This window comes from Stutzerimonas stutzeri, assembly GCF_024448935.1.
GTDB lineage: Bacteria > Pseudomonadota > Gammaproteobacteria > Pseudomonadales > Pseudomonadaceae > Stutzerimonas > Stutzerimonas stutzeri_AO.
In genome coordinates this window covers 56,831-105,232 of record NZ_JAMOIE010000005.1, presented here as the reverse complement: position 1 = coordinate 105,232, position 48,402 = coordinate 56,831, and the positions used below count along the sequence as shown (strand labels likewise).

Here is a 48,402-nt window from a genome sequence, read left to right as displayed (position 1 = left end):
GTAGGAAATCGCAGTGTTCGATCATCAAGGCTGTGCTGCTGCTGTCTGGCGCAACCTTCATGGCGGTCATGGTCATGTACAACGTCGGCTTCGATTTCAGTCGTCTGTTCTCCGAGGCGGTGGCGCTGCATCCGAGCCATCAGGCGATCATGAGCCCGGGCGGCCTGGTTTCCGACCCGATTTCGGCGATCTCGCTGGGCCTGGCATTGATGTTCGGCACGGCTGGCCTGCCGCACATCCTGATGCGCTTCTTCACCGTTGCCGACGCCAAAGAAGCGCGCAAGAGCGTGTTTTATGCGACCGGCTTCATCGGCTACTTCTATATCCTGACGTTCATTATCGGTTTCGGCGCGATCCTGCTGGTCAGCACCAACCCGAGCTTCAAGGACGCCGCGGGCACCATCGTCGGCGGCACCAACATGGTCGCCATCCATCTGGCTTCGGCAGTCGGCGGCAATCTGTTCCTGGGCTTCATCGCCGCGGTGGCCTTTGCCACCATCCTCGCGGTGGTTTCAGGCCTGGCGCTGGCGGGTGCTTCCGCTGTCGCCCATGACCTCTATGCCTGCGTGATCATGAAGGGCAAGGCCAAGGAAGAGGACGAGATGAAGGTGACCAGGCGCACCACGCTGGCCCTGGGCGTGCTGGCCATCCTGCTTGGTGTGGCCTTCGAGAACCAGGATAGTGCGTTCATGGTGGGGCTGGCGTTCTCGGTTGCCGCGAGCTGCAACTTCCCGATTCTGTTTCTTTCGATGTCTGGAAAAACCTGACCACCCGCGGTGCGCTGATCGGTGGCGCGATGGGCCTGGGCACGGCGTTGCTGCTGACCATTCTCAGTCCGACGGTATGGGTCGATGTGCTGCACTTCGAGAAGGCCATCTTCCCGTACAAGTACCCGGCACTGTTCGCCATGATCGCGTCGTTCGCCGGTCTATGGTTCTTCTCGGTTACCGACAAGTCGAAAGCGGCTGCCGAAGAGCGCGCACGTTTCTTCCCGCAATTCATCCGTTCGCAGACCGGTCTGGGCTCGAGTGGTGCGGTCGCACACTGACCTTACAGCTCACCCGAAAAAAGCAGCCTTCGAAGGCTGCTTTTTTATGCACCATCGCCCGTTTATGGGTGGCTCAGAGGCCGGTCAATCGGGTGCGAGGCATGCCAGTCATTCAGCATTTCGATAGAGGCCGGAGCCGGCAGCGGCTTTCGCTAGACTCGTGGCAACTCCACGAACAAAAGGTTACAAACAATGCAAACTCGGATGATGGTCACGGGGGCCGGTTCCGGCCTGGGTCGCGAAATTGCGTTGCGCTGGGCGCACGAGGGGTGGCAGCTGGCATTGTCGGATGTCAACGAGGCCGGCCTGGCTGAAACCCTGAAGAGGGTCCGTGATGCGGGCGGCGAGGGTTTCACTCAACGCTGTGATGTGCGCGACTACAGTCAGCTGACGGCGCTGGCACAGGCTTGCGAGAGCAATTTTGGCGGCATCGATCTAGTGGTCAATAATGCTGGCGTCGCTTCGGGTGGCTTTTTCGAAGAACTGTCACTGGAAGACTGGGACTGGCAGATCGCGATCAACCTGATGGGCGTGGTCAAGGGCTGCAAGGCGTTCCTGCCATTGCTGCAGAAGAGCCAGGGCAAGATCATCAACATCGCATCCATGGCGGCTCTGATGCAAGCGCCGGGAATGAGCAACTACAACGTGGCCAAGGCCGGCGTAGTGGCGTTGTCCGAAAGCCTGCTGGTGGAGCTGAAGCAGCAGAAAGTCGGGGTTCATGTGGTCTGTCCGTCGTTCTTCCAGACCAATCTGATGGATTCCTTTCGTGGGCCGAGGCCCAACATGAAAGCGCAGATCAGCAAGCTGCTCGAAGCGTCGCCTATTTCCGCTGCCGACATTGCCGATTACATCTACCGTCAGGTCGCCGAAGGGGTGTTTATGATCCTGCCGCATGACGAAGGCCGGGCAGCTTGGAAAATCAAGCAGCAGAACCCCCAGGCGATCTATGACGAGATGGCGCTGCTGGCAGTGAAACAACGTAGCAAGAGCAAAACCTGACCAGTCGGTCCGTTTTCTGGCCCTGATCCAGGGGGCGGGAGTAGGGCTGTTCTTCCGCATCCGGGTGCTGGCCTATAACCTTTTTATCCGCTTCAAGCGCAGCGCGCTTTCTCCCGAGTGGCACCGGTACCAGGTCCAGACCCTGCGGTGGCGGCTCTATCAGGTGGCGGGACGGATTGTACGCCATGCCGGCCAACGGATTCTGAAGAGCAGCGAGCCGATGCGGGCCTTGTACCAGGCGGTGCGGGAACGCAGTTGGGAAACGGCCAGGAGCGGCACACCTTGGACGCCGCCGGAAGGAACACAGTCGGAGTCCAGTCCAGGCGGTCGCGGCAGGGTCGTCTGCCTGACGATTGGCGTTTTGCGCCCGTAGAGGACAACCGTTCGTCGAAGCAGGGAAAGGGCTCGGCCTCGGCGCAAACCCAGCCTTGCCCTGACCGCTTGCGGGCCTCTCAGGCCCGGTTTGGCCCCTGCGCCAATGGCGACCGCGGATTTTGGGGCATGTCTGCCTGCTCGCGGGAGCGGTGTGATTAGATTTATACTGCTGCGCTTTGATGGGCAGCCACCCGCATACGAATATAAGGAGAGGCCTGCGATGCGATTGATCAGCAAGGATTGGGTAGAGAGCTTCACTGTTGCCTTCGTCGTCGTGCTGGGGATATTCGGCGCTTCATCGGTGCAGGCAGCCGAGGAGGATCCTTGGGAAGGTGTCAACCGGGCGATCTTTACCTTCAATGACAAGGTCGATATCTATACGCTCAAGCCGCTTGCGCAGGGCTATCAGAAGATCACGCCAAACGTCCTCGAGGATGGCATTGGCAACATATTCAGCAATCTGGGCGACGTCGTGGTGCTGACCAATGACCTGCTGCAGGGCAAGGTCCGTGACGCAGGGATCGATACCAGCCGCATCCTGTTCAACAGCACCTTCGGCGTACTGGGTTTCTTCGACGTCGCGACCCGTATGGGCTTGCAGAAGAATGATGAGGACTTCGGACAGACGCTGGGCGCCTGGGGGCTGGGCAGTGGGCCGTATGTGGTGTTGCCACTGCTGGGGCCGAGCAGTGTGCGCGATGCGGCAGGGCGCGTGCCAGATTCGTTACTGCAGCCATATCCGTACATGGACCATGTACCGACCCGCAATGTGACGCGAGCGGTGAACGTTGTTGACCTGCGTGCCGGCCTGCTTTCGGCAGAAAAAATGATCACTGGCGACAGGTATATCTTCGTGCGCAACGCGTACCTGCAGAATCGCGAATTCCGCACGCAGGATGGTCAGGTCGAAGACGACTTCTAACCGTCGCCCGGACCGCATTGGCTCGGCCAGTGCGGTCTGTCCGCCCTCGTCACGCCACGGTCATGCCAAGGCGTTCGCGTCAAACAATACTCAGCTCATCGAAAGGATGGCCAGGCCTAGAGTTTGCCGTCCATCCCCCTGCATGCCGACCCGCACCACTTCTGTTTCAGCCTCCAGGCCCTTCAGTTCGCTGTGCTCCGAAGGGATGTGCACATGAACTCTGTCACCCAGCTGCAAGTGGGTCGCTGCGACCACCTGCATCCCCGTGCTGGAAAGGTCCAGGCAGGTTGCCTGGTAGTGCTGGTCACCCTGCGTCAGGGTGATTGCGGTCTCGATATTCATGCGGATGAAGTCGCGTTTTTCACTGTAGTCTCGATCTCGCTGGGTCATTGTTTCGTCCTCTGAGTTCTTGTCTCGTCGGTTCTTATAACGCCCGTCAATTCTGCCTGTAAAGGACAGGCGGAGGCACCGCGCCTGGCTTGAAACACGGATCGTATGGGAGTACCGTCTGCGCCTTGAAAAGATCCCATGCCCGGCGCGTGCGCAGGGCCGATGCTTTCGCCAATCATCCTGGCGATACCGCCTGGAAGGAACATGCACAACCCAAGCGCGACGCTGCTGATCATAGATGACGACGATGTGGTACGGGCCAGCCTGGCTGCCTATCTGGACGACAGCGGTTTCAAGGTCTTGCAGGCACCTAACGGACCGCGCGGAGTGGAACTGTTCGACGCGGAACACCCTGACCTGGTGATTTGCGATCTGCGCATGCCGCAGATGGATGGTCTTGAGCTGATCCGGCTGATCAGTGAGCGCCAGGCTGACCTTCCGGTCATCGTGGTCTCAGGTGCAGGTGTGATGAGCGATGCCGTCGAGGCCCTGCGATTGGGCGCAGCTGATTATTTGATCAAGCCCCTCGAAGATCTGGCGATGCTCGAACACTCGGTCCGTAGAGCGCTCGATCGTTCGCGCTTGCGTCTGGAGAACAGGCGCTATCGCGAGCAGCTGGAAGCGGCTAACCGGGACCTGCAGGCGAGCTTGCATCTGTTGCAGGAAGATCAAGATGCCGGCCGCCAGGTGCAGATGAACATGCTGCCGGTCACGCCCTGCAACCTCGACGAATTTCAGTTCGCCCATCAGATCATCCCCTCGCTCTACCTTTCAGGTGATTTCGTCGATTATTTTCGCGTCGATGAGCACCGTATCGGCTTCTATCTGGCGGATGTGTCTGGCCATGGCGCCTCCTCTGCATTCGTCACGGTCCTGTTGAAATTCATGACCACGCGCCTGCTCTACGAATCCCGACGGGGCAGAGCGCTGCGCGCGTTCAAGCCGTCCGCGGTGCTTGACCACATCAATCAGGGGCTGATCAATTGCAAGCTCGGCAAGCACGTCACGATGCTGGGCGGCGTGATCGATCAGGAACGCAACCTGCTGCATTACAGTATCGGCGGCCACCTTCCGATGCCGGTGATATACGCCGACGGCGCCGCCAGGTATCTCCAAGGGAAAGGTCTACCGGTCGGTTTGTTCGTCGAAGCGACCTACGATAATTACGAGATAGAGTTGCCTGAATCTTTCAGCCTGACGCTGCTTTCCGATGGCATTTTGGACCTTTTGCCGGGCGATACCCTCAAAGACAAGGAGGCTGGGCTACCCGGGTTGATATGCGAAGCAGGCGGCACGCTGGGCGGGCTACAGCGAGTGCTGGGCCTAGCCGCTCTGGAGGATATGCCCGATGACATCGCGTTGTTGGTACTGAGCAGGAACCTTGCATGAGCACTGGGAAAATCCAGTTTGCTGAGCAGAACGGTACATTCGTTCTTAAGTTCGTCGGTGAGATCCGCCTGACGCTTTGCTCGGCGCTGGACGCAACGATCGAGAAGATCTTTTCGTCACGCAATTTCTCATCGATCATTATCGATCTCACCGAAAGCCGTAGCATCGACAGCACGACGCTGGGCCTGCTGGCCAAACTTTCGATACTTTCGCGGCAGAAGATCGGCATGCTGCCGACACTGGTCACCACCCACGCGGACATTACGCGTATTCTGCAATCGATGGGCTTCGATCAGGTCTTCAACATTGTCGACCAACCGCTGCCGTCGTCTGAACAACTGGCCGACCTGCCAAGCCAGGATCAGTCTGAGGAAGTCGTAAAAGACAAGGTACTTGAGGCGCACCGGATACTGATGAGCCTCAACGAATCCAACCGCGAGGCTTTTCGCGACCTCGTGACGGCGTTGGAGCGGTCCTGAACTACAGCTTCGTTGGAAGGAGCGCTTCGAGCTTTTCCTGATCCCTCGCGAACTGCCGAATTCCCTCGGCCAGCTTCTCGGTCGCCATTGGGTCCTCGTTCAATCCCCAGCGGAAGCTGCGTTCATCCAGCGTAATGCGTGGCTCGGAGCTGCGGCCTGGTGACAGCTTGCGCTCCAGAATGCCTTGCTCCTGCGCCAACTGGCTCAACAGCTCGGGGCTGATGGTCAGCCGATCACAGCCGGCAAGGGCTTCGATCTGCCCCGCGTTGCGAAAGCTGGCGCCCATCACGACGGTCTCATAACTATGTGCCTTGTAGTAGTCGTAAATCCGGCTGACCGACTGTACGCCTGGATCTTCGTCCCCGACGTAGTCACGACCTTCGGACTTTTTGTACCAGTCATAGATGCGACCGACGAAAGGCGAGATCAGAAACACGCCGGCCTCGGCACAGGCGACTGCCTGGGTGAAGGAGAACAACAGCGTCAGGTTGGTCTGGATCCCTGACTTTTCCAGCTGCTCAGCGGCACGAATGCCCTCCCAGGTCGAGGCCAGTTTGATCAATACGCGGTCGCGGGATACACCGGCCTGCTCGTACAGGCCGATCAGGCGTTCGCCGCGCTGAACCATGGCCTGTAAATCGAAGGAAAGCCTCGCGTCGACTTCCGTGGAGATCCGACCGGGGATCAACTTGAGCACTTCTTGACCCACCGCGACGGCGAACAGATCGCAGCCCAGGCCGATGTCGCCCTTGCAGTTGGACATGGCCGCTCGCAGGTGATTGGCGTAGCGGGGCAGGGCGGCGGCTTTGAGCAGAAGCGATGGGTTGGTGGTCGCATCAACCGGTTGGAGGCGGGCGATGGCGTCGAGGTCGCCGGTGTCGGCAACCACGGTGGTGAATTGCTTGAGTTGTTCCAGCTTGGACGGCATATGGGCGCTCTATCCTTTGGTTGACGTAACTTGAATCCGTGGCCATCGCGCCATTTGGATCGGATGGTCCGGGTGGGGCAGCTGTTGGATCAAAAATGCGGTCGTGTGTTCCCGGCGACTGAATCAGTGTCCTTCGAGCAGTGCGGTCGCTTGATCGAGCAGCGCCAGTGGTTGCCTGGTTTTGTGGATGTCGACCGATAGCAACTGGCGATAACGTCTAGCTCCTGGAAAACCCTGGCCCAGGCCTAGAACATGACGGGTAACGTGATGCATCGAGCCGCCGCTATCAAGATGATTCTGAATGTAAGGGCGCATCCGGCGCAGTGCATCGGCGCGGGTGATAATCGGCTCTTTGCAGGCAAACAGCCTGGCATCAACCTGCGCTAGCAGGTAAGGATTGTGATAAGCCTCGCGTCCGAGCATCACGCCATCGAACTGCTCAAGGTGGGCTGCACATTGGTCCAGCGTCTTGATGCCGCCGTTGAGGATGATTTCCAGGTCCGGAAAGTCGCGCTTCAATTGCTGTGCAACGTCATAGCGAAGGGGCGGAACCTCCCGATTCTCCTTCGGTGAGAGTCCTTCCAGAATCGCAATACGGGCATGGACGGTAAAACTGCGGCAGCCTGCCTCTCGGACCTGTCCAACGAAATCACAAAGTTCGGTATAGCTGTCGCGTCCGTTGATACCGATGCGATGCTTGACTGTTACGTCGATATCCACCGCATCTCGCATCGCTTTCACGCAATCGGCGACCAGTGCCGGGTAGCCCATCAGGCACGCGCCGATCAGGTTGTTCTGCACGCGGTCGCTGGGGCATCCGACGTTGAGATTCACCTCGTCATAACCAGCCGCTTCGGCCATCTTTGCGCAAATGGCGAGATCACCGGGCACGCTGCCGCCAAGCTGTAGCGCCAACGGATGCTCCGCTTCATCATGACGGAGGAAGCGATCGGCATCGCCATTGATCAGTGCGCCGGTGGTGACCATCTCGGTATAAAGCAGGGCGTGCCTGGAAAGCTGGCGCAGAAAATACCGACAGTGCCTGTCAGTCCAATCCATCATTGGCGCAACGGAGAATCGGCGCGAGTTGACGGGCGTGTAGCGAGGGTTCATGTGGCTTTCCGGCTGAGTGTTTCGGACGCGCTCGAGCTGCTTCAACAGGTTCATGCCGGTTGGCTGTGGCGAAATAGCGGCTAGCAGAGCGCGTTGCATGCCGACCGGAGTGGTTGCTCGACCAGTCGGCTCGAAAAAAAGGCTGACAAGTTTATCAGGAGCGCGAGCGCTTAGCAGGCCGTTGAAAGAACTCAGAGCCCGCGTGGCTCTGGCAAAATGGCGGCCATCCTCTGCTACCGAACCAGCCCAAGCCTATGCGTGGATCGCACCTCAAACAAAACGAGCTGTTCAGTCATACGACACTGGAGCAGCGCATCCCGAACGAGCACCCGCTGCGTCCCCTGTGCGAGCTGGTCGATGCTGTCCTGGCGTTGCGTCACCATGTGCAGGCCCCTGTGTCGTCCAATCACAGAAATCATCTCCGCAAGGCGCAGCGCAAGAGAAGAGCGTCGGGGAGTTACCGCTTATCATCGAGCAAATCTGCAAAAAAAAGCGTCCTCGATCAAAGGGGGCTTTTTTATGCCTGACGGTGCTACATGCGAGCCTGATCAGTTGCTGCGCTGCGCCAGACCTTGAGAAAGTTGCACAGTAACCGGCGGCGACTGGCGGATACGCACTATCCGCGCTTCTATGGCTCGAAACTCTAGGTCACTGGCGGCCTGTAGCGAGGTGCATCATGCAAGATGGAATGTTGTTGGATAGGCAGATCAATTATGGCCGGCTGTTAGCCGCAAATGATCCGAGCAGCGACGAGCCCCTTCCGGGTGATCCAGACGGTGCCAGCATCAACGATGCACCGATGTCCGATCCTGATGAAGCGCAGATCAGCGATGACGACATTGATATGTTCGAAGATGATCCTACGATTCCAACCGAGTAATGAGCTGCGATTGGACCTGTGTTGACGGTCCGAACCATAAAACACCGCAGTCGCTCTGTGGCTGACTGCGGTTTTGATCAGGCCGATCCCGACCCGAGGATCATTGCTGTTACCGGTTGAATGCAGCACCGGTACCAACGACGGTTGCTGACGGCAACAACTGGCTGATGAAGCGGTTCCAGCGCGTGATGCCAGCCGGTCCAACGAACACGATGTCCTGCGGTTGCAGTGGGAAGTGTTGAGCCAGCGCGAAAGCCGCAGGGGATTTGGCATTCAGCTGGAACACTGTAGCTTTTTCAGTGGCGATATTCTCTGCGCCACGAATAACGTAAACCGCTTCGCCATCGGCGGTTTCCTGACGGATGCCGCCCGCGGTGCCGATAGCATCCATCAAGTTGAGACTGGTTGCCTTGAATATCATGGCTTGCGGATTCACCACCTCGCCCAGAACGTAGACCTTCTTCTGATCGTTGTACGGCAGGTGGAGCTGGTCGCCGTCTTTCAGATACACCTGGTGCAGCCAGGAGTCCGGACGGTTCAGATCGTCGAGGTCGAGCATGTACTCACGGCCGTCACGCTTGAGCAACAGGCCGGACAGATCCGCCGTATCGGTATCGACTCCGGCCTGACCAATAGCCTGCATGATGGTCATCGGAGCGGTAGTCACTTCGACCGCGCCAGCCGTATTGAATGCGCCGGAGAGCACGACGCGCTGGCTACCGAAACGCAGCAGGCTGACGTCGACTTGAGGGCTGTCGATGTAATTGGCCAGCCTTTTGGAAATGTCGGAGCGAAGTTGCTCGATCGTCTTGCCTGCTGCTTGAATGTTCCCGATGTAGGGGTAGAACAGAGTGCCATCGGGACGAACCAGGCGCCCGTTGGCATCGAGCTGTTGTTGCGGGCCTGAAGGAGCAGTCAGTTCAGGATGGTCCCAGACGGTGATGTAAAGAAGGTCGTTGGCGCCGATGCGGTAAGCCTCGGGCTTGAAGCTCAGTAGCTCTTGCTTGCTGGAGGTGCCTTGGTCGGAGGACACTTCGCCCTTGAGCATTTCAGGAGTAATGCGCATCAGCTGGACAGTGTCGTCTTCCGTTTCTGCGCCGTCCTTGAACTGATCGGGGTCCAGGTACTGACCAGGAGAGTAGACGCATCCCTGCAACACCAGCACGGAAGAGAAAGCGAGAGCAAATAGTGGTTTCATGGTTTCTTCATCCTTGACGGAATAGTTGTTTTTACGAAGTGAAACAGCGCAATTCACCTTTGGCTGAAGGAGCGAGCGGACACGGACTCGTTTATCGACAATCGCCGAAGCGCTTTCGGCGGTGCAGCAAACGCGTCCAATCTCTGCTGTTCCTGATGTCGCTACTGCAAGCTCTGAGAGGTATACCTTCAGATTCGGTGTGAGATCGGTGCTGGACGAGCCGCTCAATAGGTTCCGCTCAACCTTGGGGTAGCGTCTTCCTCGAATAGGAACCAGACGTTGCGTTGCTCACAGTAGCCATAGACCGTTACGTTTCTCTGCGGTTCACGACGGATGCGCATAAATGAGGCGGGGCTGCAACGCTGCCATCTCCCGGCAAAACAGAATCAAAAACAAGCGAGTCATGGTTTTGGACAGGTTGTCGACCGGCCAGATACGGTTACTTGGGTCCGCTAAGCACAGCAGGCGGCCGAGCGCGGCACTTTCAACTCACTGTTTAGTGCAATTAGCGGCGCGTGCCGCCATAAACCGAGATCCGCCACCTCGGTGCCGGTAAACCTGATTAGGTCACGCTCTCCGCGGCGGGGTGCTCGATCATCCAGCGCAGCGTCTCCTTCAATTCGATTCGGGCCATGTCGCCAATCAACGAGTCCAGTTTGGCTCGGCTGCCGAACAGATTCTTCACATCCGCGCTGCGCACGAACGCTGGATTGACGCGGACCTCCATGCGGTGACCGGAGATGGCCGCTGCCTGCTCGAGTACATACTTGAGCGTATAGGCTGATCCAGAACAGATATTGACCGTTTGGCCAATCGCAGCCGGTGTTTCGAGCAAGCGCCGATAGGCTTGGGCAACCTGACGCACATCGCAGAAATCGCGGGCGATATCCAGATTGCCGAGCTCGATGACCGCGGCCCGACGGCGCGTGTGCGTGACGATCTTCGGAATGAGAAATTGCTCTGCCTGTCCAACGCCCGTGTAGTTGAACGGGCGGCTGACGATCAGCGGTAAACGATCCTGGTACAGCCTCGCGAGGAATTCCATGGCAGCTTTGCTCACAGCGTAATCATTGGCCGGAGCAAAGGGTGACGACTCATCCAGGGCACCTTCGGTAGCGTTTCCATAGACGTTTGCACTGCTGGCTAGCAGCACGCCTTCGAGCTCGGTGGCAGTGGTGCTACGTAACGCTTCCAGCAGATGGCGAGTGCCGAGCAGGTTGGCTGTGTAGATTGCATCTGCATCGCTGTGTGCGACGAACGAGACCGCTGCCAAGTGCACGACATAGGTTGGGCGTATTTCCGTCAGCAAGGTTCGTAGCCGCTCTGCATTGTTCAGTGCACAGCAATGAACGGCTGAAATAGCCGCAGGCAGTTCGCCGACGGGTTGGCGATAGCTGAGGCCATGAACCTCGTAGCCGCAGGCTGCGAGTTCTTCTGCCATGTAGCGGCCGGTAAAACCGGTGGCTCCGGTAATCAGCACTTTACGCATGATCTTCCCGATAGGATGAAATTCCAGTTTCTACGGCGATGCAAAGCCTTGGTACAGGCGTGGCATGTAGCGTTACGGTTAGCGTCAACGGCTCCATTGGGACGATCGGTGCCATAACGTCAACGCTGGCTCGGGGTGTGCCAGCAGAGCCGGCCCCAACCGCAGGGACCACCAGCAGGCCGCTCCGGATCAAGGTATCGGCTGGCTATCCTGCCTGGTTACACAGCTGGGTAACCAGCTCTCAGTCGGATGCCGGATGCCTGATCAGGAGCGAGGAGCGCCGGTCGAAGGCCCTAGAACGAAAAGCCCTGCTGGTTGCGGCGCATATCGGCGTCAATCATCATGCGGCAGAGTTGCTCGAGTGTCGTTTTAGGCTCCCAGCCCAGCACGTCCTTGGCCTTTTTCGGATCGCCGATCAGAAGGTCGACTTCTGCCGGGCGATAAAACTTCGGATTGACCTGTACAACGACCTTGCCGGTTGCCGCGTCGGTGGCTCGCTCCTGTTCGCCGGAGCCTTCCCAATGGAGCTCGACATCAACCGCCTTGAATGCCAGTGTCACGAAATCACGCACGGTTTCGGTACGGTTGGTTGCAAGCACGAAAACATCGGGCTCGTCCGCCTGCAGCATGCGCCACATGCCTTCGACATATTCCTTGGCGAAGCCCCAATCACGCTTCGCATCGATGTTGCCGAGCTCCAGCACGTCGAGTTGGCCCAGTTTGATCTTGGCCACCGAATCGGTAATTTTCCGAGTCACGAACTCGCGTCCGCGCAGGGGGGATTCATGATTGAACAGGATGCCGCTGCAGCCGAATATCCCGTATGACTCGCGGTAGTTGATCGTCATCCAGTGCGCATAGAGCTTGGCAACGCCATAAGGGCTGCGGGGATAGAACGGTGTGGTTTCGGCTTGCGGGATGGCCTGCACCTTGCCGAACATTTCCGAGGTCGAGGCTTGGTAGAAGCGGATCTTAGGATTGACGATCCTGATGGCTTCCAGCAGGTTCACGGCGCCCGCACCGGTGATGTCCAGAGTGGTCAACGGCTGCTCGAAGGAAACCCCTACGAAGCTCTGGGCGGCGAGGTTGTAGACCTCGGTTGCGCCGGTGTTCTCAAGCAACCGTATGCTGGAAGACAAGTCGGTCAGGTCATACTCAACAAGATGCAGGTTGGGGTGCTTGTCGATGCCCAACTCTTCGATACGCCAGAAATTGACTGAACTGGTGCGACGAAACGTGCCGTAGACGGTATAGCCTTTTTCCAGCAGAAGTTCTGCCAGGTAGGCGCCGTCTTGTCCTGTGATACCCGTGATGATTGCTTTCATTTTCTTCCCTGTTCGAAGATAGGTTTTCTGAGGTGCTCTTGCTTCGCTCCTGCCTGGCACGTGGCGCTGAACGGCAGCGAAGTTTTCAATACGCTTCAAGAACTACCGACCACTGCATTCAGTGACCGGGGTGTCCGGAAGATGGCTTGCAAATATTCGGTCAAGATTCCTGTTTTGCTGGGCTGCCTTTGTGCCTGGAACTTTTTTCCCGCAAAAAGGCTGGCACGATATACAGCGCATCCGCCCAATAGCGTTTGGCGAGCCTGCGCGGTTCCATGCACATGCGATGCAGCCATTCGAGTTTGTATTCGCGCATCCACTTCGGGGCCCGCTTGATGGTGCCCGTCGCAAAAGAGATGGAGGCGCCGATACTGAAGCCCATGCCCGTGCGCTCATAGGGCTGAGTGGCTGCGGCCAAGACTTCTCCGCGCGGCGTACCCACGGCATAGAGAACCAGCTCCGATGGATTTTCACGGATGAACTGCAGGCAACGCTGCACTTCTTCCGGCTTCTTTATAAAGCCCATCGGTGGGTTGTAGTGATAAAGGGAAATGCCGGGATAGAGGGCTCTGAGTTTGTCGGCTTCGGATGCCGCCGAACCGATCAGGACAATTCGCAGCCGATCCCGGTCCGCCCATTTGAGCAGATCGAGCGTCAGATCACTGCCCGGAATAGCTTCATCCAGATGCACGCCCAGGCGGCTCAACAGTGACAGTAGAATGCGGCTGTCGCAGACTCTCCAGCGCGCTTTGAAATAAGCATCACGCAGCTGTTCGTCATGTTCCAGTTGAACGAGGTGGTCAACGTTCGGCGTCACCACAAACGAATAGGGTTGCTTGACTCCCTCGCGTATGCAGGTCAATAAAGTCTTCTTATTGCCGGAATAGAAATCTATCCCGAACGCATTAGTATCACTCGACACTCATTGCTACTCCCTTGAAGGCGCCCTTGATACCTGACCAGGCGAGGGTGGGATTTTTGTATTCCTTGACGGTTGTAACGGCCGAAAGCAGAAACGCGGAGACGAGTGCGAATGCCGGGCCGTAGAAACGCTTATTGAAACGGGTGGCTGCTCGGTTACGGTAGTAGTGATAAAACGCGGAGCGGTTGCCCAGACTGAGCGAGCCGTAGTGATACAGGCGGCTCTCAGGGATCACTCTGGTCGAAACACCAAAGCGTTTCGCACGGTATTGCCAATCCACTTCTTCGAAATACATGAAGTAATCTTCATCCATCAAACCGATTTCTTCAGTCAACGCGGCCGAAAAGGCCAGGCTGCAGCCCATGATGTAATCAGGAACGTGCTGAGGATTCTGTTGCTGAGACGCTTCGATGCTTTGGTCTTTGCCGAGTAAACGAGCCTTGCCGAGAATCGGATAGAGCTTTCCGCCTCCGTAGCACTCCAGCCGGCCTGTGTCGGCGCTCAGTACGAGCGAGCCGACAAACTGGCGATCATTGCGCTGCAATGCTTCCAGTAGCGGTGAAAAGGCATCACTGTCTACGTAGGTATCGTTATTGATAACCCAGAAATAATCGGGCTGCAGGTGCTCCATTGCCCAGCGCAACCCGAAATTGTTGCCGCCCGCATAACCGCTGTTGTCCGGATTACAAAGCAACGTCACATTTGAATAAGCTTTTTCGTCCAGCCAGTTTTGAAGGGCGATGGCGGAACCGTCCTGCGAATTGTTGTCGATGATGACGATATGGCCAATCGTCGTACAATGCTCGAGCAGGCTTTCAGCGCAGCTGATCGTCTCAGTAGCAGCTTTGTAGTTGAGAATAAGTGCGACGTTCATGTACTCGTTCCTTGCTGCGAAGATGGCGTGCCCTTAGAGCATGTAATACGAAAAGCATACAAATGACTGGTTGGGTATATTCGAATAAACCGTTAAGTGGCCAGATCACGAAGAAGGCGAGCATTACTGCGTAGGTGAACTCCATGTCGGTCTCGATACTGCGGGCAATCCAGCGGTAGACAAACAATGTCAGGGGAACCAGCAGAAAAGTGAGAAAACCGAACCGAAACAGCGTGCCAATGATACCAATGTCGGACAGGAAGAAGTGCTCACCGAAATAGGGGATGAAGCCGTCCTGCCACATCAGCGATAACGATCCGCTGGGTAGCCAGTTAACCAGGCTCAAATGACTGAAGACGGAGGCGATCGTATGGGGGCGCACGCCATCCTCCACGTCGCCGTCCAGGCTGCTCTCGTAGAACTCGACATTCAGGCCGAGGACTTCAAGGAGCTCTGGATAAAAAAACAGCGGCGACAGCAGCACGCAAAGCGAGGCAGCCCAGATAATTGCCTTGGCCCTTAATGAGAACAAGGTGAATGCCAGGCATAGCACAATCAATTGGCGGGTTTGGGTGGCGAAGACCAGGGTCAGCAACAGCACGGCGGCAACCAGGATGTACAGTTTTCGCTGTCGTGGTTCGCCATTGATAGGCGACTTGCCTTTTGCCCATACCTGAATGCAGTAGAAATAGACGAAACAGATCAGAAACGGCCCGATGGATGAGCGGTCCGGGCGGTCCCAGGACGTTTGCTCCTCGCGCAGATCCGGGACCAGCCCGAACTTGAAGCACCACGACAGGATCACGGCAATCAGTGCCGCGTAGATTAACCCATGCTCGAACTGGCGGGTGCTGATGTGCTTGGCAAGCAACAGCAGCGGTACGAAGCCAAATGTAAAGAGAATCCGGCGTTCTTCGATCAGGCCGTAGGTGATTGGCTGGCCAAAGGTATAGAACGAAAAGATCGCAGGTAGCACGGTGAACACGAAAACGCTGTAAAAAGCGTAATACATCAGGATGCGGAATTCTCTGGAAGCCTCCTCGGTACTGGCGAGAATCAACAGGAGCGAAAGACCTAGGCAAACAGCCAGATAGGCTTCGTTGAGGAACTTGAAGCCGATCGGGTTATGCGTGCTGTCACCAAACACCGAAAAGTGCAGGATGATCGCCAGCACGGTCAACGGCAAGAAGAAAAATTTCGAGCTGATGTTTGTCATCACCTGGGTCCTTAGGTGCATGTCCATTCCAGATAACTACGCCGCAACAAACTCAAGCTTAGGATTGCACATCAATGGCTTCGGTGCGCCGCCACTTTATGTATCGCTATGTATCGCTGAGCGGGGTTGTAGGTCCATCGACTCCAGCAATGGTTCAGTACCCAGGCTGGTTGGATTGCCGCTGGGTCACTTGAGTTCCGCCCGCATTAAGCCGCTCGATGTGAGGTGGAATTTGGACAAGCGAGGCACGGCAGGGTTGCGTGTAATTCTCAGGTTTCGCTGAAAACTTTCTGAACGGCTTCACACCAATACCATTCACCGCGAACCATGCCACCAGCCGCTGACGGCATGGCCGGTGACCCTGTCAAGGCTGCCGGGTAGGGCCATACTCCTTGCAGCTATTGGGAATGTGCTTTTGCAGGACATCCATCTGAGGCCTGTCCTTGCCGTTGAGCGGTTCAATAGCCAAAACATATTTGCCCCAGCCTGGGCCGCCCGCCCAGTAGGCGCTGGGCATGCAATTTTCGTTGAGGTAGCCGAGCAGATTGTCCATGGCGACCAGCATCGAATCGGAATGGCCAGGTACACCGTACTCGCCGAGAAAACCCTTCAGGTTGTTTTCCTTCAGCCACTCGACGAACGGCCGAACGCGCTCCACCCCTAACATTGGATCGACCACCTCGTCCTTCGTATAGCGCCCGGAAAAATCCTTGTCGAGGTACATGTGTCCCTCGTAAATGATCTTGTCTGCCGGATCTTCGATCAGAAAATCCTCATTGACGTAGCGCCAGTGAAAGGTGCTCGCCCAGCGGTCACCTTCGACGAATATCAAGCTGTCCATGTCCACCTTGCGGATGGCATCGACCGCTGCCTGGGCCGCTCCGGGCCACAACCCATCGGTGGAGTGGGGCTCGTTCATGATGTCGTAGCCCAACAATGCAGGGTGGTCCTTGAATGCTTCGGCAAGCTTGCGCCAAACAGTTGCGTAAGCTTCGTAGGGTACTTGTGGCGAACCGATCAGCTTGCCCTTGTACCGCCCATAGTTGTGCATATCCAGAATGACCTTCTGGTTATGTTGGGCGGCGAAGTCGAGCGTTCGTTTGAGCAGCCGCATCTGATCGAAATTCACGCCTTTGTACAGATCATGTTGCAGGCGCTCCCAGATGAAGGGGAACCGAATCAAGCGAATGTTCTTGTCCGCGTAGTATTGGAAGTATTTCTCTTCAGGATAAAAATAATTGGTGTCCACTTTTCCAGGCGTGATATGCGGAGCGAAGTTTGCACCAGACATATTGATGCCGATCAGGTCGATGCCTTTATCTTCGCTGGGCTGCGCTTGCACGAACGACACGCATCCGGCAACCGTCAGGCCGGCTATCAACCTTGCGCTGCGAACCAATAGAGAAAGGGGGCGACGTTCCATGATGACCTTTATCCTCAGAGGGCCACTGTCAACTCGACGGCCCTGTTGATGTTCAGCTCCTGCAACCGCTCAGGATGCGGACCGTTCTCCTTGATAATCAGGAGAGCGGTTCGGTTAGTCTCAATCGGGTAATGTGCCCGTGACTTATTTATATTCAGAGAAGCGTTACTTGCTCTGGTACTCGTACTGGTAATAACCGTACTCGCTATAAGTCGACGCCTTGCGCACCACGGCATTGAAGATGACGCCTTTGACCAGAAGTCCGTTCTGCTCAAGGCGGCGCTTGGCGAACTCGATTTCCTTCACGCCGTTCAGCCCGTAACGCGTCACCATCAGGGTGGTGCCGGCCTGGCTGCCGACCAGTGCGGCGTCGGTCACGGCCAGGATCGGCGGAGTATCGAAGATCACCAGATCGTACATGCTGCTGATCTCTTTGACGAAGCGCGAAAAGTTCTCGTGCATCAGCAGTTCCGATGGGTTAGGCGGTAGCTGGCCGTGGGTGATCACGTGCAGGTTGTTCAGCTGGGTTTTCTGGATTGCATCGAACAGCGTGATACGGCCAGACAGGATGTCGGAAAGGCCTTTTTCACCCTGGCAGCGCATGACCTTGTGCAGATACCCCTTGCGCATGTCGGCGTCGATCAGCAGCACTTTCTTGCCGGACTGCGCGATAACTGCGGCGAGGTTGCTGGTCACGAACGACTTGCCCACCGCCGGGCTCGGGCCGGTGATCATCAGAATGTTGTTCTTCGCCTCGATCATCGCGAAGTGCAAGCTGGTGCGCAGACTGCGCATCGCTTCGGTCGCCAGATCGGCGGGGTCGTTGATCGAGAGCAGATACGAAGCGCTGCTCTTGTCGCGCTTGATATTGGCCAAGCGCTTTTCCAGCAGGCCCTGCTTCTCGCTGAACGGAATCGCCGCGTACACCGGAATGCCAGCGCGCTCGATGTCTTCCGGATTTTCCACGCCACGCTTGAGTGCTTCACGGACATACACGAAGGCGACGGCAAGAATCCCGCCAAGCAGCGTGGCGACGATGACAATCAACGGCTTGTTCGGCTTGATCGGCTCGTCGATGTCTGCCGCAGCGTGGTCAACGATGCGCACGTTGCCCACGGTCCCGGCACGAATGATGTCCAGCTCCTGGGTCTTGTTCAGCAGCATCGAATAGGTTTCAGAAGAAACCTCGACATCGCGGTTGAGGCGCAGCAGCTCCTGCTGAGTAGACGGCAGGGTGCCGATCTGCTTTTCCAGTTCAGTCTTTTGCGCTTGCAGCTGATTGATCTGGTTCATCAGCGCCTGGAAATTGGGATGCTGACGGGTGAAGCGGCTTTCCATCTCGGTGCGTTTGAGGTTCTGCTCGGAGATCTGGCTCTCCAGGTCAACGATGCGGTCGAGCACCGACTGGGTTTCCGCCGTAATATCTACCGAACGATTGCCGGTTTGGAACGCGTTCAGGGCTGTCTGTGCAGCGTCGAGCTTCTTGCGAACTTCCGGCACCTGCTCACTCAAAAATTCCAGGCTCTGAGTCGCTTCCGCTGCGTTGCGTGCGATGTTCTGGTCGACGTAGCGTTGCGCTACTGCCTCAAGCACCCTGACAGCTTTTTCTGGATCGGTGCCCTCCAGCGTCGCGTTGAGGATGCCCGACTGCTTGCCGCGCTCACCGACATTCAGGCGATTCTGATAGTCCTCGGTGGTGGCGTAGGTGCGGTTCTTGATTACGGTAAAGGTGGTGCCCGGCCGTGCGTTCAGCTCCGCCACGGTGATGCCGTAATCCGGGGTCTCGATGGGCTCGCCGACGACCCCCTGCACGACGATCTCGCCGTCGGGGTCGCGCAGAATGAATCCGTTGCTTTCGGCAGCTTCCAGCGTCAGCTCTTCGCCATGCATTTTGTCTGGCACGATCAGCTGCGTGACGCGCAGCGACTCGCCACCCCAGGCGTAGGATTCGAAGCCTTCGGGATACCAGCCCAGCTCACCTTCCTCGGTGGGCTCGAACCGACGGAAGATATAACCGCCGACCACCGGGAAGTGGTGAGGCTCGATGATGATGTCGAGGTTCAGATCCTCAACCGCTCCGCCAACCACCGAGCGCGACTTGAGCAGTGCGATTTCGGTCTGCGCCGGCGAAACGGCAGGGGCGGTGCCAACCACATCGGTAAGGCTTGGCAAGCCACCTTTCGCCTGGATCTGAATCATCGCGCTGGCCAGATATACCGGCGTTGCGAGCAGGGCATAGGCAACGCCCAGCGCGGCGAAGAACCCCGTAATGGTGAGTATCAGTGCTCGGTTATTTAGAAACGTATCAAAGAGGTGGGCCAGGTCAATGTCCTTGTCCTCTTTTGTTTCATAGATGGGTCGGGGCATGGTGGTCATTGAAGTTCCTTCTTCTTATCGCAGGTAAGGAAGCCAGCTTTCAACGGACTGAGTCAGAAGGCTGTGAACATGTTCGAATGCGGGCTTGGACTGGCGGTAGGGATCAGGGATTTCCGTATCATCCAGCCATTTACCCAGCAGGAAGGTTTTGCCATGTACTTCGGGGGCGATCTGACGAATGCGCTGGATGTGGCTTTGTTCCATCACAAGGATCAGGTCTGCGCGATGCAGCATTTTGCTATCGACCTGACGGGCACGGTGGGATGTGTGTTCCACTCCGTGGTCGCTAAGCACCTCATGTGCAGTCTTGTCCATAGGGTTGCCTACTAGTGCACCTATGCCTGCCGAGCTTATCGTCAGGCCTTTGCCTTCAAGTTTGTGGGCTAGCAACGCTTCGGCTGCGGGGCTTCTGCAGATGTTGCCCACACAGACAATCAATATATTCTGGAACATTTCGCTCAGCCTCGTAGCCCAGGTGTCGTGGGCATACAGGTCTGCCTGTTGTAGAACGCCAATCTGATAGTGGGTCGCTTCATTAGTTCAATCTTCCTGCTGCGCTCGCGCATGAATGTGGCTTGTTGCCAGGATGGAGCGGGTCAACGCGTGTGACAGTCAGTAAACATCCTTGTTGAACAGCAGGGCGGGGATGGTGCGGACAAGGATGTAGACGTCGAACCAGACCGACCAACGCTCGATGTAGTCGAGGTCGTACTCGACGCGCTTCTCGATCTTCTCCAGGGTATCGGTCTCGCCGCGGTAGCCATTGATTTGCGCCCAGCCGGTGATGCCGGGCTTGACGCGGTGCCGTGCGGAATATTCCGATACGGCGTCTTCGAACAGCACGCCTGCGGCCTTGGTCGCGGTTGCATGGGGGCGCGGACCGACCATGGACATGCTGCCGAGGAATACGTTGAGCAGCTGTGGCAGCTCGTCGAGGCTGGTCTTGCGGATGAAGCGACCCACTCGGGTGATGCGGTCATCGTTGCGCGTCGTTTGCCGTTCGGCATTGGCATCCGACTTGGCATCGTACATCGAGCGGAACTTGAACACTTCGATCAGTCGGTTGTTATAGCCGTAGCGCTTCTGCTTGAACAACACCGGGCCAGGCGAATCGAGCTTGATTGCCACTGCGAGGAGGAGCATGACCGGGGCAGCCGCCAGCAGGGCGAGGCTGGAGAGCGCGATGTCTTCGATGCGCTTGAACATTGGCGACCAGCCACGCAGCGGCAGATCGGAGGCAATCAGCGTAGGCAGTCCACCGACCTCGGTGATGCGCTTGTTGGCATGGCGGAAAGCGACCATGTCCGGTACCAGCAGAACGTTGACGGGGAGTCTGCGCAGCTCGTTGATCAGCTGACCGATGCGGTTGTCGGCGAACCAGGGCAGCGCGACCAGTACCTGGGTGACCTTTTCCTCACGGATCATCTGTTCCAGGTCGCGGGTGTTGCCCAGCAGCGGCAGATCGGCCAACGTCTTCGGCAGGCGCTCGAGGCGGTCGTCGATGAAGCCGAGCACACCGGTGCGGATATCGCGGTGATGCGCCAGATACTCGGCAACGCGCACGCCGTTGTCGGTGCCACCAAGGATTACGGCATTCTGCAGGTACACCCCTTTGGCCATCAGGCGACGGAACAGCGCGAGCATCATCAGTCGCTCGGCGCCGAACAGGATGCCGCTGGTGACGAACCAGAAGGTCAGGTGTTTGGCTTCGAGGTAGCCGAACATGCCGAGGCCCTGGTGCATGAAAATCATCAAGCTGAAAGCCGCGGCCCAGGCGACGATCATGGTGCGGAAGCGCAGCAGCGTACTGAATACTTCCTCACTGTAGATGCCTACCGACTGGAAGATGACGACACTGATCACGCCGAAAAACATCAGGAATGTACCGAACGTGCCTCCGCCTGCGGGCAGGTCGAGGGGCAGGAACAGCAACAACAGAGCGCCCGGCAGCACGGAGGTCAGCCCGTGAATCAGGCGAATGCTGGCAAGAAAGTAATCAACGAAACTGGGGTGGGCGTACTCTAGGGTTCCAACGGACTGTAAGCGCATACAAGGCTCCTTCCTATGGCTATTGCTAGCTCGATACTCGTTTTGATCGCCGCGATCCGCGGTTCTGATGGCAGGCCGCTATTGCAACCCTCACCTGGACAAGTGCTCCGACCGCCCTTCAAGAAATGAGTTCACCGGAATCGTGGAAAGAGCCAATCGCCCCCAAAGAATTAAATGCACTATGCAACTGATTGATATCTAGGTCATAAAGCGGCCCAAAACGGTCGGCTTGCGGGTTTTTTTTTGCTGCTTTGCTGACCGATGGTCAGTGTTTTTCGTGGTCGGCTTAAGCTTGTAGACAGAGGCCTTTTCACAACTTTATGCGCCTGGAACGGGTCTACCTGCGCATACTGAAACGGATGACTGGAACGACTCGAATGAATGAACCCAAGGCATTGCTCGTCCTTCATGGGAAGCAAGCGCTCAACGAAGAACTTAGAGCGGCCGTAACCGAATGGCGTCAGCTGGGTAACGAGCTCGCCGTCCGGGTGACGTGGGAGCCGGGGGACACCGCGCGCCTGGTCAAGGAAGCGCTGGCGGCGGGTTATCGGACCCTGGTGTCGGGCGGCGGTGACGGGACCTTGCGGGAGATGGTGCAGGCTCTGATCGGCAGCGGCGCTGACGCGAGTTTGGCGGTGTTGCCGCTGGGCACCGCCAATGACTTCGCCCATGCGGCAGAAATACCGCTGGAACCCTTTGATGCGCTCACCTTGCTCAATCGCGAACCTGTTTGGGTCGACGTCGGTGAAATGAACGGCGAGCTCTTCATGAACATGGCGACAGGTGGTTTCGGCTCCAAAGTGACCGCCACTACGCCGTCAGAACTGAAACGGGTTCTGGGCGGGAGTGCCTATCTGTTGGCGGGCTTGTCGCGCTTCAGCGAGTTGCGGGCGACCTGGGGGCGCTTCGTGGCGCCCGATTTTACCTGGGAGGGGGAATTTCTCGCGCTGGGCATAGGCAACGGCCGCCAGTCGGGTGGTGGCCAGCAGCTTTGCCCTCAGGCCTCGATCGACGACGGCTTGCTCGATATCTGTATCGTCCCTGCACCGGCCGACGCGGTGGGGACGCTCGGTACCTTGCTGAGTGGCGGACTGCTGGGCATCGATACGGTCTCGATCAAGGCCCGTGCGCCATGGTTCGAGGTAGAGGCGCCCGAAGAAATCAGTATTAATCTTGACGGCGAACCGGTCGTCGCGAAGCAGATGCGTTTCTCCGTGAAACGCCGAGCGCTGCGGTTGCATCTGCCAGCGGACAGCCCGCTGCTGCGTGACGAGCCATTGATCAAGCACGATGATCCATCCGCCTGACCCGTTGCGGTTGAAATACGTGCGCAACGAGCGGGAAGGACTGACAAAATCTGTAGCCAGCGGATAAAGCATGGGCACTTGCGGCCGATAGCTCCTGAGTCCCTTATTCGCCAAAGGAGCCCGCAATGGCCGGCATTCTGGAGTCAGTCGATCAACGCACCCGTTTGGTGGGGCAGAATCGCCTGGAAATTCTCATGTTCCGTCTGTCCGGACGGCAGCAGTTCGCGATCAACGTGTTCAAGGTGCAGGAGGTCGTGCAGCTGCCGAAGATGACGCTGATGCCGCACCGGCACGGCTCCGTATGCGGGGTGGTCAACCTGCGCGGGCAGACGCTGCCGGTCATCGACCTGTCGCGTGCCATTGGCTTGCGACCTTTGGTTCCGGATGAGCGCAGCACCATCATCGTGACTGAATACAATCGTTCGATCCAGGCGTTTCTGGTCGGCGGCGTGGACCGCATCCTCAACTTGAACTGGGAGGAAGTATTGCCGCCGCCGACCACCGCGGGACGGCAGCACTACCTCACCGCCATCACCAAGGTCGAGGACAGGCTGGTCGAGGTCATTGACGTGGAAAAGGTCTTGGCTGAGATCGTGCCCTACAACACGAGCATCGCGCCGGAGCGCTTGACCGATCCGGTGCTCGAGCGCGCCAGGGGGCGTGAAGTGCTATGCGTCGACGACTCGACCGTCGCCCTGGCGCAGCTGCGAGAAACCTTGAGCCAGCTGGGCATCACCGTGCACGCCGCCAGCGATGGCATGAAGGGCTTGAACAAGCTGAAGGCCTGGGCAGATAGTGGGGAGGTGCTCACCGATCGTCTGCTCATGGTGTTCACCGATGCCGAAATGCCGGAAATGGACGGCTACCGGCTCACGACGGAGATCCGCAACGATCCGCGCCTGCGTGATCTCTACGTGGTGTTGCATACCTCTCTCTCTGGAAGCTTCAACCTGGCGATGGTGCAGAAAGTCGGCTGTGACAACTTCCTTTCCAAGTTTCAGCCGGAGAAACTGGTGGACGTCGTCCGCGAACGTTTGTTGCTGGACGAAACACGCTGACCTGACCAATCGCTCGAGGGCCCCGCATGCACCTTTTCTCGTTGTACCGTTTTCCACTCAAATCCGGTTCGGCTGAGTTACTGGAACAGGAGCGATGCGACGAGCTGGGTGTGTATGGTGACCGGCGCTGGATGGTGGTCGACGCCGCAAGCGGAAAATTCCTGACCCAGCGAATGCTGCCGGGCATGGCCTTGCTGAACGCTCGCTGGCAAGGCGACGCCGAGCTACTGTTGACGGCGCCGGGGATGGATGCGTTGGTTGTTGCGGTCCCGGAGGAGGGTGGCGTTGAGCGTGGCGTGCAGATCTGGCGCGAAAGCCTACAGGTGCCCGATGCTGGCGACGCTGCGGCTGAGTGGCTGACACGCCTGCTTGATCGTCCGTGTCGGCTCGTGCATCTGCCCACATCGCGTGGCATCCAGGTCGATCAGGACTATGCCCGGCCAGACGAGCGCACGGCATTCAGCGATGGATTTCCGTTTCTGTTGATCGGCCAGCGATCACTCGATGATCTTTCGGCGCGGGTCGGGCACATACTCGATGCGCGCCGGTTTCGGCCCAATCTGGTGATCGCCGGGGCGGCGCCCTACGCCGAGGATGGCTGGCGGCGCATTCGCATCGGTGAGCTGGCGTTCCGCGTGGTCAAGCCCTGCTCACGTTGCATCATCCCGACCATCGATCCGCTGAACGGTGAGCGGAGCGCCGTCCATGAACCACTGGCTACCCTGATGAGCTACCGGAAGGGCGATGGCGGCGTATTCTTCGGTCAGAACCTCATTGCCGAAGGCACAGGCCTCTTGCAGATTGGCATGCCCGTGGAAGTGCTCGAGTAGCGTCGGCTCGGGCAAGCCACCGCACCCTGCTGCGGCGCCATACGCCGCAACTCATCCAATCGGTGCGCCTTATCGCTGATTATCGAAGTAGCGCTCGTGCCACTCCACCAGTGGCTGCGGCGAGTTGAGCTTTTGCCCATAGATGACCGAATAGGTCAGTACGTTCTGCACGTACTGGCGGGTTTCATCGAACGGGATATTCTCGACCCACACGTCAAACGGAAGGTGATCTGCATTCTTCAGCCATTGGCGAACCCGCCCGGGTCCGGCGTTGTAAGCGGCCGAGGCGAGCACCCGGTTACCGTTGAACTGACCGTAGATCTGGCTGAGATAGGCAGCGCCCAGCTGGATGTTGACGTTGGGGTTGAGCACTTGCTGGGGCGACGACAACGGAATGCCAAAGCGCCTGGCGGTTTCTTTCGCCGTAGCCGGCATCAACTGCATCAGGCCTGTGGCGCCCACGTGGGAGCGAGCGTCGGCCATGAAGGCGCTTTCCTGGCGAGTGATTGCAAACACCCAGCTCGGGTGGATTTCACGCGCTTTCGCGGCGTTCACCAGGCTGCTGCGATGGGCCATGGGAAAGCGGATGTCCAGGTCGTCCCAATACTTCGCCTGGCTAATGGTGCGAATAGCAGGGAAGTACCATTCCATTTCATAGGCCAGTCGCGCCTGGGCAACCAGCTCGTCGCGGCTGAACAACCTGCTGGCGTGATACCACTCGCGGCGCCCATCTACGATTTGCCCGCGAGCATGGAATTCCATGGCGCGGCGAATCCCAGCGGTATCGCGGACCTTCTGGACCAGCTTGGGGTCAAGCGCGAGGGGCTGATGGTTGAGCTTGTAGGGCGCCTGGATGCGGTCAGCCGAAAGGAAACCGTAAAAGTCGCGCTCGCCAGCGACCGGTTGATAGAGCTGGACGGCTCGCTCATCTTTGGGTTTGGCCAGTTCCAGGCTGCGCGCTTTCCAGTACCGCCAGCGATTGCTGTTGGCGAGCTCTTCGGGGAATCGCTGAGTCAGTGCATAGACGTCATCCCAGCGGCCCAGGCGGAGCAACAGGCGAGCCCGCCATTCGCTGACCGTGTCATCACGTAGCTCTGGGTCGTATTCAGCCATGACTTTGAGTGCGCGGGGGTCGAAACGCTTGGCCAGGGTGAGGCCGATCTGACGTGCGATGGAAACCTTTTCTTGCGCTGAAAAGGACATCCGGCTGGCGTAGCTGTCGAGCAGTCCAAGGGCTTGCTCCGGGTTTGCACGGGCCAACCGGCGCAAGCCGATCGAGACGATATCACCCATGGTCTCGGTGGCTGGCGAGAAGCGTTCAGGCTGGCTGAGCAGCTGTGGCTTCTGGGCGACATCGAGCAGAAGCTCGCCCTGTGCTTTCAGCGTCGGCAGACTTTTGACCAGGAACTTGGCCAGGCCATGATTGCCGGTCTCGACTGCCAGTTTGGCCCGTTCCCAGCGCAGCGCCTCGGTAAGCTGCCCTGCGTCTTCCCAGCGCTCGAACAGGGCATCGCAAGCCTTATGCTGGGACTTGCCCACCAGCCAGAGCTTTTCGGCGGTGGCATAGCCCTGTTCCTTCTGCCCGCTGATGAGCTGGTATTGACCATACAGGCAGTCAAGTTCGGTGAAGTTCATCTTTGGGTCGTAGTGAGCGACGAAGGGGCTCCAGTCGCCGCGTGCCGCCAGCAACCGCAGCCAGCGCAACTTCATCCAGCTCGCCTGTGGCAAATCCCCATGCGCGGCGAGAAATTTCTCCACTTCGTCATTGCTGGCCGTTTTCAACCGTGCGGTCAGATCGTCGTATGCCAGATAGGGCTCGAGCGGATAGTCACGTAGTGCGCTGGCATGGCGCCGGTATGGCCCGCTATCGCCCTTGGCCAAAGCCCGCTTGGCTTCGTCGTACAACTGACGCTGCTGCAAACTCGCAGCTTGGGTGGTTTCAAGGGTGATGGCGGAGAGAAACAGACACAAACAGATACTGGAGAGTCGACCGCGCATGAGACTTCCGAAAACGGGGGGTACGGGGAATTTCTGCGGCTAGCTTAGCTTGGCCGGTCAAGCAGTTAAACGAGGATTAAGCGCTTGAAAGGCTCAAAGCGAAACTTCCGACGAGCGTCATGTCCGTGCCGGGTCCGGGCTGTCCTGGTCCGCTCAGGCAGAAGCTGACGAGCCGGCGGAAATTCATTGTCAAACAGGCCGCCAGGTGTCCGCTGCAGTCCGACGGGGCGATGCCTTCTGTTAGAATGCGCGCCCTGTTTTCCGGAGATAGTCATGACCCTGCTCAAGTTGACCGATGTGTCCCTCGCCTATGGCAACAATCCATTGCTCGATGGAGTGTCCTGGCAGATTGCGCGGGGTGAGCGGGTTTGTATTATCGGGCGCAACGGTACCGGCAAATCCAGCATGCTCAGCCTGGTCAAGGGCAGCCAGCTACCAGATGACGGCGAAATCTGGCGAGCGCCAGGGTTGAAGATTGGCGAGTTGCCGCAGGAACTGCCGATTGCCGATGAGCGTACCGTCTTCGATGTGGTCGCCGAGGGGCTGGCCGGGGTGGGGCAGTTGCTTGCCGAATACCATCATCTGAGCCAGAACATCCAGAACGAAGCCGATCTCGACAAGCTCATGCATGTCCAGCAGGCGCTCGAAGCCAAGGATGGATGGCGCCTGCAGCAGCTGGTGGACAGCACCTTGAGCCGCTTGCAGTTGCCGGCCGACAAAATCCTCGCCGAGTTGTCCGGAGGTTGGCGACGACGCGTGCTGCTGGCCCAGGCGCTGGTGTCAGAGCCCGATCTGCTGTTGCTCGACGAGCCCACCAACCACCTGGATATCGGCGCTATCGCCTGGCTGGAAGAAGCGCTCACCGGATTCAACGGTGCGGTGCTGTTCATCACCCACGACCGCGCGTTCCTGCAGAACTTGGCGACCCGCATTCTTGAGCTCGATCGCGGCCATATGATCGACTGGAACGGCGACTACGCGAGCTTCCTGGTGCACAAGGAGCAGCAGCTGGCAGCCGAAGAGACGGCCAATGCGCTGTTCGACAAGAAGCTGGCTCAGGAAGAAGTGTGGATTCGCCAGGGCATCAAGGCGCGGCGTACCCGCAATGAAGGGCGCGTGCGAGCGCTGAAAGCCCTGCGTGCTGAACGTAGCGAACGACGCGAGCACCAGGGTAAGGCCAACATTCAGATCGATGCGGCTGAGAAGTCTGGCAAGCAGGTCATCGTCGTCGAACATGCGAGCTTCGGACATCCGGGGGGCGAGTTGTTGATTCGCGACTTCTCGACGGTGTTGCAGCGTGGCGACCGTATCGGCTTGCTCGGCGCCAACGGTACCGGCAAGACCACGTTGCTCAAGCTTCTACTTGGCGATTTGCAACCAACCAGTGGCACGGTCGAAGCCGGCACCAAGCTGGAAGTGGCATATTTCGACCAACTGCGTCACCAGCTGGAACTGGAAAAGACCGTCGTTGACAACGTTGCCGAGGGACGCGATTTCATCACCATCGACGGCCAGAACCGACATGTCCTGAGCTACCTCGGAGATTTCCTGTTCAGTCCCCAGCGTGCCCGTACGCCGGTTAAAGCGCTCTCCGGCGGAGAGCGGGCACGGCTCTTGCTGGCCAAGCTGTTCAGCAAACCCGCCAACCTGCTGGTCCTCGATGAGCCCACCAACGATCTCGATGTGGAAACCCTCGAGCTGTTGGAGGAAGTCCTGCTGAGTTTCCAGGGTACGGTTCTGATGGTGAGCCACGACCGGGCATTTCTCGATAACGTAGTGACCAGCACGCTGGTATTCGAGGGCAATGGCGTGGTTCGTGAATACGTCGGTGGCTATCAGGATTGGCTGCGTCAAGGCGGCTCGGTAAAGTTGCTCGGCGTCGGTGAAGGCAAGGAGAGCAAAGAGGCGAAGGCCGAGGCGGCTCAGGCCAAGCCGGCTGCACAGCAAGCGCCCGCTGAGCCGGCCCCTGCGCAAAAAAAGCTCAGTTACAAGGTTCAGCGCGAGCTGGAAGCACTGCCGGGCAAGATTGACGCAGTGGAAAAGGGCATCGCTGCGCTACAAGAGGAGATGGCACAGCCGGCGTTCTATCAACAGGCTGCTGAGCGGACCGGCGAAACCCTCGCCAAGCTCGAAGCGATGCAGCTGGAGCTCGATGCGCTGCTCGAGCGCTGGGCCGAGTTGGAGGGCTGAGCCGTCCGCAACGACGTGACCCCGGCCTCGATAATGAGCATGAGGTCGGCTACCGGATCGAGCCGGCCCGTGTCTTTGATCACGAGACTGCGAAGCTGGCACCGAGATGGACGCGCCTGAATCATCAGCAGTGCAAACCATTGATCCGGCCACTTGTGATGAGCGCGGGGGAGGGGGGTGTCGAAACGGCCTGAGCCAGCTGACTCTGGCCGGGCGACGGTTCACTCGGGTTTTTTCAGGCGCACGGCGAGCACATCGCAGGGCGCACCGTGCAGGATGTCATTGGACGTGGAACCGAGCAGCAAAGCGAGGCCGTGACGGCCATGGCTGCCCACCACGACCAGGTCACAGCCTTGCTCTTTGGCCAGCCGGTGAATTTCCTGACGAGGCTGGCCGTAGGCCAGGTGGCGTTGTTCCGCGGTTAGCCCCGGATAACGATCGGCGAACCCGGCCAAGCGCTCACGGGCCTGGTCGAACTGCTGTTGTTGCAGCATCGAAAGATCCATTGGTACGTCCCCACCGAAGGCCATCGCCATGGGTTCGATGACATGGACCAGCGCCAGTTTCGCACCGCTGACGGTCGCCAGCGCCTGAGCGCGCGCGACCATTGGATGGCAATCGTCGTTCAGGTCAGTGGCGACCAGAATATGCTGGTAGATCATGGTGAATCTCCTGAAATGTCGGTTGCTACAAGTATGGCTTCTAGGCACGCGATATGGACCACAACGCATTTTTTCAGGACTTATACGGCGTTGGATGCGCAATGGCCAGCTGCATTGCATCAGTTGGCTAGCCGTGCCGCCGCTCACGACTGTTATCATGCCCGGCGTTAATGCCGGGGCTTCCTCCGGCCTGTACAGAGATCGCCATGTTCCTACCCGCCAATGAATATTTGCTTGCCTGGTCTGCCTACGGTATCGCCGCGCTGGGCTGCTTGCTGGTCTGGTTGCGCATCACCCGTCCCCTGTGGCGCTGGCTGCGCGAGCCGTTGCGACTGATCATGGCCGTGTTGCTGCTGACGCCGACGATTGTCGATCCCGCCAAGGACCTGTTCGCCCCGGCGGTCGCCATCACAGCCCTGGATCTGCTGTTCAAGGTCGGCAGTAATGCCTGGCGTGCCGTGGCTGACCTCGCGCTCTACGGCTTGATTGCATTCGCGATTTATGTAGTTTTTGTGCTTATACGTTGGCTGATCGAGCGGCGGGCGAAACAGCACCCGAGCGAATCGCGCCATGAGGATCCTCGTACCCTGCGCGAACGACTCGAGGATGACGACGAAGAGGACTACCGTCCGACGAACCGCTACGGGGCGCGGACCGAACCCAGACTCTGACACTGAACCTTTCTCGCCCAAGGCGCAGCAGAACCTATCGGGAGATAGCGCATGTGTGAACTGCTCGGCATGAGCGCCAATGTACCCACCGACATCCATTTCAGCTTCACCGGGCTGATGCAACGCGGCGGCCGCACTGGACCACACAAGGACGGCTGGGGTATTGCGTTCTACGAAGGTCGCGGTCTGCGACTGTTCCAAGATCCGGTGGCCAGCTGCGAGTCGGAAGTGGCGAAGATGGTTCAGCATTACCTGATCAAAAGTCATGTGGTGATCGGCCATATCCGTCACGCCAACGTCGGCAAGGTCGCGTTGGTCAATACGCATCCTTTCGTCCGGGAGCTGTGGGGGCAGCATTGGTGTTTTGCCCACAATGGCCAACTGGCGGATTTCAGCCCGGCGCGCGGCTTCTATCAGCCGGTAGGGGATACGGACAGCGAAGCGGCATTCTGCGATCTGCTCAATCTGATACGCGGCGATTTTCCGGAGCGGGTCGCCGCGGAGGATCTGGTTGCGCATCTGCTCGGTGCCTGTGCCAGTTACCGTGCCAAAGGCGTATTCAACTGCTTGCTCAGTAATGGTGAATGGCTGTTCAGTTTCTGCTCAACCAAGCTGGCGCAGATCACCCGCCGCGCGCCCTTCGGCCCGGCGCAACTGAAAGATGCCGAACTGACGGTGGACTTCAACGCGGAGACGACGCCAAACGACGTCGTGACAGTGCTGGCAACCGAGCCATTAACCGACAACGAGCGGTGGGATATTCATCAATCCGGCGAATGGACGCTGTGGCGATTGGGCGAGTGCGTTGCGCGCGGGCAGGTGCAGTGATGTTGAGAAGCTATCTGCGGCTGACCTTGTTTGCCCTTGGGTTGCTCATCGGTATTCAGGTGCCGGGCTTCATCGATGCTTACAGTGATCACGTCGAGGCGCGTCGGCTAGAGGCCCGGCTGGGTCTGGCCGGGTTCCAGGAAACAGCCGGGCGATTTTTCAAAGGTGATCTGAACGCCCTGGTCGAGCATTACCGAGCCAGCGAAGATGCGGTGTTTCAGAGCGATGCGCGCAGCGTTTCGGCATTGGTCGAGCGCGCGCGTTTGCTCGATCGTGAATGGCGGATCATGGAAGGGCCTTGGTACGCACAGGCCTGGCACGTGTTGGTCGGGGCAAACAATGAGATCAGACGCCAGGTCTGGAATAGCTACCGCTTTCAGGTACTGCTGGCACCCGAGGCCATCGCCTGGGGCCTAAGCTGCGCGCTGTTGCTTGCATGGATCATTGAAAGCCTCTTCGTATGGCTTCGCCAGGCTCTGCTCCCGCAGCGTTATCGACGCCGCCGTCGTACGGCTAGCCGGCTTCCGTCGCAGCGATAGTCCGGACACCTTGGGGATGTGTTACTCGCGCGGTGACGCGGTCAGCCCATTCCCTCAAACCTGACTGAAGGATAGGCAAGTAGAAGGTCGACGGGATCAGCCATCTGAGCGAAGAGGCACCAATGATCAATAAGGCAGCTTGAATAGGCTGTCCATCGGGTAAACCTGACACCTGTTGAAGAATGCCCAAGACAACCGTCCAGATCACCAGCATCTGGACCAGTAACCAACTACCGAATGCAGCATTTGCCAGCCTCAACGCGGGTCGGTGAGTCGGCTTGGCCGTTGCGGTTAGCCACCAAATTAGCCACCAAATCAGTAGCAGAGCCGAAGCGGCTAGATTCACGATGATGATGGCCTGCTGATAGCCCCAACGCATAGTGGACTATCGCTGGCGCATGGGCACCGATGCGGTGTATGGCACGCTCACCTGAGAAGCCAAAGGCTGCCTGTAGCGCACCGGCCATGGTGATGGCCGTCACGGCTGTGACGGGCCAGAGAGGGCCCATCGTGTTTTCATCGGTGCGTCCCTGCGGCTGAAGGTATATAGCGACCTATTTCGACAAAAACTTCATGCCTTCTTCCAGTCCGCTCAAGGTTAGTGGATACATGCGGTCCTCCAGCAGGTCGCGGATGATGCCGGTGGAGGAGCTGTAGCCCCAGGTGTCCTTCGGGTAAGGGTTGATCCAGATGAGCTTCTTGTATTTTTCCATGAAGCGCTGCATCCAGACGTAGCCGGCTTCCTCGTTCCAGTGCTCGACGCTGCCGCCAGGCTGGGTGACTTCATAAGGCGCCATGGCCGCGTCGCCAACGAAGACCACCTTGTAGTCGGCACCGTACTTGTGCAGCAGGTCCAGGGTCGAGGTGCGTTCGGAAGTGCGGCGGAAATTGTTTTTCCACACCGACTCATAGATGAAGTTGTGAAAGTAGAAGTACTCGAGGTGCTTGAACTCCGTCTTGCAGGCGGAGAACAATTCTTCGCAGACCTTGACGTGCGCATCCATCGAACCGCCAATGTCGAACAGGATCAGCAGCTTCACCGCATTGCGACGCTCGGGGCGCATCTGGATGTTCAGCAGGCCGCCGTCTTTGGCGGTGTGGTCGATGGTGCCGTCCAGGTCCAGTTCGTCTTGCGCGCCCTGGCGAGCGAACTTGCGCAAGCGGCGCAACGCGACCTTGATGTTGCGCGTCCCCAGCTCGACCTGATCGTCGAGGTTCTTGTATTCGCGCTGATCCCATACCTTCACCGCCTTGCCTTGACGCTTGCCTGCGTCACCGATGCGGATGCCCTCGGGGTTGTAGCCGCCGGAGCCAAAAGGACTGGTACCGCCCGTGCCGATCCACTTGTTGCCGCCGGCGTGTTTGCCTTTCTGCTCCTCGAGACGTTTCTTGAATTCCTCGATCAGCTTGTCCAGGCCGCCTAGCGACTCGATCTTGGCGCGCTCTTCATCGCTCAAGGACCGCTCGAACTCCTTGCGCAGCCACTCCTCCGGGATCAAGGCCTCGATATGCTGATCCAGATTTTCCAAGCCTTTGAAATAGGCGCCGAAAGCGCGATCGAATTTGTCGAAGTGCCGCTCGTCCTTCACCAGAATCGCGCGCGACAGATAATAGAACTCATCCATATCGGCGAACACGACGTTGTGTTTCAACGCATTGATCAGATCGAGCAGTTCGCGCAGCGACACCGGAACCTTGGCGGCGCGCATCTCATTGAACAGGCCAAGCAACATGGCAGAACCTCAGGCGTGCCGTCATCGCGGCACCTTGTGTTAATGGTCAGCGGTCTTCGTCGTGCGCCGGGAGTCCGTCGCGGATCTCGTACCAGTCCGCCTTCGAGCCCACAAAAATGTGCGCCTGAGGCGGGGCGGGCAACGGCGAGTCGAGCGTGCCGGCAGCAACGCCGAGCTCATGCTCGCGGTTGTCGACGAATTGCAGGTTGGAGCCGCAGCGAATGCAGAACGTCCGGGTCACATGGTCGGACGAGTGATAGACACCCAACTGATCCTTGCCGGAGAGAAAGTGAAACGCATCCAGGGGCACGCCCGCATAAGTGGCAAACGCCGCGCCGTGGGCTTTGCGACACATCTTGCAGTGACAATGGGTCAGCTCGTTGATCGGCGCGTCGATGCGATAACGAACGACGCCACAGAGGCAACTACCGGTATGCGTTTGCATGGATCTTCCTCCAGTAAGTGAGGCGTCCGGCTCCTGTGAACCGCCGCCGGTCAGCGACTGGCGCGACGACTCATGAACGCCAGCCGTTCAAGCAATTGCACGTCTTGCTCGTTTTTCACCAGGGCGCCGGCCAGCGGCGGGATCGCCTTGGTCGGATCGCGCTCGCGCAGGACGGCTTCACCGATGTTGTCGGCCATCAACAGTTTCAGCCAGTCGACCAGCTCGCTGGTGGACGGTTTCTTCTTCAGGCCTGGCACCTTGCGTACATCAAAGAACACATCGAGCGCTTCGGCCACCAGATCCTTCTTGATAGTGGGGTAGTGCACGTCGACGATCCGCTGCAGCGTGTCGCGATCGGGGAAGGCGATGTAGTGGAAGAAACAGCGGCGCAGGAAGGCGTCGGGCAGTTCCTTCTCGTTGTTCGAGGTAATGATGATGATCGGCCGCTGCTTGGCCTTGATGGTTTCGTTGGTCTCGTAAATGTAGAACTCCATCTTGTCGAGTTCTTGCAGCAGATCGTTGGGGAACTCGATATCGGCCTTGTCGATCTCGTCGATCAGCAGGATGACGCGCTGCTCGGACTCGAACGCCTCCCACAGCTTGCCCTTCTTGATGTAGTTGCGTACGTCGTGGACACGGTCGGAGTCCAGCTGCGAGTCACGCAGTCGGCTGACGGCATCGTACTCGTAAAGCCCCTGATGGGCTTTGGTGGTGGATTTGATATGCCAGGTGATCAGCTGCGCGCCAAATGATTCAGCCAGTTGCTCGGCCAGCATGGTTTTACCGGTGCCCGGCTCGCCTTTCACCAGAAGCGGACGCTCCAGGGTGATGGCCGCATTAACGGCAAGTTTGAGGTCGTCTGTGGCGACGTAGGACTGGGTGCCTTCGAACTTCATCGGAGTTTCCTTGGATCGGGCCTGGCACGCAGGCACTGCATGTTGATTTAGACGACCGACTATAAGTGATGGGCGCCCGAGTGTGAACGTGAGCGGATCATTCAGTCACTGAATGGGCGCTGCATTTCGGATGGTCCTCATTCGTTGTCTTCGCTCAGTGAGCGTTCGAAACGGGCAGAAAAGGCTTCGACGAAGGCGTTGCGCAGGATCGAGATGAAGGCCTGAAAAGGGCTGACGTCGGTATTCTTGGTACTGCCCGACAGTTCTACCCGTGTCGCGAACTGTTCCTTGCTCTGGTTCTGCAGGACTTCTTCGGTGCCACCGACCACGGCTTCCCAAATGCCGCGAAAGAACCCCTTGTCCTGGTGCTCGATATCCTGCTCGAAGTTGAACACCTCGACGTTGCGTAGCAGGGGCTTTATGTAGCCGTCCAACTGACTGTCATTCGCCTCGACTTCCACCACCACGTCGCCGGTTCCGCCAGCGAAATCGAAGTTGCCGTAAGCATTGGCAAAGTCGTTCAGCTTGGTCAGTTCGACGTTGGTCAGGCGCAGGTTCACATCGAAATCTTCCCAGTCGGTATAGGGATCGAAGTTAGCAGTGGCTTCCATGGGGGCGTGATCGAGAAACTGTGCCGTACCTTCGAACGTCGCGACGCGGCCTTGCGCGTCGGCCGTGTTGGTCAGGTTATAGAGGCTCGCATTGATCGCGCTGGCATAGATATGTACCGGCGGATCGGACTCGAAGTTGCGAAACGAGAGTTGGCCGTCAATGACACGCAGCTCGTTCAGGGTAAACGGCACCAGTTGGTTCAGTTGCCCACGCCAATCGACCCCTTCGCCGGTCTGTGAGTCGTCTGCCGCTTCGCCATCGACGAAATTGAGCTTCGGCTGCTCCAGCGTGACCTCGCCAACCAGAGCTTGGTCCTGCAGGAGTGCTCGCCAGCTCAAGCCGATATCGATCGTGGATGCGGTGAACAGCGGTGCCTGGACCTTCTCGTTCTTCTTTTCGATAAGCACGCCGTCGATTCGATAAGCACCACGCCACCAGGCCAGGTCTACGTCATCGACCTGGCCTCGGTACTCGCCCATGTCCGCCAGCTTTTGGTTCAGGTAATTGAGTACCAGGTGGGGCAGGGCAAGGTGAACGATCAGCAGTAACAGGGCGACTGACAGCAGTATCCACAGCGGGAGTCGGTAGCTTTTTTTCATGACGGGCCTGGTCTGGTCGAAAAGTCATCATTGAATGGCTTACCTGGGTGGACCTTGGCACGCGATGGTGAGTTCGGCTGGACGAGACATGCGACTGGGCATACGCTGATCAGTCCGATTTACATTCGCAGGGACACTGTCATGAGCCGCATCTTTGCTGACAACGCGCAGGCCATCGGGAATACCCCGTTGGTCATGATCAATCGGCTGGGCCCGAAGGGCGTTAGCATCATGGCCAAAATCGAAGGTCGTAATCCGGCTCACTCGGTCAAATGCCGAATCGGTGCGGCGATGATCTGGGACGCCGAGGAAAACGGCCGGCTCAGGCCAGGCATGACCATCGTCGAGCCGACATCTGGAAATACCGGTATTGGCCTGGCTTTCGTCGCGGCTGCACGGGGCTACAAGCTGATGCTGACCATGCCGGCCTCGATGAGTCTGGAGCGTCGCAAGGTATTGAAGGCGCTCGGCGCTGAACTTGTGCTCACTGAACCGGCAAAAGGCATGAAAGGCGCGATCGAGAAAGCCGCCGAGATTGCAGCATCCGATCCTGACAACTATTTCATGCCTCAACAGTTCGAAAATCCGTCTAACCCTGCCATTCACGAAAAGACCACCGGGCCGGAAATCTGGAACGACACCGAAGGCAATATCGACGTGCTGGTGGCGGGCGTGGGAACGGGTGGCACCATCACTGGCGTGTCGCGCTATATCAAGAACACCAAGGGCAAGCAGATCCTGAGCGTTGCGGTGGAGCCGGTCAGCTCCCCTGTAATCAGCCAGACCCTGGCGGGCGAAGAAGTCAAACCGAGTCCGCACAAGATTCAGGGGATCGGCGCCGGCTTTGTGCCGAAGAATCTGGATTTGTCGATCGTCGATCAGGTCGAGCGTGTCGATGATGATGAGTCAAAGGCCATGGCGCTGCGCCTGATGCGCGAAGAAGGCATCCTCTGTGGGATCTCCTGCGGCGCTGCGATGGCGGCGGCGGTTCGTCTGGCCGAAAAGCCGGAAATGCAGGGCAAGAATATTGTCGTGATCCTGCCTGACTCCGCTGAACGTTATCTGTCGACCATGCTGTTTGCCGATATGTTCGGCGAGCAGGAGCTGCAGCAGTAATCAACGCTGCGCCGGGATGTGTTGCAGCCTGGCGCAGCTTGAGGAAAGCAGGCGCCGAGTCCGCCTAGCCGCGTTGGGGGTGGGGCGCAGTCTCAACCGTGGATGATGGCTGTTTCAGCACGAGTCAGAGCGCCACGGCGATCAGCGGGCCACCCTCCGGGCTCAGGCGCCGCTTGAGTTTGCCGCGAAAATCCCGGCAGGTCCGCATGAGCGCCAGAATCGCCAGCAGGCCAATGCAAGCGAACCGCACACGGAAGAAAGCGCTGGGAAAGGTGCCAAGCTCCGGCGCGACGAGTCGCATGAAGACAAGCTGGCAGCCCAGACAGCGGCAAGACTGAGCAGACGCAACAGGTCGAGAAGTCGCATGGCAGAGCGCCGCGGTCGAGTCGTCAGGGTGGGTGAGGCGGGCTCGCCTGACAACTCTACACACGCTTTCAAAACGCCCGTGAGCTGACTCGCTTTCATTGAGCAGTTGCTGTGGATAAGCTCGAGGCTTTCATGCAGCGAGATAAATGATATGGCGCAGCATTCGCCGAACCTCGAGATCGCCCAGCAGATCCTTCTGGGCTTCGATGACTACCGCGAGCATTTCAGGCTGATCACTGAGGGCGCCCGGGCACGCTTCGAGCAAGCCCGGTGGCAAGATGCCCAGCGTGCGTCGGCGGCCCGTATCAACCTGTACGAAGAAAAAGTCAGCGAGACAGCGGCCGCCTTGCGCTCTGCTGTGCAACCAGCGGTTCTGCTCGACGTGAACCGTTGGCCGCAGGTCAAGGGTGAATACATTGGACTGATCAATCCACGCTTTGACGATGAGCTTTCGGAAACGTGGTACAACTCGATCTTCTGTACCCTGTTCAGCCATGACTGCATCAATGACAGCACCATGTTCATCCACACCACGCGGCCGGCTAACCGCGCCCAGCGAATGGCGCAGACGCGGCGCTACCAACCCGGCGGTGATCTGCACGGTGTGCTCGAACAGATTCTCAGCGATTTTGCGTTCGACGTGCCGTACGGCGATCGGGAGGGAGATTTGCAGCGGCTCGAGACACAGCTGCAGGGGTCCTTGCCGGATTGGGTCTGCAAGGATCCGGAGCTCGTCGTCGAACTCTTCACCTCGGTGCTGTATCGCAACAAAGGCGCCTATCTTGTGGGGCGCATCTTCACCTGCGACGAGCAATGGCCGCTGGTGATCCCGCTGTTGCACCGGGAAGGCGATGGGTTGCTTGCCGATGCCCTGATTACCGATGAGGCGGAGGTTTCGATCATCTTCTCCTTCACCCGCTCGTATTTCATGGTGGAGGTCCCTATCCCGGCGGAATTCATCGGCTTTCTCAAGCGGATCATGCCCGGCAAGCACATCGCCGAGCTGTACACCTCGATCGGTTTCTACAAGCACGGCAAGTCGGAGTTCTACCGTGCGCTGATTAACCATCTGGCCAGCACTGACGACCGCTTCATCATGGCGCCCGGCGTGCGCGGGATGGTGATGAGCGTGTTCACGCTGCCTGGCTTCAATACCGTGTTCAAGATCATCAAGGATCGTTTTTCCCATACCAAGAACGTTAACCGTGCGACGGTGGTGGAAAAGTACCGCTTGGTGAAAAGTGTCGACCGCGTAGGGCGCATGGCGGACACGCAGGAGTTCGCCGATTTCCGCTTTCCAAAAGCTAAATTCGAACCAGAGTGCCTCGCTGAATTGCTTGAGGTTGCACCCTCTACGGTCGAGGTCCAAGGCGATACGGTACTGGTGCGTCACTGCTGGACCGAGCGGCGAATGACCCCGTTGAACCTGTACGTGGAAAACGCAAGCGAACAGCAGGTCCATGAAGCGTTGGAGGACTACGGGCTGGCTATCAAGCAACTGGCGGCTGCCAACATCTTCCCCGGAGACATGCTGCTGAAGAACTTCGGTGTAACCCGCCATGGCCGCGTCGTGTTCTACGATTACGACGAGATATGCTTTCTCACCGAGGTCAATTTCCGCTACATCCCCGAGCCTCGATACCCCGAAGATGAAATGGCATCTGAGCCCTGGTATTCCGTCGGGCCCAACGATGTGTTCCCTGAGGAGTTTCCTCGCTTTCTGTTTGCCGATCTCGGGCAGCGCCGGCTGTTCGCGAAGCTGCATGGAGAGCTCTACGACGCTAACTATTGGAAGGGCCTGCAGCAGGCAATCAGCGACGGCAAGGTGATCGATGTCTTTCCGTATCGTCGCAAGATGCAGACTGCCCAGTAGTCGCGCCAGGCGAACGCTTTAGGACAGCGCGGGTCGTTATTCATAAGAGCCGGACGAACGGCGCGTTGGCTGAATACTCTGCAACACCTCTCGCAGGCTATGTTGCGATTGTTGGGTTATGCTGATCTCGAAGTCCCAGGGCTCCACCAAAAACCCGTATCAAGCAGGAGGGGTTAGTCATGAAAGCATTGCTCAATAGTGTGTGCTGGAATCTGGCAGTGGCGCTTGGGTTTGTCGAACCGCCTCGTTTGCAGCCGATCCCGGTACGAGCGCAACGAGACAAAGCAGCGGCCCAGCGTCGCTGACCTCGGCGGGCCGGGCGCGGTAGCTCTAGCGCCCCGGCATTACCGGACCACCTTTTTCAACGGCGCGCTGATAAGCGGGTCGCTCTCTTATACGTTTCAAGAATGCCGTCAGGTTTGGCCGACTCGCGTCCAGGCCTGCGCGAGCCTGAGCGGCTTCTGGCGGAAAACTCAGCTTCTCAGCGGGCAGGAAGCGTTTTCATGCGGAGGATATAGAGGCTGACCAGCGTTGCGCTGGTCAGCATGCCGATACGTACCCAGAACATCGGTACCAGCCAGCAGGAGACACCGATGCTGATCCACATGGTGGTGAGGGCGTAAACCTTGCCCTTGAGTGGAATGCCTTTGCCTTCCAGGTAATCGCGGAACCAAGGACCTAGCCGGGGGTGTGTCACCAGCCAGTCGTAGAAACGACGAGAGCTACGCACGAAGCAGGCAGCAGCGAGAAGCAGAAAGGGCGTGGTTGGCAGGACTGGCAGGAAGATGCCGATGATGCCGAGCGTGACGCTTAACCAACCGATCGCCAGCAGCACATACCGTGCCACTGGATTGCGATACGTTGGGATATCGCGATGAGCCAAGAGGCTGTCCGGCGTCAGTGCTTGCGAGGTTTGAGAAGCGCGGGCTTCTCTTCAGGTGCATGACAGATCAGGTACAGCGCCGTAAGGATCTCTGGAATCTGCTCGACCATCTCCGCGACCAGGTTCGGATCGGAGGCGATATCGCTGAATTCGGGTTGCTCGTCGAAAAGACCTGATCCCACCATGATCGGCAACAGTAGCTCGCTGACTTCCTCTTCGGAGTCTTCGAACCACACCGACTCGCGCATGAACACGCCTTCCATGAAGCCGATGCACCAGCCGCGCAGGTCGGACTCGTCCGGCTCGTCGCCCATGTCGAGTTCGCAGGGAAGCTCCATGTCTTCATCACTGGCCAGTTGCCGTGCGATGTGTGCCTTGAGTTGGATCAGCGTCGCCTCGATGGCTTCGCGCTCGGTGTCGTCCGCATATTTCGGCGGTTCGGCAAACAGCGCGTCGATCCATTCGCGCTCCGGCACTTGCTCCGAACAGATGCACAAGGCGGTGAGATAGCCATGGGCGGCGATGTAATCGAGGGCTTCTTCGTGCAGATCATCTGCATCCAGAAACACTTGCAGGCGGGCGAGTTGCTCGGCGAAGGACATCGATGGCTACCTTGGAGAGAAAACAGCACTGATTCTAGACGAGCTGCAGGCCTCAGGCTACCGCGTGCTTTAACACTACGGCGGCTGCGGGCGTTTCCTGCCACTGCGTCTTCGACTGATCGAAAATTTCGCCCGGAGTTCCGCCGTGCCGCCGTGGGTCACCAACTATCGCAGGTGCAGTGTTCTGCCTGAACCGGACGGCTGTGTCGCGTATACTCGCGCGTCTTGTTTCGGAGACCGGCATGCTCGATCAGGCACAGCGCATTCTCAAAGATGTATTCGGCTACGACGCGTTTCGTGGCAACCAGGGCGCGATCATTCAGCGCGTGGTCGACGGCGACGATGCGCTGGTGCTGATGCCGACCGGCGGCGGTAAATCGCTTTGTTATCAGGTGCCGGCGCTGCTTCGCGACGGCTTGGCCGTAGTGGTGTCGCCGCTGATCGCGTTGATGGACGATCAGGTGGCTACGCTCTCGGAACTGGGCGTTGCGGCGGCTGCGCTCAACTCGACCTTGACGCCCGAACAGCAGCGCGACATTGCCGACCGCTTGCGCCGTAACGAAATCAAGATGCTTTATCTCGCGCCCGAGCGGCTGGTTCAGCCGCGCATGCTGGCGTTCTTGCAGCGCTTGCAGATCGGTTTGTTCGCCATCGATGAGGCGCACTGCGTATCACAATGGGGGCATGATTTTCGCCCTGAGTACCTGCAGCTCGGCCAGCTGGCTGAATTTTTCCCCAGCGTTCCGCGGATTGCGCTGACTGCCACGGCTGACAAGCGCACGCGGGAAGAAATCGTCCAGCGCTTGCATCTGGGCAACGCCGAGCGATTCCTTTCGAGTTTCGATCGGCCAAACATCTTCTATCACATCGTGCCGAAGGAACAGCCTCGCAAGCAGCTCATGGCGTTCCTTGCCGAGCGCCGCGGTGACGCCGGAATCATCTATTGCATGTCGCGCAAGAAGGTTGATGACATTGCCGCCTTCCTTGCCGAGCAGGGCTTCCCGGCGTTGCCCTACCATGCCGGTCTGCCGAATGATCTTCGGGCGTTCCACCAGAGGCGCTTTCTCAACGAGGAAGGCCTGATCATGGTGGCGACCATCGCGTTCGGCATGGGCATCGACAAGCCCAACGTGCGTTTCGTTGCTCATCTGGATCTGCCGAAATCGCTGGAAGCCTATTACCAGGAAACCGGCCGCGCGGGTCGCGACGGGCTGCCCGCCGATGCCTGGATGGCATACGGGCTGCAAGACGTGATCTTCCTCAAGCAGATGCTCAACAATTCCGAAGGCGACCAGCGACACAAGCGCATCGAGCAGCACAAACTCGACGCGATGCTCTCGCTCTGTGAGGAAACTCGTTGCCGTCGTCAGGTGCTGCTGGCGTACTTCGATGAGGATATGCCGGAGCCCTGCGGCCATTGCGACAACTGCGTCGACGGCGTGCACACCTGGAACGCCACCGAGCCGGCGCGTCAGGCGCTGTCGGCGATCTACCGCAGTGGCCAGCGTTACGGCGTGGGCCATCTGGTGGACATCCTGCTCGGGCGCGACAACGAAAAGATCCGCAGCCTCGGTCATCAGCAGCTGTCGGTGTTCGGCGTAGGCAAGGCGCTGTCCGACGGGGAGTGGCGATCGCTGTTTCGCCAGCTGGTCGCCCGTGGGCTGGCCGACGTCGATCTGGAAGGTTTCGGTGGCCTTCGCCTCAGCGACAGCTGCCGTACTTTGCTCAAGGGCGAGGTTACCCTGGAGCTGCGTCGAGAGCTGTCCACCAAGGCGCCGAAATCCGCCGCGAGCGCAGCGAGTCAGCTGGTGCGCAGCGAAGAGCGTGAGACCTGGGAAGCACTGCGCACCCTACGCCGCAAACTGGCTGAGGAGCATGGCGTGCCGCCTTATGTCATCTTCCCGGACGCGACGCTGCTTGAGATGCTTCGCAGCCAGCCCGGCTCACTCAGCGATATGGCGCGCATCAGCGGCGTTGGCGCACGCAAGCTCGACCGTTACGGCCAAGCGTTCCTTGAAGTGCTGCAAGGCACGGCAGCGGCGGCCAAATCGCCAGCCGATGTTCGCCACGAACTGATCACGCTGGCCCGCGCGGGCATGACGCCGGCGCAGATCGCACGGCAACTCGATTGCAGCGAAAAGAACGTCTACGCCATGCTTGCCGAAGCCATAGGCCAGCAGCAGTTGAGCCTTGAGCAGGCGCTGGACCTGCCAGCGGAGTTGCTCGGCGAGATCCAGGAAGCCTTCCTTGATGGCGAAGGGGAGTTGCCTCCGGTTGCGGCCGTTGCCGCACAATTTGCCGGACGAGTCTGCGAGCCGGTCCTGTTCTGCGTGCGAGCATCGTTGCAGGCCGAATTCGAGCTTTAGCGGCCAGCCCCGGGGTGTGGCGTGTTGCCGCTGCGCTTGTTCGTTGCATGGGGCTGGCGCGGTGCAGCGCAATACAGGGTTACGTAGCGGGCCGATGGTAGCCTTGCCAGCCTCTCGGCGCTGTGGTTAGCTCGCTAATAATTAGTTTTTTCCGGAAAGACCGCTGCATGTATCCCGACCAACACCGTTTCGCCATGCAGTTGGCTCAACTTTCGCGTGGCTGGCGCGCCGAGCTGGACCGTCGGCTGGCAGACCTCGACCTTTCTCAGGCCCGATGGTTGGTTCTGCTGCATCTGGCCCGATTCGACCACGACCCAACACAACGTGAGCTTGCACAAAGTGTTGCAGTCGAGGGGCCAACATTGGCGAGGTTACTGGACAGTCTCGAAGCACAAGGTCTAGTCCATCGCCAGCCGGCTCCCGGTGATCGCCGCGCCAAACTCATTACGCTAGGTGCACCAGCGCGCCCGCTCATCCAGAGAATCGAGGCGATTTCCACTCAGGTTCGCCACGAACTCTTCGACGGGATCGACGAAGAAGATCTGCGCAAGTGCCAGCAAGTACATGAGGACATTTTGGCGAACCTTGTAAAAGCCAAGCGTTAAGGCAGCCCTGCCGTATGCGTTGCTACGCGTAGGCCTGCGCGCGATCTGGCCATGGCTAGGTTGGCGCGCCGGGTGCCCACGCGACATTTTTATGCGCGTGTATGAGCCGCCCGATTTCAGGCACCGCCCTCAGCAGCCGTTTGTCTTTTGACGCTAGGCTATGTTTTGTAGATGACGGCACAATGCCTTTGCGCGCACGCCGACGAACTGCCTCTTGCTTCTTCCGCATCAGTCGATAACCGCGTCACAGTTCAGCAATCGAACCGTGGATCGGCGAAGAACCACGCTGAACGCCACTTGCGGAGGTTTCATGGCACTCGGTCGTCGAGTCTGGTTAACGGTGGCCTCTGGCTCGCTGATCTATTCGGGCATGGTTTCCGCCCTAGGTATGGGCGACATCACGCTCAACTCTGCCCTGAATCAACCGCTGAGTGCCGAAATCGACTTGCTGGACGTGGGCGATTTGGCCGTCGGTGACATCCGCGTCGTGTTGGCTTCCCACGCAGATTTTGCGCGTGTGGGCGTCGAGCGGCTGGCGTTTTTGCAGGATCTGCACTTCACGCCGGTGATCGACGGTAACCGGAGCCGGATCCGCGTTGCGACCAATAAGCCCGTCCGCGAGCCTTATCTGAACTTTCTGGTCGAGATCAGCCGGGCGAAGAGCCGGATGCTCCGTGAATACACGGTTTTGCTGGATCCGATGCCAAGTTCGTCCGAGGTTTCGAGCAGTTTCGTCGTGAATAATCCGCAAGCCGAGGCTCGGCTGGCGCGTGTCGAACCCGCGCGTTTCGTGCCGCCTGCCGAGCTGCCGCACGCGTCTCAGGGTAAGCGTCACCGGGTGGCGAGCGGTGAGAGCCTGTGGGCTATCGCCGGCGCCTACGCAGGTGGCACCCAGGCGTCACAGGCGCAATTCATGCGCGACATTCAGGCCTTGAATCCCGATGCCTTTGCCGATGGTGATGCGGCGCGTCTCAACGCGGAGGCAGATCTGCTGTTGCCGGATGCAGCCATACAAGCCGCTGCAGAGTTGGGAGAGCCCGCTTCGCCAGCGCCGATGGCCGAGACCATCGCGCAGAGCCGGCGGACAGTTGACGCCGAGCCAACTGCACCGGCACTGGCACCTGCCGATCCGACACTTGTCGACGGTCAGGTAACCATGTTGCGTCGTCAACTGTTCGAAGCGCTGGCCGCCAGCCGTGAAGAGAATCAACAGCTCAAGCAAATGCTGATCGACATGCGGCTTCAGCTTGAAGCCGTTGCTGCACAATTGGTCGAGCAGGACCGGCCGCAGGCGGTTGCTTCGCCAGCTGTGGAGCAGCCGGCAGTGGCGATAATGCCGGAGGGTCAGCCGATTGTGCTGCCAGCCGCTGAGGCGACCCCGACCGAGGCTATTCCGTCGTTTCGATGGCAGGACTGGACGTTGCCTGGCGGCGGAGTATTGATTTCCATGTTGTTGGGTGGCCTGTGGTTCAGTCGCCGCCAAAAATCCGAACCCAAATATCCAGATGCGGTGCCCGTTGCCGCTCCCCAGCCGACGCGCGTGCCGCCGGTCACCACCGTCGCGGCTGCGCCGGAAATGCCTCGCCAGCCCGCGCATGCCTCGGTCAGCGAGACTGACGTGCTCGAAGCGGCAAATACATACATCACTTATGGCCGCCGCGATGAAGCGATTGACGTGCTGTCGCGCGGAATCGAGCGGGCACCGACACAACTCGATATTCGCCTTCGCCATCTCGGGCTCCTTGCCGAGGCCGGCGACGTCGCCGGTTACTGCGCGGCTGCCGACGCCTACCTGCAGGCGGGGGGCGAGCGTGCACCGCTCGATCAGTTGCTCGCGTTGCATCCCGCTGTGGCTTCGGCGGTTTCTGGCGCCAAACCAGCAGTAGCTGAGCGGTTCCTGGATCCGGATATCACCTTTGTTCTGAACGAGTCACTGGCAGCAGACTTTCTCGACTCTGCATCTGAACCCGTCCCGCAAACTTCGGTGGTGGAAGCCGGACAGGCGTACCCCGCGCAGCCATTGATCGATGGTTTCGATGAGGCACTGACGCTTGGCGAGCTGACATCGCTGCTCGGCAATGCGGAGCCGGTCGAATCGAAACCGACAGCGGAGGAACTTCGCCAACTCGAGCCGAATCCCGAACATCTGGTCCGTGTCAACCGGGCCGTTGCGTATATCAAGCAGGGCGACGTGGAGAATGCTTGCATCATTCTCGAAACCCTCGCGACCGAGGGAGATGAAGCGCAGCGGCAGCAGGTCAACGAGTTGCTTGCAATGATCGCCTAACGGAGCTGGGTTAGAGAGGGGCGCCGCGATCAGAAACTTCGCCCCAGATTCAGATACAGGGCGCGCTCAGCTTCGTCGTTCAGACCGTAGCTGAAATTCAGCGGCCCTAGCGGGGTCTCGTAGCCGATAAAGAGGCTGCCTGCGTTGATATAGCCGCTATCGAACGCGTTGTCGTTGTTCCAGGCGCGCCCACGCTCCAGTGACGCACCCAGATAGAGCGGGAAATCCAGCGGCAGGAACGAGCGGGGTGTCATGCGGCGGAAATAAATCATGCGTGCCAGACTGACGTTCTGGCCGGACAGGGCGTCTTGCCTGAACCCCGACAACTGCCGCGCGCCGCCGAGCAGAAAGCTTGAGGTGACGATCTCGGCTTCATCCAGTGTTCGTCCATAGCGTCCGCCAAATACCAACGTATCCAGGCCGAAGCTGAAGGCCTTGTCCAGGCGAAACTCCCACTGACGATAGCGCCCATCGGAGCCCAGACCAGGATCGTACTGGCGAAGGGTAAGTCCGATGTCCTCGCCCTCACGAGGGAAGTCGACGTTGTCCACCGTGTCGAACGAATACTGCAGCTGGTAGTAACCTTCCTCGAACGAGAAGTCCGGCAGCTGCTGGTCACCGATGCGAACATCGGCTTCCCCCCAGGCCTGCCCCACACCAAAGCGGATTTCGCCGTTATTGGCAATCTGTCGACCCAGGCTTAGCCCATAGCCATAGCGCTGCAGGCGGTATTCGGCGATAGGGTCGTTATCCAGGATAGCTTCGACGTTCTGCGCTTGCGCAATGAGGTTCGGTGCGACGAACCAGCGGGAGCCAGCGTCTAACGGCTGGTAGAACTCGCTGAAGAATTCTTGACGATCGCCCAGTTGCAGGCGCGTCAGCCACTCGGCGCCCAGTTCGTTGATGCCGTTCTTGCGGAAGCTTGCGCCGATGTTGAACGCGCTGTCGCCGCGAAAATCATCAGAAAGGTTGATTCCAAGACGCAAGTAATCGGTGCCGGAGCGCTTTTCTCGGGTGGTGACGACCAGCGTGTTGCCGGGACTACCGTGGACGATGCGGTACTCGACCTGCTCGAAGTAATCGAGTCCGTACAGCGTGCCCATGTCCTTCTGCAGGTCCTCCAGGTCCAACCGCTTGCCGATCTGCTGGCGAATGTGGCGGCGTATCACTGCATCGCCGACCTTGGAATCGTTCTCGATGCGAACGGCGGTAATCAGCGGGGTGCGCGGTTCGGCCGAACGGGCGAGGCTCAGCGAAAGGTTGCCGCCGCTTTCGCTGCGCATGGTCGCCAGCCGACCATCCAGCGCATCGGCAGCACGATAACCCGCATCGATCAACTGTTCGGCTCGTCCGAAATCGGTCGACCCAAACGTCGCCAGCATCGGTTGCACCAGCAGGTCTTCCGGTCTCAGGGTGGCCAGCTGCGCTTCGGAGTTGCGCCGGGTCATCATGGTGATCGACTGGTTGAGTACATCGACGACGGTCAGCAGCTGTTCGCGCGGCTGCAGCGGCGTGCCGATATCCACTACGATCAGACGGTCCACACCCATGTCGCGAGCGACATCCATCGGAACGTTGTCGACCATCCCGCCATCGACCAGTAGCCGGCCATCTATTTCGACCGGCGCAAAGACGGCCGGGATCGACATGCTGGCGCGGATGGCCTGGGGTAGATGGCCGCTACGGAAAATGACTTTCTTGTCATTGGCGATATCGGTCGCCACGGCGCGGAACGGGATGGGCAAGCGGTCGAAGTCACGGATGTCACTGGCATGAACCAATAGCCGTTCGAGCAGCAGCGCCAGGTTCTGCCCCTGGATCACACCAAGCGGAAGACCGAGGCTGCCATCGTCGCGAAAGCTCAGCTTGCGTTTGACCAGAAAGTCCCGGTCGTCCTGCTTGCGTCGGAAGGGGATGTCCTTGCGCGGAGGATCATCGGAAAGCACCTGATGCCAGTCCAGTTCGAGTGCCAGTTTTTCCAGTTCATCGACACTGTAGCCAGCGGCATACAGGCCGCCGATCACGGCACCCATACTGGTGCCTGCAATCGCATCGATCCGCACGCCTTGTTCTTCCAGCGCCTTAAGCACGCCGATATGCGCCAGGCCCCTCGCGGCGCCGCCTGAAAGGACCAGGCCAGTGCGCGGCTGGGTTTCGGCAAAGCCTGCCAGGGGGGCGAGCAGGATCAGCAGAAAGAGGAGACGAGACATGAAGGCACACCGGACGGACTGACGTGAAATGGCGGCTATTATAGAGTCCCGTCAGCTACCCGAGCGCCTCGAAATGGCCGATACCAAGCCCGAAATTGTGATCACCTATTGCACTCAGTGCCAATGGATGCTGCGCGCGACATGGCTGGCCCAGGAGCTGCTTTCAACCTTTTCGGACGACCTCGGCAAGGTGTCGCTCGTGCCCGCAACGGGCGGGACCTTTCATATCACCTGCGACGGTGTGCAGATATGGGAGCGCAAGCTGGACGGCGGCTTTCCTGAAGCCAAGACATTGAAGCAGCGGGTGAGGGACCAGATCGATCCAGATCGG

41 protein-coding genes and 4 pseudogenes (1 of these 45 running past the window's edge) are annotated in these 48,402 nt (G+C 58.8%); 21 read left to right on the top strand and 24 right to left on the bottom strand.

From position 1 onward, the window contains the following. The 3 genes and pseudogenes from NA637_RS02795 to NA637_RS02785 form a co-directional block, all read left to right on the top strand. A pseudogene (locus NA637_RS02795) lies at positions 1 to 1,048 on the top strand (sodium:solute symporter family transporter); the annotation flags it as partial. A 192-nt stretch (positions 1,049 to 1,240) separates the two neighbouring features. Next, positions 1,241 to 2,047 carry an SDR family oxidoreductase gene (locus NA637_RS02790; protein WP_256070943.1) on the top strand — a complete coding sequence of 269 codons (807 nt, stop codon included), beginning with the start codon at positions 1,241 to 1,243 and terminating at the stop codon, positions 2,045 to 2,047. A gap of 595 nt (positions 2,048 to 2,642) precedes the next feature. Then, positions 2,643 to 3,344, top strand: a complete 702-nt coding sequence (locus NA637_RS02785) for an MlaA family lipoprotein (RefSeq protein ID WP_256070942.1) — start codon at positions 2,643 to 2,645, stop codon at positions 3,342 to 3,344. Positions 3,345 to 3,434: 90 nt separating this feature from the next. Here NA637_RS02785 and NA637_RS02780 read toward each other — a convergent pair whose 3' ends face one another. Then, positions 3,435 to 3,734, bottom strand: a complete 300-nt coding sequence (locus NA637_RS02780) for a PilZ domain-containing protein (RefSeq protein WP_256070941.1) — start codon at positions 3,732 to 3,734, stop codon at positions 3,435 to 3,437. A gap of 204 nt (positions 3,735 to 3,938) precedes the next feature. Between NA637_RS02780 and rssB the strand changes: the two genes are divergently transcribed. Both rssB and rssC read left to right on the top strand, forming a co-directional pair. Next, positions 3,939 to 5,123 (top strand): two-component system response regulator RssB, encoded by a 1,185-nt coding sequence (rssB, locus tag NA637_RS02775; protein ID WP_256070940.1) that lies wholly within the window; start codon positions 3,939 to 3,941, stop codon positions 5,121 to 5,123. Then, a complete protein-coding gene (rssC, locus tag NA637_RS02770) occupies positions 5,120 to 5,602 on the top strand; it encodes an anti-sigma factor antagonist RssC (protein WP_256070939.1) in 483 nt (160 codons plus the stop codon). Before rssB ends, rssC begins: the two co-directional genes overlap by 4 nt. A gap of 1 nt (position 5,603) precedes the next feature. Here the strand turns inward: rssC and tal are convergent, their stop codons facing one another. After that, positions 5,604 to 6,530, bottom strand: a complete 927-nt coding sequence (tal, locus tag NA637_RS02765; RefSeq protein WP_256070938.1) for a transaldolase — start codon at positions 6,528 to 6,530, stop codon at positions 5,604 to 5,606. A gap of 123 nt (positions 6,531 to 6,653) precedes the next feature. Next, positions 6,654 to 7,643, bottom strand: a complete 990-nt coding sequence (gene dusA / locus NA637_RS02760) for a tRNA dihydrouridine(20/20a) synthase DusA (RefSeq protein WP_256070937.1) — start codon at positions 7,641 to 7,643, stop codon at positions 6,654 to 6,656. 254 nt (positions 7,644 to 7,897) lie between these two features. On the opposite strand from dusA, the pseudogene NA637_RS02755 reads away from it, so the two are divergent. After that, a pseudogene (locus tag NA637_RS02755) lies at positions 7,898 to 8,014 on the top strand (IS5/IS1182 family transposase); the annotation flags it as partial. A 305-nt stretch (positions 8,015 to 8,319) separates the two neighbouring features. Beyond that, complete coding sequence (locus NA637_RS02750; RefSeq protein WP_256070936.1) at positions 8,320 to 8,523, top strand: hypothetical protein; 204 nt, start codon at positions 8,320 to 8,322, stop codon at positions 8,521 to 8,523. Positions 8,524 to 8,632: 109 nt separating this feature from the next. Here the strand turns inward: NA637_RS02750 and NA637_RS02745 are convergent, their stop codons facing one another. The 10 genes from NA637_RS02745 to NA637_RS02700 form a co-directional block, all read right to left on the bottom strand. Further along, positions 8,633 to 9,721, bottom strand: coding sequence for a polysaccharide biosynthesis/export family protein (locus NA637_RS02745; protein WP_256070948.1), 1,089 nt, complete (start codon positions 9,719 to 9,721; stop codon positions 8,633 to 8,635). A gap of 562 nt (positions 9,722 to 10,283) precedes the next feature. After that, positions 10,284 to 11,210, bottom strand: a complete 927-nt coding sequence (locus tag NA637_RS02740; RefSeq protein ID WP_256070935.1) for a GDP-mannose 4,6-dehydratase — start codon at positions 11,208 to 11,210, stop codon at positions 10,284 to 10,286. 293 nt (positions 11,211 to 11,503) lie between these two features. Beyond that, positions 11,504 to 12,535: a GDP-mannose 4,6-dehydratase gene (gene gmd / locus NA637_RS02735; RefSeq protein ID WP_256070947.1), complete on the bottom strand. Its 1,032-nt coding sequence runs from the start codon at positions 12,533 to 12,535 to the stop codon at positions 11,504 to 11,506. Positions 12,536 to 12,695: 160 nt separating this feature from the next. Beyond that, on the bottom strand, positions 12,696 to 13,457 hold the full coding sequence (locus NA637_RS02730) for a WecB/TagA/CpsF family glycosyltransferase (RefSeq protein ID WP_256070934.1): 762 nt from the start codon (positions 13,455 to 13,457) through the stop codon (positions 12,696 to 12,698). Continuing rightward, positions 13,447 to 14,331, bottom strand: a complete 885-nt coding sequence (locus NA637_RS02725; protein ID WP_256070933.1) for a glycosyltransferase family 2 protein — start codon at positions 14,329 to 14,331, stop codon at positions 13,447 to 13,449. The genes NA637_RS02730 and NA637_RS02725 overlap by 11 nt, the downstream gene beginning before the upstream one ends. Beyond that, positions 14,291 to 15,547, bottom strand: coding sequence for a hypothetical protein (locus NA637_RS02720; protein WP_256070932.1), 1,257 nt, complete (start codon positions 15,545 to 15,547; stop codon positions 14,291 to 14,293). Before NA637_RS02720 ends, NA637_RS02725 begins: the two co-directional genes overlap by 41 nt. A gap of 364 nt (positions 15,548 to 15,911) precedes the next feature. Further along, positions 15,912 to 16,970, bottom strand: coding sequence for a glycoside hydrolase family 5 protein (locus NA637_RS02715; protein ID WP_256070931.1), 1,059 nt, complete (start codon positions 16,968 to 16,970; stop codon positions 15,912 to 15,914). Between the two features lie 165 nt (positions 16,971 to 17,135). Beyond that, on the bottom strand, positions 17,136 to 19,346 hold the full coding sequence (locus NA637_RS02710) for a polysaccharide biosynthesis tyrosine autokinase (RefSeq protein WP_256070930.1): 2,211 nt from the start codon (positions 19,344 to 19,346) through the stop codon (positions 17,136 to 17,138). A 15-nt stretch (positions 19,347 to 19,361) separates the two neighbouring features. Further along, on the bottom strand, positions 19,362 to 19,799 hold the full coding sequence (locus NA637_RS02705) for a low molecular weight protein-tyrosine-phosphatase (protein WP_256070929.1): 438 nt from the start codon (positions 19,797 to 19,799) through the stop codon (positions 19,362 to 19,364). Between the two features lie 159 nt (positions 19,800 to 19,958). Beyond that, a complete protein-coding gene (locus NA637_RS02700; protein ID WP_256070928.1) occupies positions 19,959 to 21,395 on the bottom strand; it encodes an undecaprenyl-phosphate glucose phosphotransferase in 1,437 nt (478 codons plus the stop codon). Positions 21,396 to 21,772: 377 nt separating this feature from the next. On the opposite strand from NA637_RS02700, the gene yegS reads away from it, so the two are divergent. The 3 genes from yegS (at position 21,773) to NA637_RS02685 (ending at position 24,590) form a co-directional block, all read left to right on the top strand. After that, positions 21,773 to 22,702, top strand: coding sequence for a lipid kinase YegS (gene yegS, locus NA637_RS02695; protein WP_256070927.1), 930 nt, complete (start codon positions 21,773 to 21,775; stop codon positions 22,700 to 22,702). Between the two features lie 125 nt (positions 22,703 to 22,827). Beyond that, complete coding sequence (locus tag NA637_RS02690; RefSeq protein ID WP_256070926.1) at positions 22,828 to 23,760, top strand: chemotaxis protein CheV; 933 nt, start codon at positions 22,828 to 22,830, stop codon at positions 23,758 to 23,760. Between the two features lie 26 nt (positions 23,761 to 23,786). Next, positions 23,787 to 24,590, top strand: coding sequence for an MOSC domain-containing protein (locus NA637_RS02685; protein ID WP_256070925.1), 804 nt, complete (start codon positions 23,787 to 23,789; stop codon positions 24,588 to 24,590). 69 nt (positions 24,591 to 24,659) lie between these two features. Here the strand turns inward: NA637_RS02685 and NA637_RS02680 are convergent, their stop codons facing one another. Further along, positions 24,660 to 26,588, bottom strand: a complete 1,929-nt coding sequence (locus tag NA637_RS02680) for a transglycosylase SLT domain-containing protein (protein ID WP_256070924.1) — start codon at positions 26,586 to 26,588, stop codon at positions 24,660 to 24,662. Positions 26,589 to 26,861: 273 nt separating this feature from the next. Between NA637_RS02680 and NA637_RS02675 the strand changes: the two genes are divergently transcribed. Then, on the top strand, positions 26,862 to 28,778 hold the full coding sequence (locus NA637_RS02675; RefSeq protein ID WP_256070922.1) for an ATP-binding cassette domain-containing protein: 1,917 nt from the start codon (positions 26,862 to 26,864) through the stop codon (positions 28,776 to 28,778). Positions 28,779 to 28,999: 221 nt separating this feature from the next. Here NA637_RS02675 and NA637_RS02670 read toward each other — a convergent pair whose 3' ends face one another. Further along, positions 29,000 to 29,440 carry a universal stress protein gene (locus tag NA637_RS02670; RefSeq protein ID WP_256070921.1) on the bottom strand — a complete coding sequence of 147 codons (441 nt, stop codon included), beginning with the start codon at positions 29,438 to 29,440 and terminating at the stop codon, positions 29,000 to 29,002. 206 nt (positions 29,441 to 29,646) lie between these two features. Between NA637_RS02670 and NA637_RS02665 the strand changes: the two genes are divergently transcribed. The 3 genes from NA637_RS02665 to NA637_RS02655 are packed head-to-tail and all read left to right on the top strand — an operon-like array spanning position 29,647 to position 31,478. Then, positions 29,647 to 30,111, top strand: coding sequence for an MFS transporter (locus tag NA637_RS02665; RefSeq protein ID WP_256070920.1), 465 nt, complete (start codon positions 29,647 to 29,649; stop codon positions 30,109 to 30,111). A 51-nt stretch (positions 30,112 to 30,162) separates the two neighbouring features. After that, on the top strand, positions 30,163 to 30,939 hold the full coding sequence (locus NA637_RS02660; protein WP_256070919.1) for a class II glutamine amidotransferase: 777 nt from the start codon (positions 30,163 to 30,165) through the stop codon (positions 30,937 to 30,939). Next, complete coding sequence (locus NA637_RS02655) at positions 30,939 to 31,478, top strand: DUF2937 family protein (RefSeq protein WP_256070918.1); 540 nt, start codon at positions 30,939 to 30,941, stop codon at positions 31,476 to 31,478. The genes NA637_RS02660 and NA637_RS02655 overlap by 1 nt, the downstream gene beginning before the upstream one ends. Positions 31,479 to 32,032: 554 nt before the next feature. Here the strand turns inward: NA637_RS02655 and NA637_RS02650 are convergent. The 4 genes from NA637_RS02650 to NA637_RS02635 form a co-directional block, all read right to left on the bottom strand. Continuing rightward, complete coding sequence (locus tag NA637_RS02650) at positions 32,033 to 33,211, bottom strand: vWA domain-containing protein (protein ID WP_256070917.1); 1,179 nt, start codon at positions 33,209 to 33,211, stop codon at positions 32,033 to 32,035. 46 nt (positions 33,212 to 33,257) lie between these two features. Continuing rightward, entirely contained in the window at positions 33,258 to 33,656 is a 399-nt protein-coding gene (locus NA637_RS02645; protein WP_256070916.1) for a GFA family protein, read from the bottom strand. A gap of 50 nt (positions 33,657 to 33,706) precedes the next feature. Then, positions 33,707 to 34,552 carry an AAA family ATPase gene (locus tag NA637_RS02640; RefSeq protein ID WP_256070915.1) on the bottom strand — a complete coding sequence of 282 codons (846 nt, stop codon included), beginning with the start codon at positions 34,550 to 34,552 and terminating at the stop codon, positions 33,707 to 33,709. 137 nt (positions 34,553 to 34,689) lie between these two features. Next, positions 34,690 to 35,763 carry a DUF748 domain-containing protein gene (locus tag NA637_RS02635; protein WP_256070914.1) on the bottom strand — a complete coding sequence of 358 codons (1,074 nt, stop codon included), beginning with the start codon at positions 35,761 to 35,763 and terminating at the stop codon, positions 34,690 to 34,692. Positions 35,764 to 35,904: 141 nt separating this feature from the next. On the opposite strand from NA637_RS02635, the gene cysK reads away from it, so the two are divergent. Next, positions 35,905 to 36,879 carry a cysteine synthase A gene (gene cysK, locus NA637_RS02630; RefSeq protein ID WP_256070913.1) on the top strand — a complete coding sequence of 325 codons (975 nt, stop codon included), beginning with the start codon at positions 35,905 to 35,907 and terminating at the stop codon, positions 36,877 to 36,879. A 175-nt stretch (positions 36,880 to 37,054) separates the two neighbouring features. Here the strand turns inward: cysK and NA637_RS02625 are convergent. Further along, positions 37,055 to 37,245: pseudogene (locus NA637_RS02625) on the bottom strand (EamA/RhaT family transporter); the annotation flags it as partial. Positions 37,246 to 37,396: 151 nt separating this feature from the next. Between NA637_RS02625 and aceK the strand changes: the two are divergent. Both aceK and NA637_RS25475 read left to right on the top strand, forming a co-directional pair. Then, a complete protein-coding gene (gene aceK / locus NA637_RS02620; RefSeq protein WP_256070912.1) occupies positions 37,397 to 39,118 on the top strand; it encodes a bifunctional isocitrate dehydrogenase kinase/phosphatase in 1,722 nt (573 codons plus the stop codon). Positions 39,119 to 39,297: 179 nt separating this feature from the next. Next, positions 39,298 to 39,423 (top strand): PA1414 family protein, encoded by a 126-nt coding sequence (locus NA637_RS25475; protein ID WP_256203908.1) that lies wholly within the window; start codon positions 39,298 to 39,300, stop codon positions 39,421 to 39,423. A gap of 25 nt (positions 39,424 to 39,448) precedes the next feature. On the opposite strand, the pseudogene NA637_RS02615 reads toward NA637_RS25475, so the two are convergent. The 3 genes and pseudogenes from NA637_RS02615 to NA637_RS02605 form a co-directional block, all read right to left on the bottom strand. After that, positions 39,449 to 39,598 (bottom strand): annotated as a pseudogene (locus tag NA637_RS02615) (glutathione S-transferase); the annotation flags it as partial. A 1-nt stretch (position 39,599) separates the two neighbouring features. Beyond that, a complete protein-coding gene (locus tag NA637_RS02610; protein WP_256070911.1) occupies positions 39,600 to 40,001 on the bottom strand; it encodes a YbaN family protein in 402 nt (133 codons plus the stop codon). 14 nt (positions 40,002 to 40,015) lie between these two features. Further along, positions 40,016 to 40,603, bottom strand: coding sequence for a YecA family protein (locus NA637_RS02605; RefSeq protein WP_256070910.1), 588 nt, complete (start codon positions 40,601 to 40,603; stop codon positions 40,016 to 40,018). Positions 40,604 to 40,845: 242 nt separating this feature from the next. On the opposite strand from NA637_RS02605, the gene recQ reads away from it, so the two are divergent. The 3 genes from recQ (at position 40,846) to NA637_RS02590 (ending at position 45,861) form a co-directional block, all read left to right on the top strand. Beyond that, positions 40,846 to 42,969 (top strand): DNA helicase RecQ, encoded by a 2,124-nt coding sequence (gene recQ / locus NA637_RS02600; RefSeq protein WP_256070909.1) that lies wholly within the window; start codon positions 40,846 to 40,848, stop codon positions 42,967 to 42,969. A gap of 167 nt (positions 42,970 to 43,136) precedes the next feature. After that, complete coding sequence (locus tag NA637_RS02595) at positions 43,137 to 43,574, top strand: MarR family transcriptional regulator (RefSeq protein ID WP_256070908.1); 438 nt, start codon at positions 43,137 to 43,139, stop codon at positions 43,572 to 43,574. A gap of 310 nt (positions 43,575 to 43,884) precedes the next feature. Then, positions 43,885 to 45,861, top strand: coding sequence for a hypothetical protein (locus NA637_RS02590; RefSeq protein WP_256070907.1), 1,977 nt, complete (start codon positions 43,885 to 43,887; stop codon positions 45,859 to 45,861). Positions 45,862 to 45,890: 29 nt separating this feature from the next. Here NA637_RS02590 and NA637_RS02585 read toward each other — a convergent pair whose 3' ends face one another. Beyond that, a complete protein-coding gene (locus NA637_RS02585) occupies positions 45,891 to 48,071 on the bottom strand; it encodes a patatin-like phospholipase family protein (protein WP_256070906.1) in 2,181 nt (726 codons plus the stop codon). 73 nt (positions 48,072 to 48,144) lie between these two features. Between NA637_RS02585 and NA637_RS02580 the strand changes: the two genes are divergently transcribed. Then, positions 48,145 to 48,402 carry the 5' portion of a SelT/SelW/SelH family protein gene (locus NA637_RS02580; RefSeq protein WP_256070904.1) on the top strand. It continues 30 nt past the right edge of the window, so only the first 258 of its 288 coding nucleotides appear in the window; it begins with the start codon at positions 48,145 to 48,147; its stop codon lies off the right edge, out of view.

Coding starts and splice junctions, on each gene's coding strand:
- recQ (WP_256070909.1), top strand. CDS start 40,846: ATGCTCGATCAGGCACAGCGCATTCTCAAAGATGTATTCGGCTACGAC.
- NA637_RS02655 (WP_256070918.1), top strand. CDS start 30,939: ATGTTGAGAAGCTATCTGCGGCTGACCTTGTTTGCCCTTGGGTTGCTC.
- NA637_RS02690 (WP_256070926.1), top strand. CDS start 22,828: ATGGCCGGCATTCTGGAGTCAGTCGATCAACGCACCCGTTTGGTGGGG.
- NA637_RS02780 (WP_256070941.1), bottom strand. CDS start 3,734: ATGACCCAGCGAGATCGAGACTACAGTGAAAAACGCGACTTCATCCGC.
- NA637_RS02640 (WP_256070915.1), bottom strand. CDS start 34,552: ATGAAGTTCGAAGGCACCCAGTCCTACGTCGCCACAGACGACCTCAAA.
- NA637_RS02595 (WP_256070908.1), top strand. CDS start 43,137: ATGTATCCCGACCAACACCGTTTCGCCATGCAGTTGGCTCAACTTTCG.
- NA637_RS02710 (WP_256070930.1), bottom strand. CDS start 19,346: ATGACCACCATGCCCCGACCCATCTATGAAACAAAAGAGGACAAGGAC.
- NA637_RS02740 (WP_256070935.1), bottom strand. CDS start 11,210: ATGCGTAAAGTGCTGATTACCGGAGCCACCGGTTTTACCGGCCGCTAC.
- NA637_RS02700 (WP_256070928.1), bottom strand. CDS start 21,395: ATGCGCTTACAGTCCGTTGGAACCCTAGAGTACGCCCACCCCAGTTTC.
- aceK (WP_256070912.1), top strand. CDS start 37,397: ATGGCGCAGCATTCGCCGAACCTCGAGATCGCCCAGCAGATCCTTCTG.
- NA637_RS02650 (WP_256070917.1), bottom strand. CDS start 33,211: ATGTTGCTTGGCCTGTTCAATGAGATGCGCGCCGCCAAGGTTCCGGTG.
- NA637_RS02605 (WP_256070910.1), bottom strand. CDS start 40,603: ATGTCCTTCGCCGAGCAACTCGCCCGCCTGCAAGTGTTTCTGGATGCA.
- dusA (WP_256070937.1), bottom strand. CDS start 7,643: ATGAACCCTCGCTACACGCCCGTCAACTCGCGCCGATTCTCCGTTGCG.
- rssB (WP_256070940.1), top strand. CDS start 3,939: ATGCACAACCCAAGCGCGACGCTGCTGATCATAGATGACGACGATGTG.
- NA637_RS02645 (WP_256070916.1), bottom strand. CDS start 33,656: ATGCAAACGCATACCGGTAGTTGCCTCTGTGGCGTCGTTCGTTATCGC.
- NA637_RS02750 (WP_256070936.1), top strand. CDS start 8,320: ATGCAAGATGGAATGTTGTTGGATAGGCAGATCAATTATGGCCGGCTG.
- NA637_RS02720 (WP_256070932.1), bottom strand. CDS start 15,547: ATGACAAACATCAGCTCGAAATTTTTCTTCTTGCCGTTGACCGTGCTG.
- NA637_RS02785 (WP_256070942.1), top strand. CDS start 2,643: ATGCGATTGATCAGCAAGGATTGGGTAGAGAGCTTCACTGTTGCCTTC.
- NA637_RS02665 (WP_256070920.1), top strand. CDS start 29,647: ATGTTCCTACCCGCCAATGAATATTTGCTTGCCTGGTCTGCCTACGGT.
- yegS (WP_256070927.1), top strand. CDS start 21,773: ATGAATGAACCCAAGGCATTGCTCGTCCTTCATGGGAAGCAAGCGCTC.
- NA637_RS02675 (WP_256070922.1), top strand. CDS start 26,862: ATGACCCTGCTCAAGTTGACCGATGTGTCCCTCGCCTATGGCAACAAT.
- cysK (WP_256070913.1), top strand. CDS start 35,905: ATGAGCCGCATCTTTGCTGACAACGCGCAGGCCATCGGGAATACCCCG.
- NA637_RS02790 (WP_256070943.1), top strand. CDS start 1,241: ATGCAAACTCGGATGATGGTCACGGGGGCCGGTTCCGGCCTGGGTCGC.
- NA637_RS02745 (WP_256070948.1), bottom strand. CDS start 9,721: ATGAAACCACTATTTGCTCTCGCTTTCTCTTCCGTGCTGGTGTTGCAG.
- NA637_RS02725 (WP_256070933.1), bottom strand. CDS start 14,331: ATGAACGTCGCACTTATTCTCAACTACAAAGCTGCTACTGAGACGATC.
- rssC (WP_256070939.1), top strand. CDS start 5,120: ATGAGCACTGGGAAAATCCAGTTTGCTGAGCAGAACGGTACATTCGTT.
- NA637_RS02590 (WP_256070907.1), top strand. CDS start 43,885: ATGGCACTCGGTCGTCGAGTCTGGTTAACGGTGGCCTCTGGCTCGCTG.
- NA637_RS02715 (WP_256070931.1), bottom strand. CDS start 16,970: ATGGAACGTCGCCCCCTTTCTCTATTGGTTCGCAGCGCAAGGTTGATA.
- tal (WP_256070938.1), bottom strand. CDS start 6,530: ATGCCGTCCAAGCTGGAACAACTCAAGCAATTCACCACCGTGGTTGCC.
- NA637_RS02660 (WP_256070919.1), top strand. CDS start 30,163: ATGTGTGAACTGCTCGGCATGAGCGCCAATGTACCCACCGACATCCAT.
- NA637_RS02705 (WP_256070929.1), bottom strand. CDS start 19,799: ATGTTCCAGAATATATTGATTGTCTGTGTGGGCAACATCTGCAGAAGC.
- NA637_RS02680 (WP_256070924.1), bottom strand. CDS start 26,588: ATGCGCGGTCGACTCTCCAGTATCTGTTTGTGTCTGTTTCTCTCCGCC.
- NA637_RS02635 (WP_256070914.1), bottom strand. CDS start 35,763: ATGAAAAAAAGCTACCGACTCCCGCTGTGGATACTGCTGTCAGTCGCC.
- NA637_RS02670 (WP_256070921.1), bottom strand. CDS start 29,440: ATGATCTACCAGCATATTCTGGTCGCCACTGACCTGAACGACGATTGC.
- NA637_RS02685 (WP_256070925.1), top strand. CDS start 23,787: ATGCACCTTTTCTCGTTGTACCGTTTTCCACTCAAATCCGGTTCGGCT.
- NA637_RS02585 (WP_256070906.1), bottom strand. CDS start 48,071: ATGTCTCGTCTCCTCTTTCTGCTGATCCTGCTCGCCCCCCTGGCAGGC.
- NA637_RS25475 (WP_256203908.1), top strand. CDS start 39,298: ATGAAAGCATTGCTCAATAGTGTGTGCTGGAATCTGGCAGTGGCGCTT.
- gmd (WP_256070947.1), bottom strand. CDS start 12,535: ATGAAAGCAATCATCACGGGTATCACAGGACAAGACGGCGCCTACCTG.